Annotated in this window: 41 protein-coding genes and 2 riboswitches (1 of these 43 running past the window's edge); of the genes, 23 read left to right on the forward strand and 18 right to left on the reverse strand. The window is 72.1% G+C overall.

What is annotated here, in order from left to right:
• Positions 1-1,979, forward strand: the 3' portion of a protein-coding gene (locus KUA19_RS27170) for a M91 family zinc metallopeptidase (protein ID WP_217400424.1). It extends 577 nt beyond the left edge of the window; only the last 1,979 of its 2,556 coding nucleotides appear in the window; its start codon lies off the left edge, out of view; the stop codon is at positions 1,977-1,979.
• A 26-nt stretch (positions 1,980-2,005) separates the two neighbouring features.
• Here the strand turns inward: KUA19_RS27170 and KUA19_RS27175 are convergent, their stop codons facing one another.
• From KUA19_RS27175 to KUA19_RS27195, 5 genes are all read right to left on the reverse strand, one after another.
• Positions 2,006-2,623 (reverse strand): hypothetical protein, encoded by a 618-nt coding sequence (locus KUA19_RS27175; protein WP_217400426.1) that lies wholly within the window; start codon positions 2,621-2,623, stop codon positions 2,006-2,008.
• Positions 2,620-3,204, reverse strand: coding sequence for a DUF3592 domain-containing protein (locus KUA19_RS27180; protein ID WP_217400429.1), 585 nt, complete (start codon positions 3,202-3,204; stop codon positions 2,620-2,622). Before KUA19_RS27180 ends, KUA19_RS27175 begins: the two co-directional genes overlap by 4 nt.
• Positions 3,205-3,247: 43 nt before the next feature.
• Complete coding sequence (locus KUA19_RS27185) at positions 3,248-3,517, reverse strand: hypothetical protein (RefSeq protein ID WP_217400432.1); 270 nt, start codon at positions 3,515-3,517, stop codon at positions 3,248-3,250.
• A gap of 62 nt (positions 3,518-3,579) precedes the next feature.
• On the reverse strand, positions 3,580-4,053 hold the full coding sequence (locus tag KUA19_RS27190) for a hypothetical protein (protein ID WP_254550190.1): 474 nt from the start codon (positions 4,051-4,053) through the stop codon (positions 3,580-3,582).
• Positions 4,054-4,067: 14 nt separating this feature from the next.
• The gene (locus tag KUA19_RS27195) at positions 4,068-5,111 is read right to left on the reverse strand and encodes a prenyltransferase/squalene oxidase repeat-containing protein (protein WP_217400434.1); all 1,044 of its coding nucleotides are present in this window, start codon (positions 5,109-5,111) and stop codon (positions 4,068-4,070) included.
• Between the two features lie 99 nt (positions 5,112-5,210).
• Positions 5,211-5,360, reverse strand: a riboswitch (cobalamin riboswitch).
• A 30-nt stretch (positions 5,361-5,390) separates the two neighbouring features.
• Positions 5,391-5,521, forward strand: a riboswitch (cobalamin riboswitch).
• Positions 5,522-5,623: 102 nt separating this feature from the next.
• On the opposite strand from KUA19_RS27195, the gene KUA19_RS27200 reads away from it, so the two are divergent.
• From KUA19_RS27200 to KUA19_RS27245, 10 genes are all read left to right on the forward strand, one after another.
• Positions 5,624-6,952 (forward strand): prenyltransferase/squalene oxidase repeat-containing protein, encoded by a 1,329-nt coding sequence (locus KUA19_RS27200; RefSeq protein WP_217400436.1) that lies wholly within the window; start codon positions 5,624-5,626, stop codon positions 6,950-6,952.
• 47 nt (positions 6,953-6,999) lie between these two features.
• Positions 7,000-7,821, forward strand: coding sequence for a hypothetical protein (locus KUA19_RS27205; protein WP_217400438.1), 822 nt, complete (start codon positions 7,000-7,002; stop codon positions 7,819-7,821).
• Entirely contained in the window at positions 7,814-8,935 is a 1,122-nt protein-coding gene (locus KUA19_RS27210) for an energy-coupling factor transporter transmembrane component T (protein ID WP_217400440.1), read from the forward strand. The genes KUA19_RS27205 and KUA19_RS27210 overlap by 8 nt, the downstream gene beginning before the upstream one ends.
• The gene (locus KUA19_RS27215; RefSeq protein WP_217400442.1) at positions 8,932-10,554 is read left to right on the forward strand and encodes an ABC transporter ATP-binding protein; all 1,623 of its coding nucleotides are present in this window, start codon (positions 8,932-8,934) and stop codon (positions 10,552-10,554) included. Before KUA19_RS27210 ends, KUA19_RS27215 begins: the two co-directional genes overlap by 4 nt.
• Positions 10,551-11,348, forward strand: coding sequence for an ECF transporter S component family protein (locus KUA19_RS27220; protein WP_217400445.1), 798 nt, complete (start codon positions 10,551-10,553; stop codon positions 11,346-11,348). The genes KUA19_RS27215 and KUA19_RS27220 overlap by 4 nt, the downstream gene beginning before the upstream one ends.
• A gap of 199 nt (positions 11,349-11,547) precedes the next feature.
• A complete protein-coding gene (locus KUA19_RS27225; protein WP_217400446.1) occupies positions 11,548-12,306 on the forward strand; it encodes a nucleotidyltransferase domain-containing protein in 759 nt (252 codons plus the stop codon).
• 123 nt (positions 12,307-12,429) lie between these two features.
• Entirely contained in the window at positions 12,430-12,852 is a 423-nt protein-coding gene (locus tag KUA19_RS27230; protein ID WP_217400448.1) for a ribonuclease domain-containing protein, read from the forward strand.
• Between the two features lie 12 nt (positions 12,853-12,864).
• Entirely contained in the window at positions 12,865-13,251 is a 387-nt protein-coding gene (locus KUA19_RS44660) for a barstar family protein (protein WP_217400450.1), read from the forward strand.
• A gap of 41 nt (positions 13,252-13,292) precedes the next feature.
• On the forward strand, positions 13,293-13,688 hold the full coding sequence (locus KUA19_RS44665; RefSeq protein ID WP_217400452.1) for a MerR family transcriptional regulator: 396 nt from the start codon (positions 13,293-13,295) through the stop codon (positions 13,686-13,688).
• Positions 13,685-14,689 (forward strand): aldo/keto reductase, encoded by a 1,005-nt coding sequence (locus KUA19_RS27245; protein ID WP_217400454.1) that lies wholly within the window; start codon positions 13,685-13,687, stop codon positions 14,687-14,689. Before KUA19_RS44665 ends, KUA19_RS27245 begins: the two co-directional genes overlap by 4 nt.
• Positions 14,690-14,770: 81 nt before the next feature.
• Here the strand turns inward: KUA19_RS27245 and KUA19_RS27250 are convergent, their stop codons facing one another.
• Both KUA19_RS27250 and KUA19_RS27255 read right to left on the reverse strand, forming a co-directional pair.
• The gene (locus KUA19_RS27250; RefSeq protein WP_217400456.1) at positions 14,771-15,742 is read right to left on the reverse strand and encodes an aldo/keto reductase; all 972 of its coding nucleotides are present in this window, start codon (positions 15,740-15,742) and stop codon (positions 14,771-14,773) included.
• 44 nt (positions 15,743-15,786) lie between these two features.
• Entirely contained in the window at positions 15,787-16,809 is a 1,023-nt protein-coding gene (locus KUA19_RS27255) for an alcohol dehydrogenase catalytic domain-containing protein (protein ID WP_217400458.1), read from the reverse strand.
• 277 nt (positions 16,810-17,086) lie between these two features.
• Here KUA19_RS27255 and KUA19_RS27260 point away from each other — a divergent pair, with 277 nt between their 5' ends.
• The 3 genes from KUA19_RS27260 to KUA19_RS27270 all read left to right on the forward strand — a co-directional run bounded on the left by KUA19_RS27260 (position 17,087) and on the right by KUA19_RS27270 (position 20,395).
• Entirely contained in the window at positions 17,087-18,601 is a 1,515-nt protein-coding gene (locus KUA19_RS27260) for a GGDEF domain-containing protein (RefSeq protein ID WP_217400460.1), read from the forward strand.
• Between the two features lie 70 nt (positions 18,602-18,671).
• On the forward strand, positions 18,672-19,115 hold the full coding sequence (locus tag KUA19_RS27265) for a CBS domain-containing protein (protein WP_217400463.1): 444 nt from the start codon (positions 18,672-18,674) through the stop codon (positions 19,113-19,115).
• A complete protein-coding gene (locus tag KUA19_RS27270) occupies positions 19,112-20,395 on the forward strand; it encodes an ArsB/NhaD family transporter (RefSeq protein WP_217400465.1) in 1,284 nt (427 codons plus the stop codon). The genes KUA19_RS27265 and KUA19_RS27270 overlap by 4 nt, the downstream gene beginning before the upstream one ends.
• 44 nt (positions 20,396-20,439) lie before the next feature.
• Here KUA19_RS27270 and KUA19_RS27275 read toward each other — a convergent pair whose 3' ends face one another.
• A complete protein-coding gene (locus tag KUA19_RS27275; protein WP_217400467.1) occupies positions 20,440-22,242 on the reverse strand; it encodes a galactose-binding domain-containing protein in 1,803 nt (600 codons plus the stop codon).
• A 323-nt stretch (positions 22,243-22,565) separates the two neighbouring features.
• Between KUA19_RS27275 and KUA19_RS27280 the strand changes: the two genes are divergently transcribed.
• Positions 22,566-23,126 carry an SRPBCC family protein gene (locus tag KUA19_RS27280; RefSeq protein WP_217400469.1) on the forward strand — a complete coding sequence of 187 codons (561 nt, stop codon included), beginning with the start codon at positions 22,566-22,568 and terminating at the stop codon, positions 23,124-23,126.
• Here KUA19_RS27280 and KUA19_RS27285 read toward each other — a convergent pair.
• Entirely contained in the window at positions 23,055-23,537 is a 483-nt protein-coding gene (locus tag KUA19_RS27285; protein ID WP_217400471.1) for a hypothetical protein, read from the reverse strand. The genes KUA19_RS27280 and KUA19_RS27285 overlap by 72 nt on opposite strands.
• Positions 23,538-23,630: 93 nt before the next feature.
• Here KUA19_RS27285 and KUA19_RS27290 point away from each other — a divergent pair, with 93 nt between their 5' ends.
• Complete coding sequence (locus tag KUA19_RS27290; RefSeq protein WP_217400473.1) at positions 23,631-24,137, forward strand: nucleotidyltransferase domain-containing protein; 507 nt, start codon at positions 23,631-23,633, stop codon at positions 24,135-24,137.
• A gap of 25 nt (positions 24,138-24,162) precedes the next feature.
• Here KUA19_RS27290 and KUA19_RS27295 read toward each other — a convergent pair whose 3' ends face one another.
• Positions 24,163-25,524, reverse strand: a complete 1,362-nt coding sequence (locus tag KUA19_RS27295) for a serine/threonine-protein kinase (RefSeq protein WP_217400475.1) — start codon at positions 25,522-25,524, stop codon at positions 24,163-24,165.
• Between the two features lie 193 nt (positions 25,525-25,717).
• Between KUA19_RS27295 and KUA19_RS27300 the strand changes: the two genes are divergently transcribed.
• Positions 25,718-26,260, forward strand: coding sequence for a GNAT family N-acetyltransferase (locus KUA19_RS27300; RefSeq protein WP_217400477.1), 543 nt, complete (start codon positions 25,718-25,720; stop codon positions 26,258-26,260).
• Positions 26,261-26,339: 79 nt separating this feature from the next.
• On the opposite strand, the gene KUA19_RS27305 is transcribed toward KUA19_RS27300, so the two are convergent.
• Together KUA19_RS27305 and KUA19_RS27310 are read right to left on the reverse strand one after the other, a co-directional pair.
• Entirely contained in the window at positions 26,340-29,954 is a 3,615-nt protein-coding gene (locus KUA19_RS27305; protein WP_217400479.1) for a glycoside hydrolase family 2 TIM barrel-domain containing protein, read from the reverse strand.
• A gap of 142 nt (positions 29,955-30,096) precedes the next feature.
• Positions 30,097-31,284 (reverse strand): RtcB family protein, encoded by a 1,188-nt coding sequence (locus tag KUA19_RS27310; protein ID WP_217400481.1) that lies wholly within the window; start codon positions 31,282-31,284, stop codon positions 30,097-30,099.
• Positions 31,285-31,499: 215 nt separating this feature from the next.
• Here KUA19_RS27310 and KUA19_RS27315 point away from each other — a divergent pair, with 215 nt between their 5' ends.
• Positions 31,500-32,453 (forward strand): anti-sigma factor RsbA family regulatory protein, encoded by a 954-nt coding sequence (locus tag KUA19_RS27315; protein ID WP_217400483.1) that lies wholly within the window; start codon positions 31,500-31,502, stop codon positions 32,451-32,453.
• Positions 32,454-32,459: 6 nt separating this feature from the next.
• On the opposite strand, the gene KUA19_RS27320 is transcribed toward KUA19_RS27315, so the two are convergent.
• Entirely contained in the window at positions 32,460-32,720 is a 261-nt protein-coding gene (locus KUA19_RS27320) for a hypothetical protein (RefSeq protein WP_217400485.1), read from the reverse strand.
• Between the two features lie 189 nt (positions 32,721-32,909).
• Between KUA19_RS27320 and KUA19_RS27325 the strand changes: the two genes are divergently transcribed.
• Together KUA19_RS27325 and KUA19_RS27330 are read left to right on the forward strand one after the other, a co-directional pair.
• Entirely contained in the window at positions 32,910-33,248 is a 339-nt protein-coding gene (locus KUA19_RS27325; RefSeq protein WP_217400487.1) for an STAS domain-containing protein, read from the forward strand.
• Positions 33,249-33,355: 107 nt separating this feature from the next.
• Entirely contained in the window at positions 33,356-33,763 is a 408-nt protein-coding gene (locus KUA19_RS27330; protein ID WP_217400489.1) for a hypothetical protein, read from the forward strand.
• Between the two features lie 14 nt (positions 33,764-33,777).
• Here the strand turns inward: KUA19_RS27330 and KUA19_RS27335 are convergent, their stop codons facing one another.
• From KUA19_RS27335 to KUA19_RS27350, 4 genes are read right to left on the reverse strand one after another with little or no spacing between them, the layout of a single operon-like run.
• Entirely contained in the window at positions 33,778-35,037 is a 1,260-nt protein-coding gene (locus KUA19_RS27335) for an acyltransferase family protein (RefSeq protein ID WP_217400491.1), read from the reverse strand.
• A 58-nt stretch (positions 35,038-35,095) separates the two neighbouring features.
• Complete coding sequence (locus tag KUA19_RS27340; protein WP_217400493.1) at positions 35,096-35,470, reverse strand: hypothetical protein; 375 nt, start codon at positions 35,468-35,470, stop codon at positions 35,096-35,098.
• A complete protein-coding gene (locus tag KUA19_RS27345; RefSeq protein WP_308167683.1) occupies positions 35,463-35,888 on the reverse strand; it encodes a YbaB/EbfC family nucleoid-associated protein in 426 nt (141 codons plus the stop codon). Before KUA19_RS27345 ends, KUA19_RS27340 begins: the two co-directional genes overlap by 8 nt.
• 3 nt (positions 35,889-35,891) lie before the next feature.
• Positions 35,892-37,148 carry an SUKH-3 domain-containing protein gene (locus KUA19_RS27350; RefSeq protein WP_217400495.1) on the reverse strand — a complete coding sequence of 419 codons (1,257 nt, stop codon included), beginning with the start codon at positions 37,146-37,148 and terminating at the stop codon, positions 35,892-35,894.
• Between the two features lie 147 nt (positions 37,149-37,295).
• On the opposite strand from KUA19_RS27350, the gene KUA19_RS27355 reads away from it, so the two are divergent.
• Genes KUA19_RS27355 through KUA19_RS27365 form a run of 3 tightly spaced genes read left to right on the forward strand, consistent with a single transcriptional unit; the run spans position 37,296 to position 42,357 of the window.
• Positions 37,296-41,456: a WXG100-like domain-containing protein gene (locus KUA19_RS27355; protein WP_217400497.1), complete on the forward strand. Its 4,161-nt coding sequence runs from the start codon at positions 37,296-37,298 to the stop codon at positions 41,454-41,456.
• Complete coding sequence (locus KUA19_RS27360) at positions 41,453-41,941, forward strand: DUF6301 family protein (protein WP_217400499.1); 489 nt, start codon at positions 41,453-41,455, stop codon at positions 41,939-41,941. The genes KUA19_RS27355 and KUA19_RS27360 overlap by 4 nt, the downstream gene beginning before the upstream one ends.
• Positions 41,938-42,357, forward strand: coding sequence for a TY-Chap domain-containing protein (locus tag KUA19_RS27365; RefSeq protein ID WP_217400501.1), 420 nt, complete (start codon positions 41,938-41,940; stop codon positions 42,355-42,357). Before KUA19_RS27360 ends, KUA19_RS27365 begins: the two co-directional genes overlap by 4 nt.
• A gap of 27 nt (positions 42,358-42,384) precedes the next feature.
• Here KUA19_RS27365 and KUA19_RS27370 read toward each other — a convergent pair whose 3' ends face one another.
• Positions 42,385-42,813, reverse strand: coding sequence for a hypothetical protein (locus KUA19_RS27370; protein WP_217400503.1), 429 nt, complete (start codon positions 42,811-42,813; stop codon positions 42,385-42,387).
• Between the last annotated feature and the right edge of the window lie 163 nt (positions 42,814-42,976).

Below are 42,976 nucleotides of genomic sequence, written 5' to 3' on the forward strand. Positions count from 1 at the left end.
TGCTGTGGATAGGTGTCGCCGCCGGGGTGCTGGTGCTGCTGATCCTGGTGGTGTGGCTGCTGCGCCGCCGCCGGCGCGGGGCGGCCGTCGCCGCGCTGCTGCTGCTCGCGGCGCTGGGCGCACCGGGGTGGCAGCCGCGTGCGGCCGAGGCGGTGGTCCAGGTCGCCGACCCGGCCCTGCAAGGGGCGTACGACAGTTGCATCGCCACGCTGCAGCAGCCCGGCCACGACCCGGCCGGGATCCTGCCGACCCTGCTCGGCCCCGGGGTCACCGTGATCCTGGAGGCGCCGACCGACGGGGTCACCCACGAGGGCGGCGCCAGCACCAGCCTGATGATCATCTACTGGAACCCGGACGACCGCCACGCCTACGTCGGCAGCGGCGGCACCGCCGACCCGTGCACCTCGCTCTACCACGAGATGTACCACGCGTATGAGGACAGTCGCGGCGGACAGGACCACCACGAGTGCATCACCGCAGGCGAGCACCACACCAGTATCGGCATCAACGAGGTGAACGCGACCCGGGCCCAGAACCAGCTGCGGGCCGCGCTGGGCCTGCCGGAGCGCGACCACTATGGCACCCAGCCGCTGCCGACGGGGGAGTGTCGTCCGTCGCGTCCGACCGACCCGCGCTGCACCGGCAAGTGCCCGCAGTCGAAGGGCGAACCGCACCTGGTCACTCTCGCCGGGCGCCGCTACGACTTCCAGGCGGCCGGGGAGTTCATCGCGCTGCAGGATCCGGCGGGCGGGTTCACCGTCCAGGTGCGCCAGCGGCCGTATGGCGACTCGAAGACGTTGGCGGTGAACACGGCCGTGGCGATGGACGTGACCGGTGACCGGGTCGAGGTCGACCTGACGCCGACCGGGGTCGCGGTACTGATCGGCGGGGTGCCGCGCCCGGACACCACCTCCGGTCTCGACCACGGCGGCCAGGTGCGCATCGGTCAGCGCGAGGCCGGGCCGGTAGTGTCGGTGACCTGGCCGGACGGCTCGACCGTCTATGCGTACGCCGTCGCGAGCGTGGGCCTGAACCTCTCGGTCGACCCGGTGCCCGCGCACGCCGACGCGGTGGGCCTGTTCGCCGAGGAGCTGCGCACCCGCGACGGGGCCGCACTGCCCGGCGACGGCGAACCCTCGTACGAGGCGCTGTACCCGGCCTTCGCCGACAGTTGGCGCATCACCGATGCGACGTCGCTGTTCACCTACCCCGAAGGCCGGAACACGGCGACCTACACCGACCGCTCCTTCCCGCAGCGGGAGTCCGGCCCCGAACCCGACACCGCCGCCGCGAAGGAGATCTGCGCCCGGGCCGGCGTCACCGCCCCGGACGCCCTCGCCGACTGTGTCTACGACGTCAGCCACACCGGCCATCCCGCCTTCGCCGCGTCCGCGCTGGCAGGGCAGATTTTCGCGACGGGCCCGAAAGCCGGCGACACGGTCATGCTGCCCGCCACCGCCGATGTCTACCTCGGCGGGCCGGGCGAGGTGCCGTCGCTGCCCGGCGGCGCGGGCACCCGCCCGCTGACGCTACGGCTGAACGGCGCTGCGGTGGCGACGTTCCCGCTGGTCGAGGGCGAGCTCGGTCCGGCCGGCGGGGAACCGGCAGATGGCGCCGATGGCGGTACGCAGTTCCCGGACACCGAGATCACCGGCAGGAACGGCATCTCCGGGATCGTGCACCACAACCGGTCGCTGTTCCTGGTCGGAGTGTTCCTACCGGCGACCGCCTCGGCGCAGACTCCGGCCGCGGTGGACGTGACGGGACAAGGAGAGCTGGCGGAACTCAAGCCGAACCTGGGCGAGCTGTTCGCGATCGGCGACGGGCGCACCGGCGCCGGGGCGCTGCAGCGGTTCGTCGCCCCGGCGGGGGCGGGTTCGCTGGTCATCGGGTTCGCCGACGCCTCGTCGTTCCACGGCGACCCCGGCTTCTACGCCGACAACACCGGCTCACTGGCGGTGCGGGTCGACATCGGCTGAGGCGGAGTGCGCGGCACCCCGCCTCGCTACTCGCCCCTGGAGATCTTCACGCCCATGTAGGCGCAGACGGCCACGATGTCGACCAGGATGCCGAAGGCGACCAGCGGCGGCCAGTAGTGCCCGATCCGCAGCACGAAGACGTTGAACAGACCGATACCTGTGGCGAAGGTCAGCTGCTGGCCTCCGCCGGTGGGCTTGGCGGAGATCTCGGGGACGGGACGGCCGGAGTAGGCGGACAGGGCGGCGTTGAGGCGTCGGGCGGTCCGCTTGGTGTTGATCCAGTCGACCGCGATGCCCTGACCGCTCTTGAGCCTGATCACGAGCCCGCGCCCAGGCTCGCCGCCGCCCGGGTGCCAGCGGTGGTGCTCGAACCTGTCGATGCGGTCCCAAGCCACGGCGTGGTTCTCATAGTCAGCCACGACGTAGACCCCGGACGGGCCGTAGACGAGCTTCTGCGACGACATCAGGGTGAACACGAGGGCCCCAGACATCAGCGCGACGATGAGGCAGACGACCGCGGCGATCAGGGAACCGCTCAGGTGCAGCACCGCGGCGGGCGCGACAGCGAGCGTCACCAGCAGCAGCGAGCCGATGACCGTACCGGTGGCGGACCGGATCACCCGGGTGCTGGAAGACGCTGTCATTCACACACGACCCTGTTGCCGTCGACGGTGCATCCGTCGCCGCCGCGGAACGGGTCGAAGCCGCTGTCGCCGAAGCCCGGGGTCGAGTGGTCCACACCGTTGCCGAAGTCGTCGAACCCCTGCTTGACCGAGCAGGCGAAGGTGGCCATCAGCACGAGCACGATCACGCCGACGACGCCCGCGACGATGCCGCCTACGCCGCCGGAGCCCCGGCCCTGACCGGAGACGATCTCGATCTGGTCGGGCTTGTCGGGGTGGTAGCGGATCGGCACGGTGGTGCCGACGACGAACGAGCGGCTGCTGTCGGCGGGCCCGATCGCGGTGACCTCACCGTTCGGGCCGTGGTAGCGGATGACCGGGCGGAAGGTGAGCCTGCTGTGATGGTGGCCGTTGTGGTGGTGCGAGTGGGACTCCATCTGGTTGTCCACCACCGTGCCGGTGGTCTCCCGGCCGACCGTGCGCAGCTCCTGCGAGCGCGCCACCTTCTGCGCGCCCTGGATCGCACCCCACACGACCGCACCGCCGATGAGCAGCAGGATGATGAAGAAGAAGGCGAAGAAGGCCCCCGTAGGCATTTCCATGCTCGCGCACGGTAGTGGACGTCCGCAACGGCCGCTGCCCCGGTCACGGATAGCCCGCGCGGGCCGCCCGGATCAGGCAGATCGCGCACTTCCCGGCGTCCGCGCAGGTGCAGGCGGCGTCGGCGAGCACCGCGTCGACGGCGTCCAGGGCCGTGCGGGCGGTGCCCAGGGCATGGCTGACCTGCCGTACCCGGGCCAGGGCGGCGCCGACCTGGCGGCGGGACGCGTCGAGGCGTTCGTATTCGTCGGGGCTGAGCAGGATGAACTCTTCGCCGTCCAGGGTGGCGCGGCGCGGGGGCGGTGCTTTGGGCATACCCACTCGTGATTTCCATCCGGGTGGTCGGCGGCGGGTGACGCCGCCGACCACCTCACCGGTCAGGGGGCGGTGATGGACGGTGCCGCACCCGCGCCGAAGGCCCAGCCCTCGACGGTGCCCGGCGCCGGGTTGTAGCTGCTCGCGCCTGAGGAGCTGTACGTCCAGGCGGCGCCGTGCGTGCTGGCGTGCCAGTACGACCAGTACGCGGTCGCGGGCGGCGTGTTGACACAGGCCTGCTGCGCGGCGGTGGGCAGGCCGTTGATGCGGCACACGAACGCCAGGCCCCAGCGCGAGGTCCCGGCGACGGTGAACCCGGCCCCGGTCAGCGCGTTGATGCCGCTGGTCGGGTCGCCGGGAGCGCAGGCGGTGACGACGCCGCCGCCCAGCGAGGCGAAGTCGACGACCACGGTGACGCCGGTGCTGCCGGAGCAGGCGGCCGCGTGGGCGGCGGGAGCCTGCACCAGCACCGCGCCGGTCGCGACGGTGAGGGTGGTGAGCAGGGCGGACAGCGCCCGGCCGAAGCGGCGGTTCATCGGGATGGCCCCTTTCACGGGCAGGCGAGGGTGGGCGCGGTCGCGACGGAGCCCGCCGCGTCGAGGTTGGCGTAGCCGCGGCCGGTCAGGCCGAGCACGGCCTGCGCGGTCGCGCGCGGGCCGGTCGCCGGGTCGAAGACCCCGGTCGTGTACGAGATCGCGCCCCGGTCGGCGACCGCACCGGCGCAGCCGACCTGCAGCCCGCGCAGGAACACGCGCGCCTTCGCGGCCGCCACCAGGCGCCCGCTGGACTGCAGCGCCTGGGCCGCCAGCCCGGTGCTGTTGGCGTTCTCGACCCCGGCCGAGGCGAACCCGCCGTCGGACTGCTGCTGGGCGACCAGCCAGGACGCACCGCTGTTGGCGTGGGTGAGGTCGCCCGCCGCGCGCAGCGCCTGCACCGCCAGCGCGGTCGCGTCCACGTCGCTGACGCAGACCGGCTGGTCGAAGTAGAGCGGGAAACCGCCGTCGGCGCAGGCGGTCCCGGCCAGGTACGACACCGACGCGGCCGGTGCGCCCGCGGCCGTGCGGCCCAGCGCGATGACCGCCAGGGACTGGGTGAACCCGTTGCTGAAGTCACCCCACGCGGAGCGGTCGCTGAACCGGCCCGAGGGCGCCTGCAGGCCGCGCAGCCGGGTGATCAGGTCGACGCCCCCGAACGCGGCCGGGTCGGCGCCGGTGACCTCGGCGGCCAGCGCCAGCTTGGCCGTGGCCCCGGCGTAGGCCTCGGTGCCGTCGCCGACGTACCCGGTCAGGGTGCCGGGTTCGGCCAACCACGCCATGGCGGCGTCACGGTAGGTGCCGCCGGTCTTCGACGCGGCGAAGGCGAACACGGCGTCGATGGTGAGGCCCTGGTCGGGATAGGCGACGCCGTCGAAGACGACCTCGAAACGCTCGCCGTCGACCAGCTGGCGAGCCAGCCAGCCCGCGGCCGCGTCGGCCCGGTTGAGAGTGGGGCTCGCCGCGGCGGGTACGGCCGTGACGAGCAGGGTGGCGAGGGCGATCGCGAGGCCCGCGCCGATCCGGCGCACTCGGCGGCCCGGAGGATGAAGGGGGGACATGGCACTCCTTGAGGGGCGCCATGGGAACGACGTGCCTCGACCCGGCCTTCGCGCGACGCGGAGCGAAGCGGCCGAGCCCAAGACGCGTGGACGGAATCCGCAGGTGGAACGCCACCGGAAGGTTTTCGGGCTCGGTACGCGAAGGCTCGCGTCCCATACCGTTGCGCGTCAGCCCCGGGCTCACACCGGGTTCCCCTACGCGATGACCCCATCACGCTATGCCATGCCTCCGGTTTCGCGCGAGTTGCGTACGTGACACCACCCTCGCGTTGACGCCCGCTGACCCCGTGTGGTCGGATGGGCCCGTTCCAGCGCATCAGGGGAAGCCGGTCGAAGCCCGGCACTGGCCCGCAGCCGTAGGTCCTCTTTGGAGGACGAGTCGGAATACCTGGTTGGAACGCACCACCCCCCAGCGTCGTCGTGGTCCACGGCGCGGAGCCTGAGCACCCCGGGGCAGCGTTTCCGCGGGCGGTCGGTGTCCGCGCCAGCGCCGCTCATCCCGGGAGACATCAATGCCCGCACCCCGCTCGCGCGCCGCCGCAACCCTGCTCGCGGCCGTCGTCGCCGCCTTCACCGTCGCGGCGCCCGCCGTCGCGGCCGGTCCGACTCCGAGCCCGACTCCGTCGCTCAGTGCGACGTCAAGCCCGTCACCCGATCCGGCCGTGAGCCCGTCGGGCAGCCCGGCTCCGAGCCCGTCGACGAGCCACGACCCGGGCGGCGAGCCGAGGGCCCTCGCCGAGTCCACCCCGGACCTGGCCAAGGGGGTGGCGTACCTGCGCGCCCCGGCCAACCTCAAGGACGGCCGCTACTACGAGTCGTTCCCCGGGTTCCCCGACTTCGGGCTGAGCATCGACGGCGCGTACGCGCTGGCCGCGACCGGTGCCGACGACGCGAAACTGCGCGCGATCACCGAGTTCATCCGCACCGGCGGGGTCGTGGGCGACGGCGGTTTCACCGTCGACTCCTGGCTCGGCATCGGCACCGAGTGGGCCTCGGGCGGCTCCATCGGCAAGGTCGCGCTGCTCGCCCAGGTCACCGGGTACGACCCGCGCGCCTTCGGCGGTCACGACCTGATCGCCGCGCTGAAGCAGGTCACCTGCACCGGCGCCGACGAGGCCACCGGCTGCGCCGGACCGGGCAACTACACCTGGTCCGCCTCGGTGTTCTCGCAGGCCCTGGGCGTGCTCGCGCAGCTGCGCGCCGGGCAGGCCGCCGACGCGACCGGCCCGCTGGAGTTCCTGCTCGGGCTGCAGCGGTCCGACGGCTCGTTCCCGAGCCTCATTCCGGCCGCCGCGCAGGACCGGGACGTGGACAGCACCGCCATCGCCGCGATGGCCCTCGACCTCGCGGGCGGTCACGAGGCCGCGCTCGAGAAGGCCCTGGCCTGGATCGCCGGGCAGCAGAAGGACCACGGCGGCTTCCCCGGCGCGGCCGGCGACTCCACCAACTCCACCGCGTTGGCGGTGCAGGGGCTGTCGCTGCGCGCCGACACGTACGCCGCCCAGCTCGGCAAGGCGCGGGAGTTCCTGGCGGGGCAGCAGAACGGCGACGGCGGGTTCGACGTGGCGCTCGGTGCCGAAGGCTCGGACCTGCGCGCCTCCACCCAGGCGGTCTGCGGCGCCACCGGCGTCTCGTTCGGCACGCTGCTGCGTGACGTGCACGCGCTGCCGGGCGGTCCGGCGTCGCCGTCGCCGTCGCCGTCCGGCGATGGCGGGCCGGGCCTGCCGGTCACCGGCTTCCCGCTGGTCGCGACCGTGGTGACGGCGCTGGTGCTGATCGTGGTGGGCGCGATGCTGCTGGTCGGGTTCCGGCGCCGCGCCGCCGCTGGTGGTGGACGGTGAAGTCCCGGGACTCACACGGGTGGGGTTGTGCGCACAACCCCACCCGTGTGAGCCGGGTCGGGGCGGTACTGCTGGCCGTGGTCGCGGTGCTCGCCTGGGGTGCGCCCGCGCTGGCCAAACCGCAGCCGATCGGGCAGTGCACCACGAGTTCCGGGGTGATCCTGGCGGTCGACTTCAGCCACTGGGGTGGGCCGCTGCTGCGCGCCTGCGGCACCACTCCGACCACCGGATACCAACTGCTCAACCAGGGCGGGTGGCGGACCGCGGGGACGCAGCACGACGGGCCGGGTTTCGTCTGCCGCATCGGCTACTCCGGTTACCAGGGCGGCAGGCAGTATCCGACCTCGGCGACGGAGAAGTGCGTGCTGACGCCGCCGGCCTCGGCGTACTGGTCGTACTGGCATGCCGACCCGGGGCAGAACTCGTGGTCGTACTCGCAGCTGGGCGCCATGAGTTACCACCCGAAACCGGGCAGCGTCGACCTGTGGACCTTCGGCGCGACCGATGTGGACGGCGGCCAGGGCAGGCCGAAGTTCAGCCCGAACAGCGTCCGTGCCCGCAACACGAGCCCGGTCGGCGGGTCCAGCCCGAAGCCGAAACCGACCCCGGCCCGTCCTGCCACCTCCGCCGCCGCGCCGGCCCCCAGCCCGTCGATCTCGGCGCCCTCGCCGAGCGTCTCCACGAGCGAGGCCGCGTCAGCGGTGCCGACTGAGGAGGTGCCGCCGATCGTCGACGCGGCCCCGACCACGGCCGCCGCCGCGCAGGACTCGGGCACGGCCACGCCGCTGCTGGTCACGGTCGCGATTCTGCTGCTGCTCGGTGCCGCTGCCGCACTCGCGGTACGCCGCAGGCGCACCGGCGATGAGTAGCCTCGCCGCGGCACGGCTGCCCCGGCCGCTGCACCCCGTCGCGTGGTGGCTGTGGGCGCTGGCCCTGGCCGCCGCGGCCAGCCGCACCGGCAACCCGCTGCTGCTGGCGCTGATCTTCGCGGTGCTCGGCCTGGCGGTGACCGTACGCCGCGGCGACGCCCCCTGGGCCCGCGCCTTCGGTTACTACCTGCTCCTCGCCCTGTCCGTGATCGTGATCCGGGTGCTGTTCCGGGCTGTCTTCGCCTCCGGCACCGGCCCCGACGACCACATCCTGTTCACCCTCCCGCACCTGCCCACCCCCGACTGGTACGCGGGCATCCAACTCGGCGGACCCGTCTCGCTGGAGGCCGTGCTGTCGGCCGCGCTGGACGGCCTGCGGCTGGCCTGCCTGCTGTGCTGCATCGGCGCGGCCAACACCCTGGCCAACCCGAAACGGGCCCTGCGCGTGCTGCCCGGCGCCCTGTACGAGCTGGGCGTCGCCGTCACAGTCGCGCTGACCGTCGCCCCGCAGCTGGTCGAGAGCGTGCAGCGGGTCGCCCGCGCCCGACGCCTGCGTGCCGGACGGACGAAGGGCCTGCGAGCCCTGCGCGCGATCGCGCTGCCGGTGCTGCACGACGCCCTCGACCGGTCACTGCGCCTGGCCGCCGCGATGGACTCGCGCGGCTACGGCCGCACCGGCCCGGCCACCCGAGCCTCGCGCCTGGCCACCGGCGCACTGATGCTCACCGGCATGACCGGCCTGTGTGTCGGGGCGTACGGCCTGCTCGACCCCACCGTCCCCGGCGGGGTCGGCGTCGGCGGGTTCGCCGTCGGGGCGGTGCTGTGCACGGGCGGGCTAATCCTCGGCGGCCGCCGGGTCTCCCGCAGCCGCTACCGCCCCGACCCCTGGCAGTGGCCGGAATGGACGGTCGCCGTCGGTGGCCTGACCACCGCGGTCGTCCTCGCCGCCGCGACCGGCTACGACCCGGCCGCGCTCGGCACCGGCCCGCTGCGCTGGCCGACCCTGCCCGTGCTGCCCGCCGCCGCCATCCTGCTGGCCGCCGTGGCCGCGCTCGCCGCGCCGCCGCCACCGCCGCGCCACCGGCCCGCCGTGCTCGCCGGAGCGTTGCGGTGATCCGATTCGACCACGTGTCCGTCACCTACGACGGCGCCACCGCGCCGGTGCTGCGCGACGTCGACCTGCGGCTGGACGAGGGCGAACTGTGCCTGGTCGTCGGGCACACCGGCACCGGCAAGTCCACCCTGCTCGGCGCGATCAACGGGCTGGTCCCGCACTTCACCGGCGGCACCCTGTCCGGCCGGGTCACCGTCGCCGGGCGCGACACCGCGAAGCACCCGCCACGCGAGCTGGCCGACCTCGTCGGCGTCGTCGGCCAGGACCCCGTCGCCGGGTTCGTCACCGACACCGTCGAGGAGGAGCTGGCGTACGGCATGGAGCAGCTGGCGCTGGACCCGAAGGTGATGCGCACCCGGGTCGAGGAGGCGCTGGACCTGCTGGGCCTGGCCGAGCTGCGGCACCGGGGCCTGCACCAGCTCTCCGGCGGGCAGCAGCAGCGCGTCGCGATCGCCGCCGCGCTGACGGCCCACCCGCGCGTGCTCGTGCTCGACGAGCCGACCTCGGCGCTGGACCCGACCGGGGCCGAGGACGTGCTCGCCGCGATCACCCGGCTCGTGCACGATCTCGGCATCACCGTCGTGCTGGCCGAGCACCGGCTCGAACGGGTCATCCCGTACGCCGACCGGCTCCTCCACCTGCCCGGCGACGGCACCGTGACCTGCGGCGACCCGGCCGCGCAGCTCGCCGCGTCGACCGTGGCGCCGCCCGTGGTCGAACTGGCCCGCCACGCGGGCTGGACCCCGGTCCCCCTGTCCGTACGCGACGCCCGCCGCCACGCGTCCGCCCTGCGCGACCGGCTGCCCGCCGATCCACCCCCGCCTCGCACCAGCCACGCCACCACGGAGAACGAACTGGCGGCGCGGGGGGTGATCGTCCGGCACGGGCCGGTGGTCGCGGTCCGGGGCGTGGATCTGGCGCTGTGCCGGGGCGAGGTGACCGCCCTGATGGGACGCAACGGGTCGGGCAAGTCCTCGCTGCTGTGGGCGCTGCAGGGGGCGGGGCGTCGCGACGGCGGCTCGGTCGCGGTGCGCGACGGCTCGGGGCGTACCGACCCGAAGCAGGTGTCCGCCGCCCGTTCCCGCACCCTGGTCGGTCTCGTCCCACAGGCCGCGACCGACCTGCTCTACCTGGAGACCGTCGGCGCCGAACTCGACCAGGCCGACCGCGACGGCGCCACCCCCGGCACCGCCCGGACGCTGCTGGACACCATCGCGCCCGGTATCGACCGGGCCGCCCACCCGCGTGACCTGTCCGCCGGGCAGCAACTCGCACTGGTGCTGGCGGTGCAGTTGGCCGTCACGCCGGGTGTGCTACTGCTCGACGAGCCGACGCGCGGCCTGGACTACCGCGCCAAGCGGGCCCTGGCCACGACGGTCGACGAACTCGCCGCGCGGGGCCACGCCGTGGTCGTGGCCACCCACGACGTCGAGTTCGCCGCGCTGGCCACCGACCGGGTCGTGGTGATGGCCGACGGGGAGATCGTCGCCGACGGACCGGCCACGGCGGTGCTCACCGCGTCGCCGTCGTTCGCGCCGCAGGTGGCCAAGATCCTGGCCCCGGCGCCGTACCTCACCGTCGGGCAGGTGCGGGCCGCGCTGGGGGAGGAGGGGGTATGAGCACAGCCCGCGCCGTACGCGTGCCCGCCCGCGCCGCCGCCGTGATCACGATGGCGGCGCTGCTGGGGCTGGTCGCGTTCTTCTGGCCGTTCGTGGTCGCACCCGGACGGTTGGGTTCCACCCAGACACCGCCGCTGCTGTTCGGGGTGCTGCTGCTGGTGGTGCTGGCGGTGGTGCTCGCCGAGATCGCCGAGAAGCGGATCGACGCCAAGGCGCTGGCCATGCTCGGGGTGCTTTCGGCGGTCAACGCGGCACTGCGGCCGCTGGGCGCGGGCACGGCCGGGATCGAGACGGTGTTCTTCCTGCTGGTGCTGGCCGGGCGGGTGTTCGGGCCCGGGTTCGGGTTCACCCTCGGCTGCACCTCGCTGTTCGCCTCCGCGCTGCTCACGGGCGGGGTCGGACCGTGGATGCCGTACCAGATGTTCGGCTGCGCGTACGTGGGGATGCTGGCGGGACTGCTGCCCCGGGTCCGGGGCAAAGCCGAGATCGCGATGCTGGCCGGGTACGCCGCCGTCTCCGGCTACCTGTTCGGGTTTCTGCTCAACCTGTCGTTCTGGCCGTTCTCACTGGACCCGAACAGCTCCATCGCGTATGAGCCCGGCCTGCCGCTGCTCGAACAGCTCCAGCGCTACCTGGTGTTCTTCACCGTCACCTCGCTCGGCTGGGACACCGGCCGCGCCGTCACCACCGCGATCCTGGTCGCGCTCACCGGTCCGGCGGTGCTCGGGGCCCTGCGCCGCGCCGCCCGCCGCGCCAACTTCCACGCCGACCCGGCCTTCCATCCGCCACCCTGACCAGGCCGTCCGGCGGCTCGATGCCGAGGCGATTCCGGCCCGTCCGCACCGGCAGGCCCCTGTGCCTGCGGGAACCGACCTCGGGCGATCGCACCTGGCTCTGTGCCGGCGGCCACACCTCATTTGGTGTAGGCACACCTCATTTGGTGTAGGCACACGCTGCGAGGTGTGGCTGCCGTGCGCGGTATCGTTGCGGTCCGTGAACGATCTTGTACGGCGATTGGCCCGTGTCCACGGCGTGGTGGCGGTGGTGCTCGGCGGAAGCCGGGCGCGGGGCGAGCACCGGCCCGACAGCGACTACGACTACGGCCTGTACTACCGCGGGGACCTGGACGTCGACGCGTTGCGGACGCTGGCGGCCGAGGTCGCGACCAAGCACGACGTGTACCGTCCGGGCGACTGGGGTCCGTGGGTGGACGGCGGGGCCTGGCTCACCGTCGACGGGCTGGCCGTCGACTGGATCTACCGTGACCTGGACCGGGTGCGGGCCAGCTGGATTGACTGCCAGGCGGGCCGCTACACGGTGGGCCAGCAGCCCGGCCACCCGCTCGGCTTCTACAGCCACGCGTACGCGGGGGAGGTGGCGCTGTGCCAGGTGCTCGCCGATCCGACCGGTGCGGTGTCGGCGCTGCGCGAGCAGGCGCGGGACTATCCGCGCCCGCTGGCCGACGCGCTGGTCGCGGGCCTGTGGGAGGCGGACTTCATGATCGGGGCCGCGCGCAAGGCGCCGCTGGACCGGGTGTACGTCACCGGCTGCCTGTTCCGTGCCGTCGGCGTCATGGCGCAGGCCCTGCACGGCCGGGCGGGCCGCTGGACGATCAACGAGAAGGGCATCGTGGCCGCTGCGGCGAAGCTGGACATCGCCCCGCCGGGGTTCGCCGCCGCGGCCGAGGCTGCCGTCACCGACGCCGACGCGGCGGCCGCGCTGTTGGGCCGGGTGCGTGCCGCGACCCGCTGATCCGGCTGACGGGCCGCAGAGTTAACACGCGGTTCGATGCCAATTTACATCCATAATCTTCCATTGTTCGTACTCGCGCGCAACGATGACGCTCGATCGTCACCCCGTCGCGGAGGTACCCCCATGACCCTCGCCCTGCGCAACCCGGCCCGCCTGTCCTGGCCGCTGCGCGCCGCCCTCGTCCTGGCCATGCTGCTCACCGCCCTGGTCGTTCCCGCGACCAGCGAGCCCGCCTCGGCCGCCGTCTACAGCTCGTGCACCATCTCCCGCTGTGCCGACGCGCGCACCGCCCGCTCCGGCTGGTCGGCCAAGGGCTTCCCGACCAGCGCGGGCTGGTACTCGTGGAGCGGCGGCCTCTACAACTACACCGGTGGCCAGTTCTACAACCGCGAGGGCCAACTGCCCGCCGGTGCCACCTACTACGAGTACGACGTGTACCCGCGCACCAAGGGCGCCGCCCGCGACGCGTACCGCATCGTCGTCAACCGCAGCACCGGCGTGACCTGGTTCTCGCCGAACCACTACACCGACTTCTACCGGCTCTGAGTCGAGGTCGCCGTGCCGACGCCCGCTGCCCTGCCGCGCTGGCTGGACCTGCGCGAGCAGCCCGCGCCCGCCGGCGACCGCACCATCGACGGACGGGCCTGCCGTACCCGGGCGGGCCTGTTCGCCGAGCTCGCCCGCGCACTGGCGTTCCCGCCGCACTTCGGCCGCAACTGGGACGCCTGCGCCGACTGCCTGCGCGACGCGGTCCAGGCCGACCCGGTGCTCACGGTCGGGCACGCCGAGGACCTGCTGGCCGCCGAGCCGCACCACCTGCCCGTGCTGCTGGACATCGTGTCCGTGCTCGTCCGGGACACCCCGGCCGTGACACTGGCCCTGCACCCGTCTCCGCCGTACGCGGAGGAGTTCGTCGAGCGCCTGCGTGCCGCGACGCTGGAGTGACCGGGCGGCAGTTTGACTTAGAGCGCGCTCTAATTTCTAGCGTGACTGATGTGTACACGATCGAGGAGGCCGCGCGGCGGACCGGGCTGAGCGCCCACACGCTGCGCTACTACGAGCGTATCGGGCTGCTGGAGCCCGTGGGCCGGGCGGGCAGCGGGCACCGCCGCTACTGCGACGCCGACCTCGGCTGGGTCGAGTTCCTGACCATGCTGCGCCAGACCGGCATGCCGATCCGCGACATGCAGCGCTTCGTCGCGCTCACCCGCTCCGGCGACCACACGATCGCGCAGCGGGTCGAGGTGCTGCGGGCCCACCGCGACACGTTGGCGGCGCAGTTGGCCCTGCTCACCCGGCACTACGCGAAGATCGAGAACAAGATCTCGATCTACGAGGGCATCCTCGCCGAACATCGGAACCACCACAGGGAGCTGGTATGAAGACAGTCGGACTAGGCCGCACCGGCGAGCAGGTGTCGCAGCTTGCGCTCGGTTGCATGATCATGGGTACCACCACCGACGAGCAGGAGTCGGTGCGGATCATCAACCGCTACACCTACGCCGGCGGCAACTTCCTCGACACCGCCAACTGCTACGCCTGGTTCACCCGCCCGGACGCCACCGGCGCGGAGAGCGAGGAGCTGCTGGGCCGATGGTTCGCCGCCACCGGCCGCCGCGACGAGGTGTTCCTGGCCACCAAGGGCTCGGCCATGGTGTGGGACCGCGACGGGGTATGGCGCGACGGTGCCGTCGACTGGGCGCTGGCCGGCAGCCGCTTCGAGGGGACGGCCGCGGCCACGCTGCACCGGGCGATCGACGAGAGCCTGCGGCGGCTGCGCACCGACCACATCGACCTGTACTACGTGCACGTCGACAGCATGGCCACGCCGCTGGAGGAGACGTTGCAGGCGCTGGCCGACATCGTCGCGGCGGGCAAGGCCCGCTACATCGGCTGGTCGAACGTGCGCACCTGGCGGCTGGAGCGCATCCGGCAGCTGTGCGCGCAGCACGGCTGGCCGGCGCCGGTGGCGCTGCAACAACAGCACAGCTACCTGCGGCCCAAGGCCGGGGTGGACACCCCGTCCATCGTCGGCCCGGAGCAGCTGGACTACCTGCGCCACCACGACGACCTGACGCTGGTGGCGTTCTCGCCGATCCTCAAGGGCGTCTACGACTCGGCGGCCAAGCGGGTCGGACACTGGGCGATGGACAACTACACCGGGCCCGACGCCGAAACGCGGCTGGCGGCGGTGGCGAAGGTGGCCGCCGAGGTCGGCGCGACCCCGAACCAGGTGGTGCTGGCCTGGCTGCTGCGGTCCACGCCGACGGTTATCCCGCTGGTCGGGCCGCGGACCCTGGAGCAGTACGACAGCGCGGCGGCCGCGCTCGACGTCGAACTCAGCGATGACCAGCTGGCGCTGCTCGACGCCGCCGGTGCCTGATACGCACGTGCCCACGGACGGCAGCGGGCGGCGCCACGGGGGCGCCGCCCGCCTCGCGTCAGTAGCCGGACGCCCTTCGCGTCAGTAGCCGGACGGCAGCCGGGGCGTGTAGTGCTCCTCGAGGCCGTGGGCCTCGTCGTCGGTCAGCTTCAGGTCCAGCGCGGCGACGGCGTCGGTCAGGTGGTGTGGCTTGGTCGGGCCGACGATCGGGGCGGTGACGACCGGGTTGCGCAGCACCCAGGCCAGCGCGACCTGCGCCATCGGCACGTCGTGCACCTGGGCGACATGCTGCACCGCGTCGACGATCGGCTTGTTGAACTCGCCGTCGTAGCGCGACTGCAGCGGGTCGGTGGCGGCGCGCTGGGTGGTGTTCTGGTCCCACGGCCGGGCCAGCCGCCCCTTGGCCAGCGGGCTCCACGGGATGCTGCCGACGCCCTGGTCGGCCAGCAGCCCGAACATCTCCCGCTCCTCCTCGCGCTGCACCAGGCTGTACTGGTTCTGCATGGACACGAACGGGGTCCACCCGTGCGTCCGCGCGGCGTGCTGCATCTTGGCGAACTGCCACGCCCACATCGACGACGCCCCGAGGTAGCGGACCTTGCCCGCCCTGACCACGTCGTGCAGCGCCTCCATGGTCTCCTCGACCGGGGTCTCCGGGTCGAACCGGTGGATCTGGTACAGGTCCACGTAGTCGGTGCCCAGGCGGCTCAACGAGGCGTCGATCTGCTCCATGATCGCCTTGCGGGACAGGCCCGCGCCGCCGGGGCCGTCGTGCATCTTGAAGAACACCTTGGTGGCCAGGACGACGTCGTCGCGGCGGGTGTACTTGCGGATCGCCCGGCCGACGACCTCCTCGGAGGTGCCGTACCCGTAGGCGTTGGCGGTGTCCCAGAAGGTGATGCCGAGATCGACGGCCTGCCGGAAGACCGGCTCGGCGGCCTCGTCGCCCAGCGCCCAGTCGTTGAAGCCGCGCGAGGTGTCGCCGAAGCTCATGCAGCCGAGAGCGACCCGGCTGACCTTGAGACCCGACGTGCCCAGGCGTGTGTAGTGCATGGAGGGGATTCCTGTCTGTCGTGAGTGGATCGAGATTGTTCAGGTCACGGCGTGACCAGGACCTTCAGTGCCTCGCGACGGTCCATGGCACGGTAGCCGTCGGGTGTCTCGTCCAGGGTGATGGTGCTGTCGAAGACCTTGCCCGGGTCGACGCTGCCGTCGAGGATCGCGGGCATCAGCTGCTCGATGTAGGCACGCACCGGCGCCGGGCCACCGTTGAGGGTGACGTTGCCGCCGAACAGGCTGGCCCAGCCGACCGGCGCCTCGTCGTACTGCGGGACGCCGACACGGGCGACGATGCCACCGGCCCGGACCACACCGACGGCCTGGTCGTACGCCTCCCGGTAGCCGACCGCCTCCAGCACCGCGTGGGCGCCGTCGCCACCGGTCAGCTCCTTGACGTGGGCGATGCCCTCGGCGCCGCGCTCGGCGACCACGTCGGTGGCGCCGAACTCCCGGCCCAGGTCGGTGCGGTTCTTGTGGCGACCCATCAGGATGATCCGCTCCGCGCCGAGCTGCCGGGCCGACAGGACCCCGAGCAGGCCGACCGCGCCGTCTCCGATGACGGCGACCGTGGTGCGCGGACTGACGGCGGCGCACACGGCGGCGTGGTAGCCGGTGCCGTACACGTCGGCGAGGGTCAGCAGCGAGGGCAGCAGCGGCGAGTCCTCGGCGACGGGCAGCTTCACCAGCGTGCCGGAGGCCTGCGGGACCCGGGTGTACTCGGCCTGGGCGGTGTTGAAGAAGCCGCCGTGGCGGCACGAGGTCTGCACACCCTCGTGGCAGAAGTCGCAGGTGTTGTCCTGGTACGCGAACGACGCCACCACCAGGTCGCCTTTGGCCAGGCCGGTCGTCCGCGCGCCCAGCTCCTCCACGACGCCGAGGAACTCGTGCCCCATCGTCGTGGGCCCGTCCTCGGCGGACCGGTGGTGGTAGGGGTGCAGGTCGCTGCCGCAGATGCAGGTGCGTACGACGCGCACGATCGCGTCGGTCGGCTCCTGGATGACCGGGTCGGGCACCTGCTCGACCCGGACGTCCCCGGCGCCGTACATGACTGTGGCTTTCATGAGCACTTCCGATCTCGTGGTGTTGCCGAAATCCAGGTCTACCGCTGTACCTGACCAGTATCTGGCGTGCGGCGGCCGGCTCGGCGCCATCCCGCAAACCCCGTCCGGGGCCCAACCGGCAGTGTGCTGTTGCGGGCGCTGGGCGCCGACCACGTCCTCGACCAGCGCAGCCCCGACCTGGCCGCGCGGGTCCTTGCCCGCCGGGATGGGCTGGTCCGCCCGTGCGGTGCCGGTGCTCCGCGTAGCGTGGAACCGGAGTTCCCCGGCTTGGAGGACCATGGATGACGGATTCTTCCCGGTGCGCCGGGCCGGACTGACCTCCGATCGGGGCCTGGTCGCCCTGGTGGCGGGGGGCGTCGTGTCCGTCGCGGCGGTGGTCGCCGTGCCACCTGCCGCACCGGTCGGCAATGCCCTGAGAGTGGCCGTATGGTTCCTGGCGGTGTGGCTGTGCCGGCAGGTCGCCGGGAGGCCGCACATCGCCGCGGCGGCACGCCGGTTCTGGCGCACCTGCGCCCTGACCGCGCTGCTGCTCGGCACGGCCAATCTGCTGCGCCTGGTCGCCGGCGCGGGGCGGCCGGCCGTCCCCGTCCGGGCCGAACTGGCTTCATCGGTGCTGGGCGTCACCGGCGTGGCCGCGCTCGGCTGGGCCATGCTCGCCTTTCCGCTGTCGGTCACCGGCGCCGCGCGGGTGCGGCTGAGACTCGACGTCACGATTGTCATGGGCGCCCTGGCCGTGGCCGCCTGGTACCTGTGCCTGCCCCGGGGCTCCCCGCCGGAAAACGGCGCCCAGCTCGCCGTCCTCGCGATCGGCTGCGTCCTGGTCCTGTTCGCGGCGTTCGGTGCGGTAAAGCTCCTGTTGAGCGGTTCGGCGCCGTTCGTCCTCGAAGCGGGGATGCTCCTCGGGGCGGCGGTGCTGGTCGGGGCATGGACGATGTTCAACCTGCTCAGCATCGGTGCCCACTACTACGGGTTGCTGAACGGCGCGCAGCTGGCGACGGCGATCCTGTGCGCCATCGCCGCCCGCGTGCAGTACCTGCGGATGCGCAGCCGGCTCAGCGGACTGACCGAGCAGTCACAGCGCACCTACAGCCGCCTGCCGTACCTCGCCGTCGCCGCCACCCAGGTGATGCTGCTGTTCCAGATGTGGCGGGAAGGGCTGACCCTGCGTGGCTGGGGGATGGTGCTCGGCGCCTGCACCGTCGCGATTCTGGCGATGGTCCGTCAGCACCTCGCCTTCCGCGAGATCGCGCGGCTGCAGGAGCAGTTGCGGCACGAGGCGACCCACGATCATCTCACCGGCCTGCCCAACCGGGCCCTGCTCAACGAGCGGGCGCAGGAGTTCATCCGGGCCTCCGGCGACCCCGAGCGCCATGAGGCGGTGCTGCTGCTCGACCTCGACGACTTCAAGGCGGTCAACGACGAGCTCGGCCACCATGTCGGCGACCGGCTGCTGGTCGCCGTCGCCGACCGGCTGCGTGCCTGCGTACGCCCGACCGACACGGTGGCCCGCCTGGGCGGGGACGAGTTCGTCGTGCTGCTGGCGGGCACCTCCGCCGACGGGGCGGTCGCCACCGCCCGGCGCATCCTCGTCGCGCTGTCGGAGCCGCTGGCGGTCGATGGCCACGAAGTGGTGCCCGGTGCCAGCATCGGTGTCGCGGTCGGTCCGGGCGAGCAGTTCGACGCCCTGCTCCGTGACGCGGACATGGCCATGTACCAGGCCAAACCCATGGGCGGCGCGAGCCTGCACGTCATCGACCGCACCGGACGGTGCGGTGGTGCCCGCAACCGCTAGGGTGTACCCAGGAGCGCCGGGAAGTCTGGTCGGCACGGCATTCGTCGTCGACTGGAACAGGTGAAGTCCCGTGCGCGCATCCGATCTGGCCGTCCCGTGGCCGACCGTCGATCTGTCCACTCCGGCGCTGACCGCCGCGCGGCTGCTCGCCGACGCCGACCTGCCTGGACTCATCGTCGTGGACCTGTTCGGGGCGCCGTTCGCGGTGCTGCCGGGCACCCAGGTGCTGCGACTGGCCGTGCCCAGCTACTGCCAGGAGGATCCGACCCTGGCGCACCTGGTCGACGAGGCGGCCGCCGACGTGTTCATGCGGGAACTCGGCGACCTCTCGGTGCGCGAGTGCCTGCCCCCGCAGCCGCACGAGCTGCCGGTGGTCGAACCGTCGGCGACCGCGCTCGAACTGGCCGCGCTGATGGCCCGCACCCGCAGCCCACTGGTGGCGGTGGTCGAGCACGGGCGGCTGCTGGGCGCGGTGACCCTGCACCACCTGCTGGACCGGGTGCTGCCGGTATGACCGTCCAGGCGTGGCTGGCCGTGGCGGTGTTCGTCACGGCGTACGTGCTGATCGCGACCGAGTGGGTGCACCGGGTCGCGGCGGCGCTGGGCGGGGCGGTGGCGATGGCGTTGATCGGCGCCACCGACGCGCACACGGCGTTCTTCTCGCCGGAGTCCGGGGTGGACTGGAACGTCATCGTGCTGCTCATCGGCATGATGCTGATCGTCGGCGTGCTGCGGCGCACCGGCCTGTTCGAATACCTGGCGATCTGGTCGGTGAAACGGGCACGCGGGCGGCCGTACCCGGTGCTGGTCCTGCTCGTGCTCATCACCGCGGTGGCGTCGGCGGGCCTGGACAACGTCACCACCGTGCTGCTGGTCGCGCCGGTGACCCTGTTCGTGTGCGACCGGCTCGGGTTGCCCGCGGCGCCGTTCCTGATCGCCGAGGTGATGGCGTCCAACATCGGCGGCGCGGCGACGCTGATCGGCGACCCGCCCAACATCATCGTGGCGAGCAAGTCGGGGCTCGGGTTCAACGACTTCCTGTCGGTGCTGGCGCCGATCGTGGCGATCATCCTGGTGGTGTTCCTGGCGCTGTGCCGGTGGCTGTTCCGCGACGCGCTGCGCGCCAACCCGGAGAAGGCCGCCGCCGTGCTGGCGCTGCGCGAGCGCGACGCGATCCGCAAGCCGCGGCTGCTCGCGGTCAGTCTGGTGGTGCTGGCGGCGGTGCTGGTCGGATTCGTGCTGCATCCGGTGCTGCACCTGGATCCGGCGATCGTGGCGATCGTGGGCGGCCTGGTGCTGCTGGCGGCCTCACGGCTGGACCCCGACGAGGTGGCCAAGGACGTCGAGTGGCACACGCTGCTGTTCTTCGTCGGCCTGTTCGTGATGGTCGGCGCGCTGGTCGACACCGGGGTGATCGACCGGCTGTCGCACGCGGCGGCGCAGGCGACCGAGGGTCGGCTGTGGGGCACCACGATGCTGCTGCTGTGGGCGTCGGCGGGGCTGTCCGCGGTGATCGACAACATTCCGTACGTCGCGACGATGAGCCCGATCGTGGCCGACCTGGTGCACAGCGGCGGACAGGGGCACAACGTGCTGTGGTGGGCGCTGCTGCTCGGCGCCGACCTGGGCGGCAACGCGACCGCGATCGGCGCCTCGGCCAACGTGGTGATGCTGGGCATCGCCGAGCGGGCCCACCGCCCGATCACGTTCTGGCAGTTCACCCGGTACGGCCTGATCGTCACCGTGATCACGGTGGCCGTCTGCGTCCCGTACCTCTACTGGCGTTTCTTCTGACGGGGGAGGGCCGCTCCCGGGAACGGGGAGCGGCCCTCGAGTGTTCACCAGCCGACGGCGATCAGCAGGTACTGCGGGTTGCCGTGCGAGATGAACGAGGACTGCTCGGTGACGTCGTCGTAGGGGAAGCCGTACGCGAGCTTGTTGATGGCGTGGTCGTGCCAGAACTTGGCGTAGTAGTTGGCCGGCGCGGCCTGGTAGAAGTTGCTCACCGTGCTCCACTGCGACTGGGGCAGGTGCGCCACGTGCCGGTTGAGCGCCGCGCACATGTTCGGGTTGCCCGCCAGCACGCCCGCGCAGCCGGTGATGTCGGAGGTGGTCGCGGTGACTCCCACGCTCGACGCGTAGCTGCTCAGGTAGTTGGCGTACTGGCCGCCGGTGCGGAACGCGGCGTCGCTGCCCGGCGTGATGATCCGGTACGGCGCCTGCACGGTGGCCAGGTGGTCGAACTCGGCCGGGACCTCGTTGATGAACTTCTGGAAGGTCACCGCCCGGTCCTCGGCGAAGGTCGCATAGTCCTCGCCCACGGACGCGTCATAGCCGTCCTTGGCGTGCAACCGCATCGCGAGCTTCAGGCCGAAGGCGTCGACGCGGGTGGTGTTGCCGTTGAACACCGACGCGCCGACCGTGAACTCGATGAAGTCGTAGTACAGGCTGTTCGGGGTGCCGAGGTAGAAGTACATCCGGCCCGCGGTGTTGACGGGCATGTCGAAGTACGGTTGCTCGGCGATGGAGTGGACCGTGCCGTTGTAGCTCCAGAACACCTGGCTGTCGGGGTACTTGCCGTTGGTCCGGTTGAGGATCTTCAGCATGACCACGTTCTGGGCGGTCGGGATGTTGCTGGTGTCGCCCCAGAAGTTGTTCGGGTCGGTCGGCGACGGCGAGGTGCTCGGCTGCGGGCTGGGGCTGGTCGCCCCGGTGCCCAGCCGCACCGCGAACTCGAACAGCGAGTAGCCGTACGCGGTGTTGCGGACGGTGCCGTTCATCCGTACGTAGCGGCCGTTGCCGGTGACGTCGATGGTCTGGGTGCCGCCGGTGCCCGTGGTGGTGGAGTAGAGGTTCGTCCACGGACCGGTCGCCGAGTTGGAGACCTGGAGCTGGAACGACTTGGCCGAGGCCGCTTCCCAGGTCAGGATCACCTGGCAGATCGGCTGGGCGGCGCCCAGGTCGACCTGGATCCACTGCGGGTCGGTGAACAGGCTGGACCAGCGGGTGGTGGTGGCGTTGCCGTCGAACGCCGCCGACGCCGGGAACGTCGCGTTCTCGGCCGAGGAGGCGGTGGCGGGCCGGCCCAGCGCGGCGTTGGCGGTGGTGCAGCCGCCGCCGGTCGGGAAGGTGCCGAACACCTGGAACTCCCACAGCGAGTAGCCGTAGGCGGTGTTGCGGACGGTGCCGTTCACGCGCACGTACCGGCCGCTGCCGCTGACCGCGAGGGTCTGGATGCCGCCCGCGCCGGTGGTGGTGCTGTAGATGTTCGTCCAGGGGCCGGTCGCCGAGCCCGCGACCTGCACCTGGAACGACTTGGCCGAGGCGGCCTCCCAGTTGAGGACCACCTGGCTGATGGTGGCGGTGGCGCCGAGGTCGACCTGGATCCACTGCGGATCGGCGAAGGCGCTGGACCAGCGGGTGCCGGTGTTGCCGTCGACCGCGGCCGAGGCCGGGCTGGCGGCGTTCTCGGTGGAGGAGGCGGTGGCCGGTTTGCCCTGTGAGATCAGCGGGTCGGCGGCGCGGGCGCTGCCGGTGGCCAGGGCGAAGATGTACGCGGCCAGCAGCACCATGGTCGCGGCGAGGACCGCGAGCAGGTACGCCGGCCGCCGCCGGGCGGATGGTCGGAGAGCGGTTGGCATGGAGATCTCCCTGTCGTGCTGGGACGGTGCGGCACGGCCGGCCGGGAGGCCGCGTCGCGACGGGCGCGGAATGATCTTTCAGAGAGCGCTCTCTGGCATGATTCGACCCGGAACGCACGCCTGTCAATACGATCGGCGTGCCACAGTTCGGACGGCCATCCTCATCCGACAGTCGCGCCAGGACTCGGATGTGTCCTGGCCAGGGTATTTGTTGTCGCCGACAGCATTGGCGCTCGGGCGGTCGGCCGAAATCTCTCGGACACGTTTCAGCAACGACGGTGATCGATATATGGCAATGGCACGGATAGGGCAGGATGAGTGGTATGCCAGTCGTTCAGGCCGTCGCGATCGTGCCCGTCACCCCGGCCGTCGCGTTCGCCGTCTCGCAGACCACCGGTGCGGTCCGGTACCGCTGGGACCCGTTCGTGCGCGAGCAGCACCTGCTCGACGGAGCCGCCCGCCCGGCCAAGGGCGTGCGCACGTTCACCCGCTCCCGGCACGGCCTGACCATGGTCAGCGAGTACGTGTCGTACAACCCGCCCACCAACGTCGGCATGCACATGGTCCGCGGGCCGTGGTTCTTCGAGATGATGGCTGGCGGCTGGCGCTTCGCCCCCGCCGAGGAGCCCGGCCACACCGTCGCGACCTGGCGCTACAACTTCCGGACCAGGCCCGCGCTGATCCGCCCGATCGCCGACCGCATCGGCGGGTGGCTGCTCGGCCGCGACATCCGCCGCCGCATCGAGGGCTTCGCCCGCGGCTGCCAGGACCCGGCCGTGCTCGCGGCCGTCGGGGCGCCCGCCCGAACCGGGTCAGCCGTCGCCGTAGTGCAGCACCCAGACCTCGGGGTGGATCCCGCCCCGGGCTGCGATCGCCTCCCGTAGCCGCCGCAGCTCGACCGGCGAGACCAGGTCGGCGACCTCATCGGCGGGCAGCTCCCAGGCCCCGGCGTGCCACTGCCATCCCCAGTAGAGGTTCTGGTAGTCGACGCGTACGGCGACCGGACCCCGGTCGGTGTCGAGTAGCAGGTAGATGCTCGCCTCGACGGCGCCGAAGGGGTGCGCTTCGCGATCCAGTTCTCGGCAGGAGCGGGTCGCGCCGAAGGGGTACTGGAAAATCTGGGGATGGTTGTCGGGGCGGATGCCGGGATCCGTCGGGCCGTCTCCGCACCCGTGGTGGGTGGCCCATCCGGCCCGTTCTTGCGCCTCGACCAGCGCGTACCCGACCGGTATCGCCAGTAGGACCAGTGCCGCGAGCGCGATCGCGGTGACCCGTGCCCGATATCGTCTGGCCATGGTGAACTCCGACCCTCAATGACAGATAGTTGGCCGGAATATATCGGATAACGATGTATGAGGACAGGGGGCGGCGTGACGGTTGATTACGCCATGACGGCGCAGGATGCGCTCGGGCTGCTGGCGCGGCTGGCGGAGCACGGGGTCGACGCGTGCGTGGGCGGCGGCTGGGGCGTGGACGCGCTGCTGGGCGAGCAGACGCGGGAGCACTCCGACCTGGACCTGTGGTTGCCCGCCGCCGACCTCGAGCGGTTGTTCGTCGCCTTCGCGGCCGGCGGGGTCGACCGCGTCCACCCGTGGCCCGGCGACCGGCCGTGGAACTTCGTCCTGCACGACGGCGTACGGCTGCGCGTGGATCTGCACCTCTACGAGCCGTTGCCGGACGGCACCCTGCACTACGGCTCGGTCCTGGAACCGGTGACGTTTCCGGCGGAAGCGCTACTGGGACAGGGCGTGATCGCCGGAACGGAGGTCCGCTGCGAAGCGCCCGAATGGTCGGTGCGTTGGCACACCGGCTACCCGCTCCGGGACAAGGACCGGCACGACGTGCCGCTGCTGTGCGCGCGATACGGCCTCGACCTGCCGGACACCCTGCGCTGACGGCGTCACGCGCCGATTCGGAAGGTCAGTCGTGGTCTCCGCTGTCGCGGGGCAGCGCGGCGACCAGGGCTCCGGCGAGCTCCGCCAGCCGGTCGTAGCCCTGAGCGGAGATGCGGTTGTCGCGGCGCAGGTCCTGCAGCCGTTCGATGAGGTCCTGCGCCTGCTCGCGGCCCTCGCCCTCGCCCTTGCGCAGCCGCTTGTCGAGATCGGACAACTTCTTGCGCAGGTCGCGTGCCGCGCGGTCGTCGAGCGCGTCCGAGTCGGCCAGCCGGTCCACCTCCTGCACGAGCGACCGCAGCAGCGCGTCGGGCCGGTTGGCCGCCACCGGCGAGGCCACCACCGACTTCGGGGCGGCGCCCGAGGTGGCGCCCGCGAACGGTACGCCCGCCCGCTGCCCGGCCGACTGCAGCAGGAGCAGCCCGAGCAGCACCGCGGTGACCGCGCCGACCAGCCCGCCCGCCACCAGCACGGGTCGCAGCCAGCGGTTCCCGCCGCGACGGGCAGGCGGTACCACGGCGGGCGGGCCGACGGCGGTGGCGGGTCCGGCCACCGGCACCTGGGCCCGCCCCGCGGGCGGCAGCGCCGTCAGCACCCGCGTCGCGGTCGGTGCCGCCGCGAGCACCTCGGTGGCGTCGGACCAGCCGGTGCGCAGCCGATCCAGTTCGGCGGCGACCTCGATCGCGGTGGCCGGGCGGTCGGCGGGGTCGGGTGCGGTCAGGCGGGAGATCAGATCGGCCAGGGCGGGCGGCGCGGGGTGCGGCGGAACTCCGGCGGGTCCGGGTGGGGCGCCGGTGATCATCGCGGACAGGACGCAGCCGAGGCCGTACAGGTCGGTGCGGGCGTCGATCGGGCCGCCCTGGGTCTGTTCGGGGGCGATGTAGCCGGGGGTGCCCGCGATCAGGGCTGGGTAGGCGTCCCGCTCCCAGGCGGCGATGCCGAAGTCGCACACCTTGAGCGCGCCGGACTCGGCCAGCAGCAGGTTGCCGGGGGTGATGTCGCGGTGGACGACCCCGGCCGCGTGCGCCGCGGCCAGGGCGGCACAGGTCTGGGCGGCGATGTCGACCGCCTGGGCGACCGGCAGGGGGCCGGACTCCAGCAGTCGCGCCACGGACGGGCCGTCGACCAGCTCCATCACGACGTACGCGCGGTCGCGGTCGACGGACACGTCGTACACGGCGACGATGGCGGGGTGGGCCAGTGCGGCGATGGTCTGCGCCTCACGCCAGAACCGTTGGCGCATGTCGGGGTCCTGGAGCATCGCCGCGCCGAGCGCCTTGATCGCGACCGGCCGCCGCAGCCGCAGGTCCAAGCCCCGCCACACGGTGGCCATGCCGCCGTGGCCGATCTGTTCCAGCAGCTCGTAGCGCTGGTCGAGCACTGTGGTCATGTGCACGTCCCTCCCCATCGAGGGTTGCCTACCCAGGGGACGCGTGCGCGCAACGAAAAAGCCAGGATCTGTTGGAATGCGCACATTCGCGTGACGTTCCGGACGGCTGCGGCGCTGGGTGTGTCGTGTTCCAAGCGGCCGTCGCCGTGTTAATCGGTTTGCCGCCGCCAACCCGGTCGGATAGGAAACTCGCATGTTGAGGGGCAGCAAGGTCGGGCTCAGGGCCCGGCACGAGGAGGACATCCCGATCCTGCGGGCCGAGCTCTACGACGACGTCGTCAACGCCTCGCGGGCCGAGGGCAGTCCGTGGCGGCCGATCACGCCCGGCTCGAATGACCCACGGCTCGTGCCGGACGACCTGGAGCCGGGGCGCGTCCCGTTCTCCGTGGTCGAGCTGGACGGCGGCGCCCTGGTCGGCACCGCGGCATTGTGGGGCATCGACAATCACCACCGGTCCGCGCACCTCGGTATGGGGTTGCTGCCCGCCGCCCGTGGCAAGGGCTACGGCACCGACGTGGTCGGGGTGCTGTGCCACTACGGGTTCGTCGTACGCGGCCTGCATCGGCTGCAGATCGAGACGCTGGCCGACAACCACGCGATGCTGCGTTCCGCTGAGCGCAACGGCTTCGTCCGCGAGGGCGTGCTGCGCTCGTCGGCGTGGGTGCTGGGCGAGTTTCTGGACGAGGTGCTGCTGGGACTGCTCGTGGCGGACTGGAAGCCGGACTTGCGGGCCTAGCGTTGGCGCTGGCCTATCCAGTGGACGGATTCGAAGAACCGTCCACTGGATAGGCCAGCCTTGATTGAAGGCGCTGCGGTCAGCCGGTGATGTCGACGCGGTCGGGGACCACGAAGGTGTCGGTGGCCGCGGAGTTCTTGGTGGCGGTCACCCGTACCCGGAGGGTGTGCGCCCCGGCCGAGAGCACCGGGCTGGTCCAGACCAGCGTGTTGCCGAGGCGGGCCGTGGCGTAGAAGTCGACCGCGGTCTCCGTGCCGCCGTCGATCGACACCATGGCGATGCCGTGGCGCGGGTCGCGTACCCCGTACAGCCTGATCTGCGTGCCCGTGAACGCGACCGTGACCTGGTTGTTCGCGGTGTTGCTCCAGCTGTTGGTGCCCGCGTAGAGGTCGGCGCCGCAGTTGGTGCAGGACTGCCAGGTGCCGGTGTAGTTGAACTGGTTCTGGCCGGTCCCGGTGACCCGGTCGTCGACCGTGGTGGTGCTTGCGCCCGCGGTGCGGATCTTCAGGTCGGCGACGCTGGCGTACTGCCCGTCCGCCGAGCTCAGTGCCCGCAGCCGCACGTACCGGCCGGACTTGGCGGCGAACGAGACGTTCTGCGCGGCGGTGCTGTTGGGGAAGGTGCCGGTGGCCACGGGCGAGCCCCAGTTGCTGCCGTCGGCGCTGACGTAGAACTCGTACTGGCCGATGCGCCCGTTCTGGGCGTCCTGCCGGGGCAGGTAGGTGAACGCGGCGACCGGGTAGCTCGTACCCAGGTCGAGCTGCAGCTCGTGGGGGAGCGGGTCGACACCGGTCGACCAGCGGGTGTGCCAGAACGTCTTGGTGCTGCCGTCGAACGCGCTGATGGCGGGGCCGGACAGGGTCTGGCCGTCGCCGGTGAAGTCCTGGCTGTCGACGTACCGGACCGAGTAGCGCGACTGCGGGATCAGGTCGCCGCTGGCGGCGACCGGCGCCGACACGACCGTCGGCGCGGCGGCGACCACCGTGGCCCGGTCCAGCGCCACCGGCCCGTTGCCGACGACGCGTACCCGCAGCGTGTGGTTGCCCTGCGCGAGCGTGGCGCTGCTCCACAGAGCCGTGTTGGCGCGGCGGGTGCCGGTGAACGACACGGTCTGCTCGGTGCCGCCGTCGACCGATACCGCGGCCTGGCCGTGGGTGGTGTCGAGGATGCCGTAGAGGACCACGCGGGTGCCGGTGAAGGCGAGCGTGGCGGCGTCGTTGGCGGTGCCGCTCCAGCTGTTGTCCTTGCCGAACGCGTTGCCGTCGCCGCCGTTGGCCCAACCGGTGCCGGTGTAGTTGAACTGGTTGGCGCCGGTGCCGGTGACCCGGTCGTTGACGTCGACCGGGAATCCGAACGTGTACGAGCCGCTGACCGGCACGATCGGGTCGGTGAACGCCGCCGCGGTGACCGAGGCGCCGGCCGAGGTCAGGCCGGGGGAGGTGGCCGTGACGGCGATGGTGCCGGTCTGGCCGAGCGCCGTCTTGACGTACACGGCGCCGACGCCGCCCTCCAGCACCAGCGGGCTGCTGCCGACGACCGCGCCGGGGCCGGTGACGCCGAACGAGACGGCCGCGTTGCCGGTCGGCACGACCTGGTTGTTGGCGTCCAGCGCCTTGACCACGACCCGGGTCATGTCCGCGCCGTCGGCTTTGAGCGAGGCGTCGTCGGCGGCCAGGCTCAGCTTCACCGGCGTGCCCGGGGTGTACTGGGTGTCGCTGGCCGCGATCGAGCCGCCGATCCAGCAGTCGGCGCGCAGGCTGCCCGCCGCCCAGGTCACGTTGTTGAACTGGAAGAACGGGTGCGGCAGCGAGGTGTACGCGTTGGGGCTGATCCGGCCCTTGGAGACGCCGTTGGCGAACAGCTCTACCTGCTGGCAGTTGCCCGCGACGTACACGGTGGTCGAGGAGCCCTGCGCCCAGTCGTGCGCGATCTGCACGAAGGCGCCGTACTTCGCCGGGTCGCGCTGGGAGGTGAAGACCGCCGCGGCCGGCTTGGCGATGCGGAAGATGTCCGATACGCCGTGGTAGCAGGTGTAGTCGATGCAGCTCTCGGTGTCGAAGGTGGTGTTGTAGTCGAACGCCGCCCAGCCCAGCGCCCCGGCCACGTTCGCGCGCGAGGCGGCCTGGTTCTGCACGTTGAGGTGGGTGAGCATGGTGTGGGTGAGTACCTGCTCGGGGTCGAAGCTGCGGTCGGGGTCGGTGTGCCCGACGGACTCGGTGACCAACCACGGCAGCACCGTCGGGGCGATGGCGCCGCCGGAGAAGTCGTTGAACGTGTAGACATCCTCCAGCTTCTCGCTGCCGGTGAAGTTGCGCACGCCGCCGGTGGGTCGGGACGGGTCGAGCTGGTGGGCCAGCGCGTTGGTGCGGGTGTAGAAGTTGTGGTTGTCGCCGGACTCGTTGATGCGTACGCCCCACATGATGATCGAGGGGTGGTTGCGGTCGCGGGTCACCATCTCGCGCACGTTCTCGACCGCGATGTCCTGCCAGGCGGTGTCGCCGATGTGCTGCCAGCCGGGAATCTCCTCGAACACCAGCAGGCCGATCTCGTCGGCGCGGTCCAGGAACTCCGGGTCCTGCGGGTAGTGCGAGGTGCGCACGAGGTTGGTGCCCAGCTCGTACTTGAGGATGTCGGCGTCCTTGGCCTGCAGCCGGTTGGGCGCGGCGCGGCCGATGTAGGGGTACGACTCGTGCCGGTCCAGCCCGCGCAGCTTCAGCGCGGTGCCGTTGAGGTAGAACTTCCCGTCGGTGGCGTTGAACGCGACCGTGCGTACGCCGATGCGGACGCGGTGCTCGTCGACCCAGGTCGAACCGTCGCGGACCTGCGTGTAGACGGTGTAGAGGTACGGGTCGTCAACGTCCCAGCGGTGCGGGTTGGCGATCGCCGAGGTGTTGTAGTTGAACTCGACCGCCGAGTTCGCGGCGATGGTCTGGGTGGCGGTGCCGGTGGCCACCACGTTGCCGCCGGTGTCGACGACGCTGGTCACCACGGTGACCGATTTGGACGCGCCGCTGTCGTTGCGCACATTGGTGCGCGCGTTGACGGTGGCGCTGGACGCGCTGACGCTCGGCGTGGTGACGAACGCCCAGTCGGTGTGCACCGGGTCGGCGACGATCATGTTGACGTCGCGGACGATGCCGCCCCAGACGAAGTAGTCGACCGCGCCGCCCTCCGGGGGCAGGTCGTTGCGGGTCATCGAGTCGACCTTCACGGCGACAACGTTGTCAGCACCGCCCACGGTGACGTATGGCGTGATGTCGACCGTGAACGAGGTGTAGGCGCCGTTGTGCTGCCCGGCCAAGGTGCCGTTGACGTACACCTGGGCGGCCTTGGCCACGCCCTGGAACTCGACCAGCAGGCGGCGGCCGCTGTAGGCCGACGGCACGGTGAAGTGGCGGCGGTACCACGAGGCGGGCACCTCGAAGTCGCCCTTCGGGAACCCCTTGTGCGGATGGGTCCGGAAGTAGGGCAGCGTCACCGGCACGAACGCCGACTCGCTGAGCCCGACGGCCTGGCCGTTGCCCGCGGGCACGTCGCCCGCGAACAGCCAGTTGGTGTCGAAGTTGAGGACTTGCCGGTTGGACGGCTGCGGGACGTACGGCGCGGCCATGGCTGTCGACGGCGTGCCGACCAGGGCGATGGTCGCCACCGGTGTCAACAGCGCCAACAGGGCCGCCACTCTTCGCCTGCTCACATGGACTCCCTCGGGGACGATGCAGGGGACTCTGTTCGAGCCTGTTCGATCGTGGTCGATCCTGTTTTACTCCGAGACATGGCCGTCGGTCAATGCAAAGGTGGCCCGGTCGATCGCTCGACCGGGCCGCCCCACGCGGTGTTCAGCCCTTGACGCAGATGATCTGCTTGAGCCGAGCCTCGACGGTGACCAGGTCCGACTGCTGGGCCATCACCTGGTCGATGTCCTTGTACGCCGCCGGGATCTCGTCCACGACGCCGCCGTCCTTGCGGCACTCCACGCCCTTGGTCTGCTCGGCCAGGTCGCGGGTGTTGAACTGCCGCCGCGCCTGCATGCGGCTCATCTTGCGCCCGGCGCCGTGCGAGGCCGACCGCAGTGCCGCGTCCGAGCCGAGCCCGCGCACGATGAACGACGACGCGCCCATCGAGCCCGGGATGATGCCCAGCTCGCCGGAGCCCGCCCGGATCGCGCCCTTGCGGGTGACCAGCACCTCGGCGCCGCCGTGCACCTCCTCGGCCACATAGTTGTGGTGGCAGGAGATCTCCGGCTCGAACGACACCTTGCGCACGTGCTTGGCGAGCACGCCCCGCAGTAGCGCCATCATCACCGCGCGGTTGCGCCGGGCATACTCCTGCGCCCAGAACAGGTCGCGCCGGTAGGCGTCCATGGTCGGCTCGCCGGTGACGAACACGGCCAGGTCCGGGTCGGGCAGGTCGGCGTTGTGCGGCAGGTCCTTGGCCTTGGCGATGTGGTACTGCGCCAGCTCGTTGCCGATGCTGCGGGAGCCGGAGTGCAGCATCAGCCACACCCGGTTCTCGGTGTCCAGGCAGATCTCGATGAAGTGGTTGCCGCCGCCGAGCGTGCCGAGCTGCTGCATGACCCGGCCCTTGCGGTGCAGCACGTGCTGGGCGGTCAGGTCGTCGAAGCCGGTCCAGAACTGGTGCCAGCCGCGCAGCCCCGTGTCGAGGTGGTTGACGTCGACCGAGTGCTTATGCGCGCCCTGCCCGACCGGGATCGCCTTCTCGATGTCGGCGCGCAGCTTCGACAGGTCGTCGGGCAGCTGGTCGGCGCGCAGCGAGGTGAGCTGGGCGGTCATCCCGCAGCCGATGTCGACGCCGACCGCGGCGGGCGACACCGCGCCGCGCATCGCGATGACCGAGCCCACGGTCGCGCCGATGCCGACGTGCACGTCGGGCATGACGGCCACCGCGTGCGTCCACCTCAGGTCGGCGACGTTGCGCAGCTGCGCCAGCGCGCGCTCGTCGATGGTGGCCGGGTCGGCCCACAGCCGCAGCGGTGCGCTGGTATCGGTGATCGTCTCGAAAGGCATGGTCTCCCCCGTCGGTCTTGCCGAGGTGGAAGTGTGCTCGGTCCGCCGCCGCGGGCGCGACCCAATATCCACTATCGCACGGTGAAACGCAGGTGGGCGGGTCGCGATCGACGTGCTACGTTGGTGCTCGCCCGCGCGGTGCGGACGTACCGTGGGCGATTCTCGGCGAGGGGTGCCCGGATGCGCGAAGAGCCCCGGCTCCGGAAGTGCGTGTCATGAGGACCGGCGCCGCCGCAGGCCACCACGGCTTCTACCACGAGACCGCCTTCTACGGCTCTGACGAGCAGTTCCTCGGGCTGGTCGTGCCGTTCCTCGCCGACGGTCTGGCGGCCGGGGAGCCCGTGTTCGTCGCGTTCGCCGGCCGCAACCAGGAGCTGGTCCGCGACGCCCTGGGCACCGACCGCGACGTGCTGTACATGGACGGCGACCAGCACTACGCCAAGCCCGCCCCCGCGATCCGCCGCTACCGTGAGCTGTTCGACGAGCAGGTGGCCGCCGGGGCGCGGCAGATCCGGGTGGCCGGGGACGTGCCGCATCCGGGCGTCGGGGTGCCGTGGGAGTGGTGGGCCCGCTACGAGGCCGTCGTCAACCGGGCATACGACCCCTGGCCGGTGTGGGGGCTGTGCCCCTATGACACCCGCAACACTCCACCCGACGTGCTCGACCACGTGCTGCGTACCCACTCGCACGTCGCCACCGCCGGCGGGCACCGGGTCAACGACGGGTACGAGCGGCCCGAGGACTTCCTGCGCCGCCAGCCGGTGGTGTGGCGTGACCCGATCGAGGACGAGGCGCCGCAGGTCGTCCTGGCCGACCCGACGCTGGCCGACACCAGGGCCGCCGTCACCATGCTGGCGGCGCGGACCGAGCTGCCCGCCGACGATGTCGACGCGATGCTGTTGGCGGCCTCGGAGGCGGTCACCAACGCGATGATCCACGGCGGCGGGCAGGTGGCCGTCCTGATGTGGGCCGCCCCGCGGCGGCTGGTGGTGACGGTGGGCGACGCCGGGCGCGGGCCGCAGGATCCGTGCGCCGGGCTCGTCCCGACCGGCGCGGACGTCGGCGGGCTGGGGCTGTGGCTGGCCTACCAGGTGTGCAGCTACGTGTCACAGCAGCGTGACGGCGACCGGTTCACGCTGCGCCTGGTCGTCGGCGAACTTTCCGGCTGAGCCCGGTCACGCCAGCGCGTTGCGGTTGGCCGGGCGCAGCGTGCGCCGCCGCCAGCGCCGGGGACGCCGCAGTCGGGGCACGCGCAGCGAACCCCGCCGCACCCGCCTGACCCCGGTGCCCAGCACGCGTACCCCGGCCGCCACCGCGCGGCGGCCACCCCGCACCGGCACGGCGACGCTGTCCTGCCTCGCCCGCCAGCGTGAACCCAGCAGCATCCCGATCGCCGCCGCGCCCGCCACCACCGCCAGCGCCAGCCCTGCCGCCACCTCGTGCCCCCACTCCCGCGTCAGACGTCCCCGCCATGCCAACGACGAACATCGCTTCGCGGCGCGCGGATGTTCCCCCGCGAGCATCAGTGCAGGTCAGCGCGGTGGGTCGGGAGACGGCACAAAACCGCCGCCGCAGGCCGGGGCCAATGCGCGCCGGGACGCGGCCCGGCGTGCTACAAAGGCCGCGTGACCGCCGCCGTGCCCCCGCTCCGTCACGAACTCCGCGTGGCCGGGGACACCGTGACCGCCCTGCTCGCCGGGGAGATCGACTTCGCCTCCGCGCCCGAGTTGCAGGACTGGCTGTCCGCGGAGATCACCGCGCGTCCCGGCTGCCGGGTGCTGGTAGACCTGGGCGAGGTCGGGTTCATCGACTCCTCCGCCATCCACGTCTTCGTGCGGGTGCGCAAGCTGGCCGACACCGTCGGCAGCAGGATGCGGCTGGTCAACACCGACGGCATGGTCCAGCGGGTGCTGCAGGTCGCCGGGGTGTACGCCCACCTGTGCGGCGACCCGACCGCGGGCTGAACCACGCCGGTGACGCGGGGCGGGTTTGCCGCCGCACGGGGCGGGTATCCGGTCGCCGGTACCACCCCCGACCCACGACCGCTGCCATTGGGCAGGAGGCGAAAACGATGATTCTGCTGGGATTGCTGCTGGTCCTCGGCCTGGGCGGTCTCGCCCTCGCGGCCTTCCTCAACAACGACGGCCTGTTCACCGCCCCGGCGGGGACCGTCGAGCTGTTCGGCTACCACGCCGACCCGAGTGTCGGCCAGGTGTTCCTGGTCGGCGGCGCCGCCGGGGCGCTGGTTCTGGTCGGTCTGATGATGATGTTCGGCGGGGCGGGTCGGCGCGCCCGGCGCCGCCTGGCCGCCCGCCGGGAGCTGCAGGCGCAGCGCGCGGAGATGCGCGACCTGCAGCGCCGCCACGACAGCATCAAGTCGGAGCTGGCCGCCAAGCGCACAGTCGAGGACGACCGGGCCGCGGACCGGGCCGCCGTCGAGGCTGAGGTGGCCGAGGAGGAGAGGGTCGCCGCCCGCTAGCCGGGGTCGGCGCGTCAGGACAGGGGAGGGCCCGGCGGGTCCTCCCCTGTCGGCGTCACCGGCGCGGGCTCGCGCATGCCGAACAGGAACCGGGTCACCCTGGTCCGGCGTACCAGCAGGTCGTACGCGGCCAGGGTCAACGCCAGCGCGACGGTCACCAGCGCGGCGTACTTGGCCAGGATCGGGGCGTGCCAGCCGACGACGACGTACGCGACGGTGACCACGATCGGCTGGTGCAGGATGTACAGCGGCAGCGCGCCCGTGGCCAGGTAGGCGTAGGCCCGTGCGAACGGGCCGGTGCGCTCGCGGGGTGCGGTCGGAGTCCGGGGCCGGTCGAGCAGGCCGAGGATCGCGACGAGCCAGCACCAGCCCGCCGCGCCGAACGCCGCCCGACCCGCCGCGGCCCGCCCGGACGGGTCGAGGAACGGGTCGGCGCCGGAATCGAGCAGGCCGAAGAAGACCCAGGCTGAACCGAGGAACAGGATCAGCCCCAGGCACAGCGCCGGGAAGCGGTCGCGGCGCATGGCCGCGCGAAAGCGGTCGTCGGTGGCCAGGACGCAGCCGTACAGGAAGAAGAGCAGGTAGGCCCAACGGCTCCAGCCCGCGAAGCCCTCCTCCAGCCCCACGACGGCGCTGATCAACGCCACCGGCAGCGCGGGCAGCAGGATCAGTCCGCGCCGGTGCACGGCCGTGGCGAGCCGGTCGCGCAGCCGCCGCAGCGGCGGCCGGGGCAGGGCCGCGGTCGCGGCGGCCAGCAGCAGCGCGTACGCCAGCAGCATCACCACGAACCACAGATGCCCGGACTCGAAGTACTCACCCTCCAGCAGGAACGGGAACTCGTCCGGCGCGAGGCGGACCCGAAAGAAGTCGGGCAGGAAGTCCAGATAGGAGTCGTGGTAGCCGGGGTCGGCGGCGCGCAGGCGCAGGTACTGCGGCAGCGGCAGCAGCGCGACCTCGGCGAAGGCCAGCGGCACTCCCAGCCGCAGCAGCCGTTCGGTGGCGAAACCGCCCGGCCCGCGGCGACGCAGCGAGTGCCGGGCGCCGAATCCGGCGATGAGGAACAGCATCGGCATCGCCCAGATCACCGCGAACCCGGCCAGGACCGTGGTCAGCTCGGTGGTGTCGGCGTTCTTGACGTAGTAGTCGTCGTGGGCGTCGAAGACCAGGGCTGAGTGGAAGAAGACCAGCCCGACCACGACCAGGGTGCGGATCGCGTCGAGTTCCGGACGGCGCCGGGAGGTGACGGTGGGGTCGGACAGCTGCTCGGTCGCCATGCCCGCTCCTTTGTGGTCGGTGCTCCCGATGCGACGCGCCGACCCGGCGCAACGGTTGTCAGATGCGGCGGACGTTGGTCCCGGGCTGGCGCACCGACTGCACGGTGGCGTCGCTCTTGACGTCGGCGCCCACGACGTTGGCGATCGCGTTCTGCACGTTGACGCCCAGTGCCTCGACGGCCTTCGCGACCTGTTCCCAGGCCTTGAGCACGTCCTGCTCGTTGACGCGGTAGCCCTTGTTCTCGCCGCCGTCGCCGAGCTCGACCTGCTTGCCGATCTTGTCCATGCTCCACGGCGGCCCGGCCGACAGGGACTGGATCAGGCGGCCGATGTCACGGTGCAGGTCGGCGAGGTCCTTTCCGGCGGACGCGATCTCCTTGCCCGCCCGGACCGCGCCGTCGCTGTCGACGTAGATCGTGCGTTCGTCAGCCACTGTGCTCCTCCGCGGCCTGCTCGGCGGCCGCGTCGGCGCGGCGCAGCAGCGACCCGAAGTCGCCGGTGCGGACGAACTCGGCCGCTCCGGTGTCCGGCGGCATGAACTCGCCGAGCAGCTGCTGCATCTGCTCGGCAGCCTGGGCCGCCGCGGTCTGGGTCAGCCCGGTGATCACCGAACCCAACTCGCGCGCCGGGTAGCGGCGGTAGGCGTCGTCGTGGATGACCAGCTCCACCAGCTGTCCCTGCGGGCCCACCTTCACCTGGACCAGACGGTCCCTGGTCGCGGCGGTGCCGTGCAGGTCCTTGAGCCGCGCCTGCAGGGTGCCGAGGCCGCCGCGCAGCTTGGTGTAGCGGTCGTACACCTCGTCGAAACGGGCCATGAGGTCGTCGTTGGCGTGCCGGTCAGCGAAACGCACCGCTCAGATTCCTTCCAGTCCGATCAGTTCCAGCGTGCCGTCCTCGCGCACGCGCCGGGGCGCCTGCCCCAGCGTCAGCGCGGTCACGGCGACGTCGAAACCCTCGCCGTAACACCACTCGCCGCCCTGGTCCGCGGCGAAGAACCGGCCCGTCTGGTCCACGGCGAGCACCGCGCCGCAGTCGTCGCGCCCGATCGGGAACACCGCCCGGCCGAGCCGGTGGCCCAGGTCGGCCAGCACCGCGCCGACACCGGCCAACCCCTGATGCCCCACCTGGTACGGCGTGATCCACTCCTTGACGCCGCGGCCGCGCACCGACACCGCCAGCGACGGCCCGAACTCGGCGAACACCTGCCGGGCGGCGGCCAGCGGCGCCAGCCCGGTCTGCTCGGCGATCTGGTCCACCACGGCCTCGGCCAGGTCGAGGCGCTGCGCCGCGTCGGGGAAGGCGCCCCAGCCGCCGGCGTGCAGCGCCGCCGCCACCAGGCCCGGGAACCGGGTGCCCGGCAGTTCCAGGCGCGGATCGGGGGTGAGCGGGTCGGTGAGGCGCAACAGATCTGGTTCCAGCAGCCCGAACTCGACCCAGGCCCGCAGGCATCCGGCGCACGGTGTGGCCAGATCGGTCTCGTCGACCGCGCCGTCGCGCACCTGCCGCAGCCGCACCCGCGCCCCGGCCAGACCGGCGCGAACCTGCTCGAAGGTCAGACCCGGCAGGCCCGCCGCGTCGCGGATCGCGTCGGTGCGCAGCAGCCAGTCGGACAGGACGATCAGTTCGGCATGCCGGTCCTGGCCGCGCACGGTCATCCCGGCCGGTTGCGCCGCGAGCCAGGCGGCCACGAGCCGGTGGTGGGCCGGAGCCCGGTCGACCTTGCAGCCGACCGCGGCGTGCACCGACCCGTCGGCCAGGTGCAGCACCACACTGCTGGTGAACGCGGTGTCGCGGCCGCCCGCGCGGCCCAGTCGCGCGACCGCGTCCACGGCTCGCCGGGCAGCGGTCGAGCCCTGCCGCCGCCACTGGTCGTGTGCCTGCTCGGCGCCGATCGAGCCGAACGTGACCTCCGCGCCGGTGGCCCGTTCGTAGAGGGTCTTCGCGCCGCTGCCCGGCACCGGCGGCTGGTCGTCGGCGGGGGTGGTCCAGACCACGAACGCGTCCGGGAACTCCTGCACCCAGCCGCGCCACGGGCGGCCCGCCGGGTCGGTGTACGACCGGGCCAGGCCCGCGGCGACCAGTTCGGCGTCGTGCCGGGTGAACACGCTCACCGCGCGAATCTACCGCGTACGCCCGAGACCCGCTGCACCGCGCACCTGCCAGACCTGCCCGGCGGGAGCCGGGACTGCGTCACAGCGCCCTTTGCGGTAGTTTGCAGGTTCGAGTCAGACGTCGGTGTCCGGTCAGGAGGGTGGGCGATGTCCTTTCTGCCGTCGCCGATCCCGAACCCGCTCGAGCTGCTACATGTGCCGAGCGAAGTCCGCCCGCTGCTGGAGTGGGTCATCGGCGCCGACTGGCCCGACGGCAACGAGAAGATCATCTGGGATCTGGCCGACGAGTGGTTCCGGGCCGCCGACCAGGCCGACGCGCCGCTGCGCGACGCGGCCGCGCAGGTGACCAACGCCGTCTACGCCACCGGTGGCACGCAGACGCAGCTCGGCGAGGCGATCAAGCTGAGCTGGGACAAGCTCGGTGCCACCGACGAGGCCGCGCTGCCGCAGCTCATCATGGTCCTCGACGTGATGGGGCAGGTCGTCCAGGCCGCCGGGCAGGACATCCAGGCCGCGAAGATCGAGTTCTACATCGAGCTGGTCCTGTTCGTCATCGAGGTCATCGCCCTGATCGTGGCGGCGTTCTGCACCTTCGGCGCCGCGTCGGCGGGTATCCCGGCGGTGCAGGTGGCGACCCAGCTGACCATCAAAGAGATCATCAAGAAGCTGCTGAAGAAGCTGGCCGAGAAGGGCATGAAGGAGCTCACCAAGGCCGCGCTCAAGAAGATGATCAAAGAGGGTGCCAAGGAGGCGCTGGAGGAGCTGGTCACCGAGACCGCGATCCAGGGGGCACAGATCGCCGACGGCCACCGCGACGGGCTCGACGTCATGCAGATCGGCATGTCCGGTGTGGCCGGTTTCGCGGGCGGTTTCGCGGCCGCGGGCGTCGGCCTGTCCCTCGGCCCCGGCCAGGGCTTCGCCCGTACGCTGCGCAACGACATCGCCAGCGAGGTCGCCGGTGACGTGGCGGGCAACCTCGCCACCGGCAACGTGCCCGGCTGGGACGACGTCGGCATGGCGGCCACGTCCGGGGGCCGGTCCAGCGTGCTCGGGCAGGGCACCAACCACCTCGACGGCCTGACCAACAACATCAACACCCAGGTCCAGAACCTGAACACACAGGTCAACGGCATCAACCAGCCGCTGTCGGTGGATGTGGACACCGGTGCGAGCCCGGTCTCCACCACGACGTCGACCGGCAATCCGATCACGACGACGAGCACCGGCGGCAACCAGGGCGCCGGCGGCCACACGAACACCGGCGGCTACAGCGATCCCAGCTTCGGTCCGGCGCTGAGCGGGGTCGCCCCACCGCCCGCCGTCAGCATCGACGCCACCGTGGCCGGAGTGCGGATCGACACCGCGACCGTCGCCGACGCGACCCCGCCGTCGCAGCAGGCCGCACAGCAGGCCGCGCTGCAGCAGAACGCGGCGGCCCAGCAGGCCGCCGCGGGCGGGCCCGGCCTTAGCCAGACGTCGACCGGTCAGCCGCCCACCGCCCCCGCACCCGGCACGAGCGGCGCCCAGCCCGGCTCGCCCGCCGGTGTCCGCCCGACCTCGCTGACCGGACCGACGGTGAGCGCCACGGGCGGTCTGGCCGCGACCACAGGCTCCGGTTCGACCAGCATCGCCGCCACCACCGGCGCGAACGTAAGCACGGGCACGAACGTAAGCACGGGCACGAACGTAAGCACGGGTACGAACGCCAGCACCGGATCCAGCGTCAACACCAACACCGGCGCGAGCACCGGTGCCAGCGTCAACACCAACACCGGCGCGAGCACCGGTGCCAGCGCCAACGCGAACACCAGCACGAGCACGAGCACAGGTATCAACACCAACACGAACGCCGGTCCGAGCACCGGCACGAACACCGGCACGAACACGAACACCGGCACCAGCACGAACACAGGCACCGGCACGAACACCGGCGGGACGACGGCCCACACTGGAGCCTCCTCGACCAACACGTCGACGAGCCCGTCGGGCACTTCGCCCAACCCGGGCGGCACTTCGCCGAACACCGGATCCACCGGCACGTCGACCGCCGCACCGGGGGCGCATTCCGGGCCGTCCGGCGCCGGGACCAGCTCGCCCGCGCCGGGCGGTCCGGCCGTCGGCGACACCCGCCCGCAGGGCGGCAGCTCTGCGCAGGGGCCCGGTCCGCAGGCTCCGGGCAGCGCCGCGAGCCGCGACGGGCAGCCGACGACCGGGTCGCCGGACCCGAACTCGCAGCCGCCCGGCCAGCTGTCCGACCACGACGCGGCTCGCCTGCAGCGCGCGGCGAAGATCACGGCGGCGATGCAGTGGGTGGCCACGCACCGCGACGCGCTCAGCCCGCACCATCTCGCGGGGCAGTTGGTCGACCTGGCCCGCGTACGCATCCGCGCCGAGACCTCGGTGCAGGCGCTGTACGCCGACCGCCGGACCGACGCCGACCCGGACATCGGCGACAACCTGCGCCAGAGCCGCCAACTCCTCAGCGATGCGCTGCAGGCGGCCAACGACCGCACCACCCCTGCGCCCGGCGGCCTCGACCCGGCCGCGCAGCCCACCGGCGGCCCACCTCCGGCGGTCGAGGACAGCCGCAACTACGGCGACCCCGACGGTCACACCATGCCGACCGCCGCCCAGCAGCGCGACCTGGAGGCGTCGCTGCCGCGCAACGCCGACGGCTCGTTCGCCGCGCACACCGACCCGGAGACCGGCTGGGGTGGCGCGTTCGACCCGGTGTCGCCCAGCGCCGACCCAACCCGGGCCACGGCCTGCGTGGACCGGGCGCTGTCGTTCGCCTCGACCTATGCGGGCCAGCCGCGCGTGGCCGCGGGCCGGACGCCCACTCCCGACGGCAGCATCCCGCCGCCCCAGCCCGACGGCCACGTGCGGGTGCAGGACTTCATGGGCGGGCAGTTCCAGCAGCTGGCAACAGGTTTGTCCGACACCGATCCGCGGCACGCCGCCGACGCGCTCACCGCCGGGTTCGACCGGCTGGAGCAGCAGTTGCTCAGCAACGGTCCGGGCTCACAGGCGATCGTCTGCTTCTCCCGCCCCGACGGCACCGCCCACGTCGTCAACGTCATCAACCACGACGGTGAGATCCGCTACTACGACGGCGGCACCCGGATGGGTCGCCCGCCGTTCACCAGCGGCGTGGTGCAGATGGACGGCGTGGTCGTCGACCCGGACCTGCAGGCCACACCGATCCCGGATGCCCCGCCCGGCCACTGGGCCGCCGATCCGGCCACCGCCGGTACGCCGACGCCGGTGGCGCCGGGAACGACCGACGCGACGCCACCGGGCGATGTGCCTCGTTTCGACGACGGCGATCTCAGCTCGACCGGCCGCTTCGATCCGACCCGGCGCCGCGAGCTTCGGCGCGGCACCGACGGATACGACCACTACCCCGGTGACCGGGTCGGCACGCGCCGCACCACGCTCGGGCAGCTGCAGAACATCGGCGGCGGCTTCACCTACGACGACAACAAGCTGCCGTCGGAGGACCTCGCGGATGCGGTCCTGCCCGCGCCGCGTCAGGTGCCCGTCGACCCGGCCACCCCGGAAGGCCAGGCGATCGACGCCGAGGCCCGGGTGAACCGGCAGATCCAGGCCGAGCGCCGGGCGACCTGGGACAGCATGGTGGTGCCGCTGCTGCCCGCGATCACGGCGGCCGGGTTCGACGTCACCCGCAGCACCTTCGGCGGCGACAACCAGAACACTCAGGACTTCCGCGACACGATGGAAGGCGTGCTGTCCGACACCGAGTTCGCCCAGCTGATCACGGCGATGGCACAGTACCGGGCGCAGGGCATCGAACTGGTGCGCTCCAGCGAGCGCCTGGGCCTGCTGGCCGGCAACTACCTGAGCGAGCACATGTTCACCGAAAGCACCCTGGTGACCGGCGGCGTCGACGAGCAGGGGCGGCCGGACAACTTCGACCGCATCCTGGTCGAGGCGAACGACGCGGGCATCGTCATCCTCGAGGAGAAGGGCGTCGGCTCCAGCCTCGGCACGCGATGGGTGCAAAACCCGGACGACCCCGACGGAGAGCTGATCAACAGCGAGCAGACCTCGCCCGAGTACGTCCACGGCGTGCTCGAGATCGACTACAAGCTCGCCGAGGCGCTGGCCGCTGACCCGGAACTGGCCGAGCGCATGCAGCAGCTCGCCCGGGACGGCAAGATCCGCTGCATCGTGGTGCGCGGCAAGGACGACGGCACCATCATGATCCAGGAGGCCGTCCTCGATCCCGACCGGCTGCGGGCCGACACGATACGATTGGCCGGCTACCAGGGACAGGAGCAGCAGTGACGACCGTGCAGCCGATCGCCTCACCCGTCGTACGCGATGTGCTGACGGCGGTGCGGGACTGGCGCTGGAGCTGGTCGGCCGACGAGCTGCCCGCGCTGCTGGCGCACCTGCACTGGACCGTCGCGGTGCAGATCCCCGACGGCGCGGTCCTGGCCGAACCCCAGTGGGGCGTGCCGGGCCTGCGCAACACCATCTCCGTCGCCCGCGGCAGTGTCCAGTACGTCGACATCAAGCTCAGCACCCGCGCCCCGGAGCGCTCCGAGCAGACCCTCGCCGACCTCAACGACGCGTTCGTGCAGGTCGTCGCCGACGCCACCGCGGTGCTCGGCCCGGCCGACGAGTCCCTGCCCGGCGCCGCTCCGGCGCAGCGCTGGCGACTGCCCAACGGCGTGTTGACCATCACCCGCAGCTCGTGGACGGTCTCGGCGAACTGGGCCGAGCCGCAGTTCGCCGCGTCGGATCCGCAGACGGCGGGGGTCGCGTGACCGCCTGGGACGACTTCGCCGCACTCCTGCGTCAGGACCTGGCCGCGCTGGCGGCCGGGGATACCGTGCTGCTGCGCCACGGCCGCCGGATCGTGCAGTTCCAGCAGCTGCCGCGGCTGCTGCGAGCCGAGGTCGTCGGCAACGCGTTCCTGCCGCCCGAGGAGCAGCTGACCGAGGCGGAGCAGGCGTCGCTGGCGGCGTGGGGCTGGCAGCCGCCACAGGGGCAGACCGAACCGAACTGGTGGTTCAACCTGCCCTGGCCCGCGACCTCGGCACAGTACGACGCGCTGACCGCGCGACTGGTCGCCGCCGTGCGCGACGGGAGCGGCGTGGCCGACCCGGCTCAGCTGACAGTAGAGGCCTGGCACGACGGCCCCACCGAGCCGCTGCCGCTGAACCTGGCCATCGCCCGCTGACCCGTCGGCTCGGTGGCCGGGCCGCGCTCACGCCGTGGCGGAGAAGACTTCCAGCTCGCGCCGGTGCGCCTCGATGGTGCGGTAGACGAACATGAAGATGAGCACGCTGACGCCGGTGCTGATCACGGCCAGCACCGGCCCCACCGAGGCGGTCAGCCAGGGCCCGATGATGCCGAGCACCGTATGGAGTCCGAGCAGGCCCAGGGTGAGCACCCGCAGCCGGGGCGCGGGCCGGTCGGCACGGGCCAGCAGCCACAGGGCCAGCGAGGCGACGGCGGTGGTGATGACGCGGGCCAGGGTGACCTGGTTCAGGAGCTGCGTCCTCGAAACGGCGTTGAGCAGCAGCGACTCCGCGCTGGTCAGGCCGCCGACGACGGCGACGACCTTGAGCTTGTTGCGCGGTACGCCCAGCCAGCGCGGACGGTCGTGGGATTGCTGGTGGGGCTGCTCGTACATCGTTTCCTCGCCTGTCGCTAAAGGGTGCGAGCGGCACGCTACCGCAGCCGCGGCGCGCGCTGGTGCCCGCGCTGGAGTGCGGGCGGGGGAAGACGGTCGAGGGCTGGGCGCCCGGAGCGGGCGCCCACCCCCCACCGACGTGTGAGGAACCCTACGGGGGTAG

This window comes from Catellatospora tritici, from assembly GCF_019083965.1.
Taxonomy (GTDB): Bacteria; Actinomycetota; Actinomycetes; order Mycobacteriales; family Micromonosporaceae; genus Catellatospora; species Catellatospora tritici.

Bases quoted from the DNA above. Each gene is read 5' to 3' on its own strand.
- KUA19_RS27175 (WP_217400426.1), bottom strand. From the start codon at position 2,623: ATGACAGCGTCTTCCAGCACCCGGGTGATCCGGTCCGCCACCGGTACG.
- KUA19_RS27180 (WP_217400429.1), bottom strand. From the start codon at position 3,204: ATGGAAATGCCTACGGGGGCCTTCTTCGCCTTCTTCTTCATCATCCTG.
- KUA19_RS27185 (WP_217400432.1), bottom strand. From the start codon at position 3,517: ATGCCCAAAGCACCGCCCCCGCGCCGCGCCACCCTGGACGGCGAAGAG.
- KUA19_RS27190 (WP_254550190.1), bottom strand. From the start codon at position 4,053: ATGAACCGCCGCTTCGGCCGGGCGCTGTCCGCCCTGCTCACCACCCTC.
- KUA19_RS27195 (WP_217400434.1), bottom strand. From the start codon at position 5,111: ATGTCCCCCCTTCATCCTCCGGGCCGCCGAGTGCGCCGGATCGGCGCG.
- KUA19_RS27200 (WP_217400436.1), top strand. From the start codon at position 5,624: ATGCCCGCACCCCGCTCGCGCGCCGCCGCAACCCTGCTCGCGGCCGTC.
- KUA19_RS27210 (WP_217400440.1), top strand. From the start codon at position 7,814: ATGAGTAGCCTCGCCGCGGCACGGCTGCCCCGGCCGCTGCACCCCGTC.
- KUA19_RS27220 (WP_217400445.1), top strand. From the start codon at position 10,551: ATGAGCACAGCCCGCGCCGTACGCGTGCCCGCCCGCGCCGCCGCCGTG.
- KUA19_RS27230 (WP_217400448.1), top strand. From the start codon at position 12,430: ATGACCCTCGCCCTGCGCAACCCGGCCCGCCTGTCCTGGCCGCTGCGC.
- KUA19_RS27245 (WP_217400454.1), top strand. From the start codon at position 13,685: ATGAAGACAGTCGGACTAGGCCGCACCGGCGAGCAGGTGTCGCAGCTT.
- KUA19_RS27250 (WP_217400456.1), bottom strand. From the start codon at position 15,742: ATGCACTACACACGCCTGGGCACGTCGGGTCTCAAGGTCAGCCGGGTC.
- KUA19_RS27255 (WP_217400458.1), bottom strand. From the start codon at position 16,809: ATGAAAGCCACAGTCATGTACGGCGCCGGGGACGTCCGGGTCGAGCAG.
- KUA19_RS27260 (WP_217400460.1), top strand. From the start codon at position 17,087: ATGGATGACGGATTCTTCCCGGTGCGCCGGGCCGGACTGACCTCCGAT.
- KUA19_RS27270 (WP_217400465.1), top strand. From the start codon at position 19,112: ATGACCGTCCAGGCGTGGCTGGCCGTGGCGGTGTTCGTCACGGCGTAC.
- KUA19_RS27275 (WP_217400467.1), bottom strand. From the start codon at position 22,242: ATGCCAACCGCTCTCCGACCATCCGCCCGGCGGCGGCCGGCGTACCTG.
- KUA19_RS27280 (WP_217400469.1), top strand. From the start codon at position 22,566: ATGCCAGTCGTTCAGGCCGTCGCGATCGTGCCCGTCACCCCGGCCGTC.
- KUA19_RS27285 (WP_217400471.1), bottom strand. From the start codon at position 23,537: ATGGCCAGACGATATCGGGCACGGGTCACCGCGATCGCGCTCGCGGCA.
- KUA19_RS27290 (WP_217400473.1), top strand. From the start codon at position 23,631: ATGACGGCGCAGGATGCGCTCGGGCTGCTGGCGCGGCTGGCGGAGCAC.
- KUA19_RS27295 (WP_217400475.1), bottom strand. From the start codon at position 25,524: ATGACCACAGTGCTCGACCAGCGCTACGAGCTGCTGGAACAGATCGGC.
- KUA19_RS27300 (WP_217400477.1), top strand. From the start codon at position 25,718: ATGTTGAGGGGCAGCAAGGTCGGGCTCAGGGCCCGGCACGAGGAGGAC.
- KUA19_RS27310 (WP_217400481.1), bottom strand. From the start codon at position 31,284: ATGCCTTTCGAGACGATCACCGATACCAGCGCACCGCTGCGGCTGTGG.
- KUA19_RS27315 (WP_217400483.1), top strand. From the start codon at position 31,500: ATGAGGACCGGCGCCGCCGCAGGCCACCACGGCTTCTACCACGAGACC.
- KUA19_RS27330 (WP_217400489.1), top strand. From the start codon at position 33,356: ATGATTCTGCTGGGATTGCTGCTGGTCCTCGGCCTGGGCGGTCTCGCC.
- KUA19_RS27335 (WP_217400491.1), bottom strand. From the start codon at position 35,037: ATGGCGACCGAGCAGCTGTCCGACCCCACCGTCACCTCCCGGCGCCGT.
- KUA19_RS27355 (WP_217400497.1), top strand. From the start codon at position 37,296: ATGTCCTTTCTGCCGTCGCCGATCCCGAACCCGCTCGAGCTGCTACAT.
- KUA19_RS27370 (WP_217400503.1), bottom strand. From the start codon at position 42,813: ATGTACGAGCAGCCCCACCAGCAATCCCACGACCGTCCGCGCTGGCTG.